This is a genomic window from Cohnella fermenti (assembly GCF_004801405.1).
Taxonomy (GTDB): domain Bacteria; phylum Bacillota; class Bacilli; order Paenibacillales; family Paenibacillaceae; genus Cohnella; species Cohnella fermenti.
Map to the genome: position 1 here is coordinate 1 of NZ_SSOB01000036.1, position 57,671 is coordinate 57,671.

Here is a 57,671-nt window from a genome sequence, read left to right on the forward strand (position 1 = left end):
TTTGCCAAAGTCCTTCACGGAATTCCCAGTAAAAATCTGGTATTAGCCTTGATTTTCGACTGGGTTTAGTTTGGTGTACCTTTTTTCTACTGCTCCTTGCTTGATGCGCTAATGAAATTTCCAATTCACACGTTTCAAGGACTTGACATCATACCGCTGGACTTTGTGCTTAAATGTCGATATCTGCATTATGATTATGCGGCGGTTCCATCGCCTCCGAAGGCGGCGGCTGACCGTCCGCAGACTTCCTTTTTGTTAAAATATGTGTAATTGCTTACATTTTAAGATACACTTCGTATCATGTCAATGAATTTCAACGGGATCGGTTATTTTTCAACTCGCCCGATAGGTCATTATATCCAATCACTCGAATCTATGGCGCATACCATGTAGGAAGAAGGTCTGAGTTGGCATGCGCCATCTGCACGCAGACATGCCTGTGACCTATTGCAACAGTTGATCCCGACCAACCCTATCTTCATTTTATAAAGCAAATCTATTAAGGATAAAGGAGATGATGGCAACATGCCCAACGGCGACATGCAGAAGAGCGTTTACGACAAGAACGATAATGGCGTCGTGGACCAAGCAGCCAAGCTGCAAACCCCCAGGAACATCAATATTACCGGAGGAGTAAGCGGATCGGCTCCCTTCGACGGATCGGCGGACATCACGATTCCGGTGAGCGTGAATTCCGACGTCATGAAGAAGAGCTTCTACGACACCAACTACGACGGCGTTGTCGACGTGGCTGCCAAGCTGCAGACGGCCCGCACGATTACGCTGACCGGAGACGTAACGGGTTCGGTATCGTTCGACGGCTCGGGCAACGTAACGATGGCGACCTCCCTGACCGGAGCCTCCACCACCACATCCACATCCACATCCACTTCGACTTCAACTTCCGCCTCTGCTTCCACTTCCGCCGTCGTATCTGCTGCCCTCTCGGACACCCGCGTTGTCGGCAAGCGGAATGAAGCCAGCTTCTCGGGCGCCGAGACTTATGCGGGCAAGAGCAGCGTATCCGGCACCAAGAGCGGGGTGACATTCCGGCAGAAGCACATCTTTAACGTCGACAGCACGGAAGTGCAATGGGTCTTCCAGAATCCAAGCTCGGTGAACAGCGCCGCCGTCGAACTGAAGGTATCGCTTGAAGTTCCGGCCGGTACGGGGAGCGTAACGTTCTATCCTCTAACGGTTAACTCCTCAAGGACCTTCACCGTCGGATTGAATCAGACCGTATTGACGGATAAGTTCAGCGGAGCGTTCACCAAAGACCAAACCGTGTACCTCCGTATCTACGCCAAGAGCAAGTGGCCGCTTAACTGGTTAATGTCCATCAGCGCCGGCGACGGCTGGATCGATGGAGATCTGACGAACCAGACAACCGCCGCCTCCAACAGCGCCCAGTATTACAACGGAACGGCCACCGTCAGCGGAGCGGCGACCGAGAGCAACAGTTGGAACAGCCTCTCTCCCCGGGAGGGCAACGGCTACGGCGCCAGCCTGTGCATAGGCAAGCCTAGTGCCAGCGCCGCAGCCTATCCGATAGTCGCCTTATTCGGAGACTCCATCTCCAAAGGCGTAAGCATGGGAAGCAGCACCTACGGGCTCTCTTACGGATTCATGCAGATGGCCGTTCAAGCTGCGGGAGGGTCTTGGATCGATCTTGGGGCGAATGGCGAATCGTTGGAATCCGTCGTCGTGAACAACGGAAGCTCCTTCACGTACGCAAGCGATCGGTTTAGCCTTCTGTCGTATTGCACGCATGCCATGATCGAATACGGAGTCAACGACATTAACTCGCCCAACAATCAGAGCAGCACGGCAATCTCCTATATTACCGGTCTTTATCAAGCGCTGATCACAGGGATCAAGAAGGCCGGCCTGAAGGCATACTCCTGTGTTCCCGGCGTCAGCGCATCCTCGACGGACAGCTTCGCTACGGTAGCCAACCAGACGCCTACGGCGGTCAACTTCCGCTTAAGAGCGAACGGCGGCAATGAAGTATGGAGCGACCTTAATGCGTGGCTGCACGGCTCTTCCCTCAAGACCGTATCCGGAACGGCCATTGCGGCCCCCGTCGGCTTGGACGCCGTGTTCGACACCGGGGTAACGGTTACAACGAGCAAGGCGAATGGAGATCCCGTATGGAAGCCCGGCTATACGAACGACGGCATACACCCGAATACAGCGGGACATACCGTCATGGCGTCGCTTATTCCAGCATCGTCCTTCGCCATGAGCACAACTAACGGCGACGGCGGTTCGGACAGTTCGGGTAATTCGGGCAGCTCGGGTAGCTCCGGAAGTTCGGGCGGTTCGGTGGGAACAGGCGACATGCTCAAGAGCACGTACGACTCCAACGGCGACGGTATCGTCGACCAGGCCGCCAAGCTGCAGAACGCTCGCAACATCACCCTCGCCGGCGATGTGACCGGTTCCGTCTCCTTCGACGGCTCCAGGGACGTCACCATCACCACTTCCTCTCCGAGCTCCGGCGACATGAAGAAGAACGTCTACGACTCCAATGGCGACGGCATCGTCGACCAGGCCGCCAAGCTGCAGAACGCTCGCAACATCACCCTTGCCGGCGATGTGACCGGTTCCGTCTCCTTCGACGGCTCCAAGGACGTCACCATCACCACTTCCTCTCCGAGCTCCGGCGACATGAAGAAGAACGTCTACGACTCCAATGGCGACGGCATCGTCGACCAGGCCGCCAAGCTGCAGAATGCTCGCAACATCACCCTCGCCGGCGACGTGACCGGTTCCGTCTCCTTCGACGGCTCCAAGGATGTCACCATCACCACCTCCGCCCCGAGCTCCGGCGACATGAAGAAGAACGTCTACGACTCCAACGGCGACGGCATCGTCGACCAGGCCGCCAAGCTGCAGAATGCTCGCAACATCACCCTCGCCGGCGACGTGACCGGTTCCGTCTCCTTCGACGGCTCCAAAGACGTCACCATCACCACCTCCGCTCCGAGCTCCGGCGACATGAAGAAGAACGTCTACGACTCCAACGGCGACGGCATCGTCGACCAGGCCGCCAAGCTGCAGAATGCTCGCAACATCACCCTCGCCGGCGACGTGACCGGTTCCGTCTCCTTCGACGGCTCCAAGGATGTCACCATCACCACCTCCGCCCCGAGCTCCGGCGACATGAAGAAGAACGTCTACGACTCCAACGGCGACGGCATCGTCGATCAGGCCGCCAAGCTGCAGACGGCGCGCACGATCTCCCTGACGGGAGGGGTGTCGGGCTCGGCTACATTCGACGGCTCGTCGAACGTGACCATCTCGACAACGGTTGTCGGAACCGGAACCGGCATTCGCGGCCAGGTAATTCTGAACGCCACAAGCGGCTCCAACGCGACGGCCGCATTCCAAAGTGCAATTACGGCGCTTAATGCGCTGGGCGGCGGAACGTTGATCATCCCGGCCGGCGAATACTTCCTGAGGGCGCAGTTGACACTCGATAAAATCATCCTAAAAGGCATGGGCGCAGGTGTCAGCGTGATTACCGTCGATACCAACATTGGTGACGGAGTCGCCGCCATCCTGATGAACCCTCCCGGCTCCGGATTTACCACCGGCATGGAGGACGTCACACTTCGAGGCGGCACCGGGGCTTGGTCGCTCGGGAAGAAGACCCGCTCTTACAATGGGGTGGAGATGACCGTGCGTTCCTTCCTGAACAGGGTCAACATCTCTGACTTCGGGCATGGTCTCGTCATCAACGGCGCGAGTCACTCGTCGATAACCCATTGTTATCTCAGCGGCTCGTATTACAACGTCTACTTCAAAAATGACCAAGGCGACCATAACTTCATCGACTGCACGCTCGATCATGCATCGTTCGCCGCAATCGCCGTCGCAGCCGATCACTCCGGCCATCCCGAGACCTACTTCCTTCGTTGCCATCTCTCCGTCTGCCCCTTCGGCATCTACCAAGAAGCGCCCGCCAAGGGAGTCAACCCGATCGCCTTCCTGATCGAATGGGTACTGGACAGCGTCCGCTTCGAAGGCATCGGCAATGCGGCCATCTATTCGGAATCATGGAACGCCGACCCCGGACTCGGAGCAGGCGGTTTAATCGGCGTCACGATCCGCAACCCCGGCTTCGGCTGGTATGTCGACGCCTCCAACACCTTGTCCGCTTATACGCCCGCCGAAGCTGTCATCGTGGGCCAATGTCGCGGAACGATCGTCTTCGAACCCGGCCTCAGCACCTTCACCTACTATGGCTCCACCACGCTTCCGGGAATTCGCATTCGGGACAACGCGGCCATATGGGTCGGCTCCTTCGACAACAAGAACTTCAAGATCGTATCCGGCTTCTACACCTTCAACGGCCAAGCTCGAAGCGACACTGTCTATAAAGGAACTTCCGGCGGCAGCGTCTTTATCGACCAAGCTCCGATGCGGCTCGTGAACGGCACCAACCAGATGTGGCAGATTACCCTCGTGCTCAAAAATTATGTCAATAGCACTTCGACCGCGCAGAGCATTCCGTTCCAGTTTCCTTTGTCCGACATGACTCAAGCGACTCTGCTCCAGAACACGACGGGAATGCCGGCCTCCGCCATCACCCAGACGAACTCCGGCAATGCGATTCGGTTGAATCCGAACAGCACAACCGCCTATACCGGAGCGATTATCTTTATCGGCTACTAACTCACGCATGGGCTTCCTCCCGGACCGCCGTATGGCGACCTTGCACGAAGAACCGTCAGGAATGATCGCTAATCGTCCTGACGGTTCTTTTTTGGGTTCGGAGGATGTCCAATCGTCTCTTCGGAGCGTCGTTGTGCGGGTTCCCGGCACATTGTTCCTAGACACGGGTCAACTGGAGCGGCGATTGGCGCGCGGAGGAACCGAGATGAGTCGCCATTACTCAAGTGCAGGCATTCGAGCAGGCATGGTGGGTGCAGATGAGTAACCACGGGCCAACTGGAGCGGCGATTCGCGCGCGGAGGAACCGAGATGAGTCGCCATTACTCAAGTGCGGGCATTCGAGCAGGCATGGTGGGTGCGGATGAGTAACCACGGGTCAACTGGAACGGCGATTCGCGCGCGGAGGGATCTTCTTCACTCTCCCCATCCCCCTTACTTCCTCACACTTCCTCACTTCCTCGCTCTTCCTCACTAATTCACACTCTTCCCCTCTTCCTCGCTCTTCCCCACTCTCCCGAGATCGCCCTCCGCCGCGCTATCCGCCTCCCAGCCCGAGGACTTTTGCGATTTTATGTGGTTTTTCACATTCGTCGGCTTGGATTGGGGGGCAATCGCGGCGTTTTATGTGGTTTTTAGCATACATCCAGCACCTCGGGCTGGATTTTCCTCTATGAATGTGATTTTTCGCATAAAATCGGGCAAAGTGTCCGTTAGCGGGCTGCTCGAATGTGAAATTTCATATGAAATCCAGCGGCCATCGGCAGCGGCGGGTTCGGCGGGGCCGACGAGGTTGACGGGTTTGACGAGAGTGACGGGTTTGACGGGTTTGACGGGTTTGACGGGTTTGACGGGTTTGACGGGTTCGACGGGTTCGACGGGTTCGCCAGCATCGACGAGACGGGTTCGTTGAGTTCGTTGGGTTGGTTTGGTTAGTTTGGTTCGACGGGTCCACCAGCTTTATCGCCACTCTCCATCCCGCTTGCCGGTCCGTCACTCTGCAACCAATCCGACGGAGGTCCGCGCCTCCTGCTCCTTTAACCCCATCGCGGAGTGCACGAGTTGCATCATCTTATGGCGGAATTGCTGCTCGCCGAATTGCTCCGCGTGGCGCCGAATCGCAGCGGGGTTCCAGGTTCTTGTCCGTGCTTCCTCGAGAGCCATGATGAGGTCGGGCACGTTCTGCCGGTCGAAGAAGAGGCCGTTGACGGCGGGATTGATCGTATCGAGGGCGCCTCCTCCCCGGAACGCGATGACGGGGCGGCCGCAGGCGTTAACCTCAAGCGGCGTGATGCCGAAGTCCTCGATGCCGGGGAACAGGAACGCGAGGCAATGCTGCATATACCGCTCGATCTCCTGGTCCGGCAAGCGCCCCACAAAGTGAACCGTTGGCCCCGCCAGCGATTCCAAGCGTGACCGGTCGGGCCCGTCTCCGATCACGATAAGTTTTTTCCTCGCTCGTGTGCAGGCTTCGACGGCAAGATCGATTCGCTTGTAGGAGACAAGCCGGGAGACGACAAGGAAGTAATCCTCCGGCGGCTTGTCCGAGAGCTTGAACCGGTTCACGTTGACCGGCGGGAAGATCAGCTCGGAGCTCAGGCCGTAATACTCCGCGATCCGGCGCTGGACGATGGAGGAGATGGCGACGAGCCGATGAACCTTGCGCGAGTTGCTCCTGTCCCAGAGCCGCAGCGGACGCATGAGCAACCGGGCGATCGCTCTCTGCGCGAACGTCACCTCGTTCGACTCCATGTACGTGGCGAAGTCCCAGGCGAATCTCATCGGCGTGTAGCAGTAGCAGATATGGCGGGTAGCTCCGCTTACGCGAACTCCCTTCGCGAAGGCGCTGCTCGAGCTGATGACCAGATCGTAGCCTTGAAGCTTCATGCTCGCAACCGCGAACGGGTAGAGCCAGAAAAATTGCTTGGAGCGCTTCAGAATGCCGGGAATTCTCTGCATCCAGGACGCCCGGATGTCCGCCTTCTCCAGCTCCGGCCATAACCGGTCCCGGTCAAGGATCGTCGTGTAAATCGGAGCGTCGGGGAACATCTGATGGAGCAGGCCGACGACGCGCTCCGCGCCTCCCATCTGGTTCAGGTAATCGTGCACGATAGCTATTCTATAAGGGCTTCTCATAGGTATTCCCTTCCTTTAGTCTGGTCCCCGCGGCCGGGGTCGGATAAGAGAGAACCTTGCGATAGATGTCTTCGATCTTCTGCGCGGCGCCGGCAATCGTGAACTGCCTGGCGACCCGAGCCGTAGCCGCGTCGCCGATGCTTAGCCGGAGCTGTTCATCGGTCAGCAGCCGTTCGGTCTGCGCGGCAAGCGCTTCGATGTCTCCCGTCTCGTAGAGCAGACCGCTTCGACCCGGCTCGATGATCTCGGGAACGCCGCCTCCGTTCGTCGCGACGACGGGAATCGCCTGGGACATCGCTTCGATGATGACGCGGCCGAAGGGCTCATTCTTCGAGCACAGCCAGAGCGCTTCCGCCGCACAGCAGAGCTCCATCACATCGTCGCGGAATCCGGTGAAGCGGACCCGTTCCGACAAGCCGGCGTTCTTGACCAGATCGCGCAAGGAATTCAGATATGCACGGTTCTCCTCCCGGAACTTCGCTTCTCCGATGATCCATAGATAGACGTCCTGCCCCTTCTCCAGCAGCTTCTTGAGCGCGAGGATGGCATCGGCCTGCCGCTTCCATGGGGCGATCTGGCCGATCATGACGATCAGCTTGGCGCTTGCCGGAGTGTCCCATTCTTCCCGCAGCCTCACGCGGATGGCTGCCTTCTCGTCCGGCCGGAATGTTCGGAGCTCGACTCCGTTGTGCACCAGCTCCAGCTTCCTGCTCAAGGCCGGCGTGTCGAATCCGTCCATCACCGCGCGCGAGATGCAGAGAATCGAGCGCGCCGCGAAGCGCGCGAGCAGCTTCATTCCCCGACCGATCCATCCTCCCGGGGGAATGTCCTGCGAGTGCCAGACGACGGGAGTGCGATGCCGCCACGCGAACATGGCCGCCATCATGCCCGCGCGAAGGGAATTCGCATGAATCAGGTCGATTCCTCTGTGGCGAACGGACTGCGAGAATCGAAAGCCGGCCGCCAGCATGCCGAAGCTGTCCTTGACCAGTCGTAGCGGATTCCGGGACAGCCGCGCTTCATAGCCCGGGAGAGTAACGGTTGGAAGTCCCGACTTGCGCGCGCGCTCGGCCAGATCGCCTTCCGGTGCGAAGACGACCGGGCAAGCGTTCGGCAGGTTGCTCGCGATCGAGAGCAGGTTGATCTCCGCTCCGCTGACCGTGCTCGTATGATTATAGAAGGCTACTCTTAAATCCGCTCTCATATGTGCGGCACTCCTTCCTCGACTCGATGGCCTCTCCGAACGCCCCGGCAATCCGCACAGCGATCTTGTCCCACGTATAATGCCGCAGAACATGCTCTCGGCAAGCGTCTCGCTGCGGCGCTCTCTCCGTTCCGTTCAAGACCGCGGCCACCTTCCTCGCGATGGCCTCCGGGCTGCCGTCCGCGAACAGCAGCTCCGCGGACAACTTCTGCAGAATCTCCTTCGTCCCGCCGTACGGCGTTCCGAGCACCGGCGTTCCGCATGCCAGCGCCTCCGCCGTCACGAGGCCGAACCCTTCGAGCGTAACCGTCGGCACGATCGCGAGATCGGCCGCCTGGTACCAAGACACAAGCTCCTCCGTGCCGACCCGGCCAAGCAGCCTTACGTTTCCTTGCAGCCCCAAGCTCTCAATCAGCTCTTGCAGCTCCCCCCGCAAGGGACCGTCCCCGATAATGCCAAGCCGGATGGACGGAGTTTCCTGCGACAGCCGAACCATCGCCCGAATCAGATGATCGATCCCCATCCGTCGGACCAGCCTTCTCGCGCAGACCAGCAGCCTCTCGCCGGGTCGGATGCCAAGCTGCGCCCGCAAGCTCCCGCGATTTGCCGCAGGCTTGAACCGTTCGGTATCGACGGCGCCCGGAATAACGTGAATCCGGCTCCCGGATACCCCGAATTCCTTGGAGAGCACATCTCGGAAGTAATCGCTCAGCACGATAAACGAGTCCGACCTGCGATAAATGGACTGCTCGAGCCTTCTCTTCATTCGGAGCTTAAGCAGCTTGGACAAGGAGCGCCCCTGCTCCTCGACCAGCGATTCCAGCGACCACGGCCCGTGAAAATGCGTCACGATAGGGACATGCCCGGGCAACGAATTCCTGCCAACCATGGCCGCATAGAGCGCGAAGTGAGGGTTGAATACGTCCGGCTCGCTCACGCGGCTTCGATTCATGACTCCTCGGTAGAAAGACCTCACTCGCTTCATCGTCGTCAGCGCGGGGACCGCTTCCGCGATGTCCCGAACGTAGGGGGGCGCTCCGAGCGGCCTCCCTTCCCCGCTGATCAGCCCTTCGACGGAGTGGCCTTGTTCGACCATCGCTCTCAGGTAGTCGGCGAAGTATTGATTGAGTCCTCCCGGAATATGCTCGTGCCATTCCATGCCCGTCGCCAGAATCTTCATACGATCCCTCACAATCTCAGAATGCCTCCGTGAAGCTCGATGTCCTTGATAATTCGGTGCCACTTGGACAGCTCTTGGTACCACATCAGCGTGCTCGTCTGCACACTTCGGGCAATTCTGCCCGTGAAGAGCGCATCGTAGATCTCGCGAACGCCGTCCGTCACCGTCCGGCTCGGCGCCCAGTTCAGCACCCGCGCGAGCTTGTCGCAATTCACCCGGTAGGAGCGGAAGTCCGCATCCCCGACCCACTCGATCTTCACTTCGCCCGGACAAGCGGCCGCAACCTCGGCCGCGAGCCTCCCGAGCTGATAGTTGTTCGCCTGCGAGCCGACATTGAAGATCTCGCCGTTCACGTTGTCCGAATCCGCCTTGAGCATAAGACACATCGCGGTCGCGGTGTCCTGGACGTGGACGAACGGCCTCCACTGGCGGCCGTCGCGGTTCAACGGCACGACTCCGTTCTCCCAGGCCCCGATCGTCATGGAATTCACCGCCAGATCGAAGCGCATCCGGGGCGAATATCCGTAGACCGTCGCTTGCCGGAGAATCACGACCGTGTAATCCCAATCGGCCAGCTCCAGCACTCCCTTCTCCGCCAGCTCGTTCGCTCTGGCATAGGTCGTCAAGGGATTGGTCGGGGACCGCTCATCCACGATCACTCCCTGCTCCTGGAAGCCGTACAAGCTGCAGGATGAAGGAAGAATATAGCGCGCCGCCCCCGCGAGCTTCGCCAGCTTCGCCGTGTTTACCCGCGATAGGTAGTTGATCTCGTACGTCTCCTCCGCGAAGTATTCCCCGCTCGGATCGTTGGAGATCGCCACCAGATCGATGACAGCGTCGACGTTCTCGAAGTGCGCGAGCGTCAGCCTCCTTGCATCTTCCCTTATCCTCTCCAGCTTCGGATGCTCCGCCAGCGTATCCGCACCGAAGAAGAAGCGGTCGATCGCCTTCACCCGGTAGCCTTGCCGAAGAAGCATGGGAACCAGCACACTTCCGATATAACCGCCGGCTCCCGTCACCAAGACCGTCTCCATGTCCCATTCTCCGTTCCTTGTGCATATTGAATTTTCTCCGAACAACGCTCCTCAGCGGCTTACCCCGCCGCGACTCGTCCCCCGTCCTGCTTCTCGAGAATGAGCTTGACGATATATTCCGCGAACGGAAGCGAGCAGGTGAAGGCGGGCGATACCGAGTTAAGCACGTGGAGAGAACGGTCGTCCCCTTCCACGATAAAATCCTGCACGAGGGACATCGTCTTCTTGTTCAGCAATTGCGCTCGGATGCCCGGCCTCATGAACTCCCCGAACCCGTTCTTGTCCAGGTTGCGCACCAGCTTAAGCGATTCGTTGATGAAGCGATTCCTCATGTACTTCTTCACCTCTCCCAGCGCCAAGGACCGGAAGCGGAACGAGTTGGTCAGGAACAGCTTCGATTCGTAATAGAGAATGCCCGACAGTTCCGGCAGGCTCAGTCTCCGCAGCCCGTTGTAATTCTCTCGCCACAGGGCGGGAATCGCCGTCGGCCCGATCTTGATCGAGCCGTCGAACGTCTTCGTGAAGTGAACGCCCAGGAACGGGTTGTTCAAGTTGGGAACCGGATAAATATTGGTCCTGATATCCGTCTTGTTCTTCTTGTACTTCATATAGATTCCCTTGAAGGGAATGATCGTGTAATCGCCTCCGAAGCCGTATTGCTTGGCGATTGCGTCCGCGTACAATCCGGCCGAATTCACGAGGTACCGGGCCTCTATCGTGTCGTTGCCCGCATACACCGTACGATCCCGATGGCCCTTGAAGGGACAAGAGAACAGAATGTCGACCCCTTGCCGCACAATCTCGCGCTTAAGCGCGCGGCAGACTTCGATCGGATCGACGGTCGAGGTCGTCGGACAGAACAGCGCCTTCTCTACGGTGCGGGCATTCGGTTCTATCATGAACAGATGCTTCTCGTCGATCGGGATCAGCTCGACACCGTTGCGGTCCCCCCTCCGCTTCAATTCGTCCAGCCCGGCAAGCTCTTCCCCGCTCGTCGCGACGACGACCTTGCCGCACCGGTTGAGCTTAAGCCCGTTCTCCTCGCAATAGGCCGTCATCGCCAGATTGCCCTCGCGGGTGAACCTGGCCTTCAGGCTGTCGGCCGAATAATAGAACCCCGAATGCAGAACGCCGCTGTTCCTTCCGCTCGCATGAAGCGCGACCTCATCCTCCTTCTCGATAATCCCGACCGAGCAATCCGGCAGCCTCCGCTTCAGCTCTCGCGCGATCGTAAGGCCGATGATTCCCGCCCCGACGATCAGATAATCGTAATTTCTCGCCATGCTGGCTCCCTCACCCTTCCGCCGCCGGATTCACGGAACCTAGCTTGAGCTTTTTTTGCGCCGCGATCCGATGCTTTAACCGCTTCATAATCGGCGCTTCGATCAGGGAATAGAACAGGCAGCCTCCGATCAATGCCCCCGCCGCGCAGGCCGTAACCATCGTTAAATTGCCAAGTTGGGCAAAGAGGTTCAGTCTGTTGAATACTTGATAGAGGAGATGGATGGCCAGCAGGTGTACGAGATAGATCGAATAGGAGGCATCCCCCAGATAAGCGAACAGCCTGTTAGGGGAAGATCTCGCGGAATCCGGCCACGCGCTGGCGGCAGCGACGAGCAAGAACGACGGAATCCCCCAGGCAAGAGCTCGCGGAATCGATTCGTGCAGCCAGTATTCATTCGCCCAGGAAGCGAAGAACAGGACGATTCCCAAGCCCAGCGCCCAATAAGCCGCCCTGGCACTCAGCTTGTCCCGGCGCAGCAGAACCGCGATGCCGCAGCCGGCCAGGAATTCCAGGTTGTGCGGGCTGAACAGATATTCGCTCCAGAGCCAGAAGCCGCGATCCTGGATGAACATCGAACCCGCCGAGAGCGCTCCCCAGCCGAGCGCAGCGCCGACCAGCAGCTTGGGATTGCGGTTCCGGATGAACAGCATACCGAACAGGACGTAGAAGAGCAGTTCGTGCCACAGCGTCCAGGCGACCCTCAGAATCGGTTGATGGCTCTCCGGGATGAGGAACCACGATTGCACAATCTCCGACAGCTCGCGTTCGAAGCCGTCGCCGTAGCTCGGAACCGCGAAGTTGAATGCAATGACCGGAATCAACACAAGCCAGTAAACCGGATAGATTCGCGTGAACCTTCGCACGTAGTAGGAACCAAGCCGCTCGCGCACGCCGAAGTCCGAGTAATGGGTATAGCAAATGATAAAACCGCTGATGACGAAGAACAGATCGACTCCCATGTACCCGGAGAGAAAGACATTGTCGGCGAATCGGTATTGAAGCCGTTCGTTTAACGTAATGGTCACGTGCGTCAAGAGCACGAGAACGGCTGCCAATCCTCTCAGATATTGAATTCTGTGCAGCTTGCGCTTCATCATACTCCTCCTTTGGGAGCGGCATCGTGTCTCCCCTGCTCCGGCTTGGTGCCCTGCGGCTTGCCCCCGGGACGGGGCCTGAGCTTGAACAGCTTGGCTTTGATGCTTGGAAGGTACGCTTCGGTTACGCTCGCGACCAGCCAGGCGTAGAGGATAAGCCCCCCGGCGAGAGCGGCCCCGTAACCAAGATGCAGGAGATCCGGCTGCCATGTCTGATAGCCGAACCCGTACGTGCAGAACAACAAGACGGGCCAGTGCGTTAAATAGAGGGAATAGGAGATTCGGGCCAGCCACCTGGAGAAGCCTTTGTCCCTTCGGAGCGGGGTGACGCGTTCATGGACGTTGTAGAAGATCAGGATGAAGTAGAGAAGGACGGCGAAGGCGAGACCGACTCCGAAGTAAAGCGGGAACGACTCCAGCCTTCCCAACTGGTGATAGGGATCGCTCAGCTTGCCGATCAGCAGCGCTGCCGCAAGGATAAGGACGGAGCCCGCAAGCAGGAGAAGACGAATGCGCCTGCTCCTTACTTTAACCAGGGGGACGACCGCGAGCAGGCTTCCCAACAGCCATATCGCGAAGTAGGCGAGAATGGTCATTCCGACGAAGTAGCCGATCGCTGCCGTCAGAACAAGATAAATGGCTTTCTTCCAGCGCGTGTTCGCGAAGACGATCTGAATCAGGCACGGGAACAGCATGTAATACCAGAATTCGTAGCTGAGACTCCAGAGCGGGATGTTGCGTCCGAAGTTGTCCGCTTGAATCTGCTGCAGGAAGAAGAGGTTCCCCCAGAAGGTTCCCCAATCGAGGCTCCCGGCAAAAAATCCATCCGTACGGAAGAAGGCCATGCTCAGCGAGTCCCAGACATAGGTCAGCAGCAGCGCAGGCAGCAATACGATCCATAGACGGATCAGGCGGCTGCTTAGGTAATGGAACCAGGACCAGCCGTTCGTCTGGATCGACCTGAGGATGCTTGAGGTGATCAAGTAGCCGCTGATGACGAAGAAGGCCGCCACGAGAAGGTACCCGAGGCTCGTGAACAAGTACAGCGCCTTGATCGCCGCGGCATCGCCCGCCGATTCGGAAGTGACGAACAGTTGGGGCCGCAGATGGAAGATCATCACATAGACGGCCGCAAGTCCTCTCAGCAGATCAAAGTGTCGGGAAGCCGGACTGCCCGGCCGAAGCGTATTCAACGGAGTCGGCATACGCGTTCACTCCTTCCCGGTTACGGGGTCGATCTGCGAGCAAGCGGCGGAATGGCGCTGCTTCTGTCCAAATACCCGATTGCCAGCCACAGAACGGCGACGACCGCATAATGCCCGCCGGTCAACCACTGCCCCGCTTCCGAGACGAGCATTCCCATAATAATCAAGGGAATCATGCTGCCTCCGTTCGCTCTCGCTATGCCGAGGAACAGCGTTCGGAAGAAGACGAGCAGGTAGATCGCTCCGCCGAACAGTCCCGTGGCGATAAACTGATTGCTCCAGTCGATCTCCGACGAGAGCGCCATCCCTCCGAACTTGCCGGAAGCGATCGTCGTGACGCCGAGGCCATAGCCCAGAGGGTTGCTGAAGCCTTCTTTGAAGCCTTTGAACATGTATTCGATGTGCCCCGGCAGGGTCGAATCCTCCCCCATCGGATCGGTTAATCCCGAGACGGAGTGGGTAATCAGGCCGTTGTCGTGGCCGAGCTTCTGCATGCTGAAGAAGAGAGCGACGAGAACGCCGACGGCGAACAGGGTCAAGAGCGCCTTGGAGCTGGTCTTCTTGGCGCACACAACCGTCATCAGGAAGAGCGCCGCCGTGCAGGTGACGATGGCGGAACGGGAAGACTCGATGAAGAGCGCCGTATACATGAGAATGACGCCGGACATGGCAACCAGCCGGATGCCGGCCGCCCCTCTCAGGAAGTAACCCCAGCCGATGACGATGGCGATGCTGAGGTAATGGGCATATTCGGCCGCGTTCGTGAAGAAGCCGATCGGACGAACCATCGTGTACACCTGAAGAGCTACGTAGCCGGACAGCCGAATCCACTCTTCCTCGAAGGAGTAGAAGCCGAACCAATATTGCTTGTAGCCGTAGAGCGCCGCCAGCAGTCCGATAACGAAGACGATGCCGAACAGCATCCGAATCGCTTTATCGTTCAGATATTCCCGTCCGAGCAGCATCATCAGAATCGGCACAATGTAATAGATGATGCCCGACAAGCCGACGAACAGGCTTCCTTGCAACGGGTTGAACACCTGAATCAGATCGATGACGAGCATAACCCGCACCAGCTTGAACAGCTTCGTATCGTCTTCGATCGCTTCTCTCTGAATGTATTTTCTCGTCAGCCAGTTCAAGGAGAGCAGGAGCACGACGATAGGGCTGATCACCAGGAGCGTATCCAGCGAGTTCCACCCGGCAACCGGAATCAAGGCGCGCCGGATAAAGCCGACGAAGGGAAGGAACACCATCAGAGACAGAAGCGCCGCCCTTGGACTCTTGATCTGGATCGCCGCGAAGACAACGACTACAGTCGCCGTTATCAGCAAGCGGACGCTTCCGGGGTGAAGGGCGACTCGTCCCAACAGCGCGCTGACGGCAAGAAGAGCGCCGATGATGATCCCCTGCTGGAGGAAGCGCTTGTTCAAGCGTCGGACGGCAATATTCATGGCTATTCCTCCTTCGTTTGTTCGGACACAATGTCCCGAACGAACTCGCCGACGATGCGCACTTGCTTCTCCCGGTTGAACACATTCGACTCCCGCGGCACTTCGGCCCTCAGCCGCCGAAGCTCTTCCGGCTCCAACCGCCTCAGCCGCTCCCGCAACGATTCGATGTAGCGAGGCTCCCACGGCTTCAGTCCATTCAGCCGGAGCATCCCGCTCCCGCCAAGATCGTAAGCCATCGGCAGCTTGCCGGTGAGAATCGGCAAGCCCGCCGCCATATACTCGCTGATCTTCGTCGTATACCGGAAGCTTCCTACCTGGTCGACGCTCTGCGGCAAGCTCGCCAGATCCATGGCGGACAAGTACGCCGGCACTTCCTCCCGCGGCACTCGTCCGATCAATCGGATGTTGTCATGACCCTCGGCCAGCTTCGCAAGTCTCATCATGCCGCTGCCATCTCCTACGATGAGAGCCGTGATGTCCTTGCGCTCAAGCTCGCGGAGCGCCATCACCAATTCATAGCCGTAGCAGTACCCCGCCCTGCCGTTCCAGTTCAGGGACCCGACGATGCCCACGACCAATTGCTCCTGCGGAATGCCGAGCCGTTCCCTGATGCGCTGCCTCGATTGCCTCCGCTCCGCTTCGCCGGGCACGAATGGCGCCCAGCCCGCCGCCGTCATGGCGAATCGGGTTCCATAGGACAGGGCGCGCCCGGTCAAATAAGGGGACCAGCCGATAAACCCGGTCGCTCTTCGATAGAGCAGCTTCTCATAGAGATGGAAGAGCGCACCAAGCAGCCGGTAATGGCTGGAGATGAACGGACCGACGGCATCCCCGCTGCTCACGATATAAGGAACTCTGGACAGCAAGCTTCCGAGCAGAAGCCCGAGCCCTCCCGCGATTCCGGTTCCTTCCATAACGACCGCGCTCGGGCGCTCGCGCCGCATCAATCGGGCGATTCGCCACACGTTGCCGAGCTTGCTCCCGCGATCGAAGGGAACCATTCGCGCGGGAAGGCCGGAGAGCAGCTCCCTCAACCGGTTCTCGTCGTCGCTGCCGCTCCCTTGGGTTGCGAAGCCGATCACTTCGCCTATCGCCTCGCCTATCACTTCGCCGAACGCTTCCTGCTTGGCTTCCGCACCGCGGTTGCCGTTATCAACGAGTGCCAACGGACTCATCTCCATGACCGGATTAAATTGCGCAACAATGGCCGCAGCACGGCCGGACGGCTCGCGATGGCCGCAAGCGACGGGCCGAGCTTGCGCTGCCGCAGCATCCGCTTGACATCCAGCTCCGTCAGAATAAGTCGCTTCTGCTTCGCATAGCGGCTCAGCGCTCTGACGGTCGTCCTATCGGCGGAGTAGCGATGCATCAGCTCCTCCGTCGAGCGGATCTGCGCTTGGACCGGCACGGCGACATCGGATGAGAGAGAATTGTCGCGAATGCGATAATAATAGAGCGCCTGCTCGGTAATCCTCATGCTCGCGCCCTGGAGCAGACATTCCAGCACGAACCGGAAGTCTTCCCCGTAGCGAAGATCCTCCTTGTACGCGATTCCCCGCTTGCGAAGGAATTCCGCGGAGACCATCGGCTTCAGGTACCCGAAGTCGTCTTGTATCATCCGCTGCGCGTCGACCCGCGCCCCGTCCGGCACCTCGCCGATCATCGGGACCCGCGTCTTCAGATACGTGCTCCAGGGCGAGGCTTCCCCATCCCTGATCAGGAAGAGGTCGTCGCAGACGATATCCGCCCGGAAGCGCTCCGCGAATTCGATCAGCCTCCTTAACCGATCGTGATGCCACCAATCGTCCGCGTCCAACACGGCGATCCATCGACCTGCCGCCTTCCCGATTCCGTAATTCCGGCAGTAGGATGGCCCGCGATTGCCTTGGAGCGTGTAGAGACGCACCTGCGGATGATTCCATGCGGCGACGATGCGGGACGTTCGGTCGGAGGAGCCGTCATCGATGACGAGAAGCTCCAGATCGGAATAGGACTGCGCAAGAACAGACTGAACGGCTTGCTCAATGTAGGCTTCCGCCTGATAAGCGGCCATGATGACCGATACGGTCGGCATCCCGGCTCTCCCCCTTCTCCTCGTGGATTCCTCTCTTCCTGATTCTTCTCTTCCTGACTCTTCTCTCCCTAACTCTTCTCTCCCTAATACCGCAGTCTCGCAATCATCGAGTAGGAATGATGGATCGTTCGCCATGCCCGCCCCGGCTTCCGCTCCTTGACGCCGTGCAGAAGGGCATGGAGCGAAGCGGCGGCAAGGAAGGAAGCCGCCTTCACTCGCTTCCGTTCCGTGAAGCGATAGCGCTTGAAGGTTGCGTAGAGTCGGGAGGCTTCGACGTGCGGCTCGTAATAATCCCGGTTGGCGGCCGACGGGTAATGATCGTTAATCGCTCCCGGCGCCAGCACAATCGGATAACCCCGGCCCGCCGCCCTTGTCGCGATATCGACCTCTTCATAGCCGTAGATCAGGTTCTCGTCGAACTTCAGCTCGTCGAACAGTTGAACCGGGAATACGGTGCTGTTGATTACGATGGTTCGCAGCGGCTCCCCCTGCCGGTATACCCGGCTCTGGAAGCCAAGGAACGATTGCTCGTTCGGGTGGACAAGCTTACCTCTGTTGTTCTCCAGTCCGGTCACGATTGGCGGCTTCTCCGTGCGCTCCGCCTGCTGGCCGGTCTTCAGAATGTTCCACAGGAACGTCTTCGCGAGCACAACATCGTCGTCCATGAAGAGAACGTGGGAGCCGGTTACCGAAGCGAGGCAGTGGTTCCGATTCGCGGCAAGCCCCTGCCTCGGACCGCGCATATACTTCAGCTCCGGGAACGATCGGCGAATCCGCCTGCTCGTCGCGTTGTCCGTGCTGTCGTCCGATACGATCACCTCGTGGATCGGGTAGCTGGATTCCTCTAACGAACGAAGCGCCCGTTCGAGCTCGTCCGGCCGATTCCTCGTACAGATGCAGACCGACACTCTCATGGCAAGCTCCCTCCCTTGGCGGGCATATCGCTTTTGCTTATCGGCTTCAGCTTGCGCAGGATGCCAAGCGCCGATTGGGCGAGCGCGGCAAGATCGGCGAGGCTCGGCAAGAACTCGGAGGGCTTAATCTGCCGGATGCATCTGCCGTACCAGACCAGCCGCACATTGAAGCTCATGATCGCACCCATCAGAACGGAGAAGGCCGCTCCGCTGATCCCCCATGGCTTCAGGACAAGCATCATGCCAAGCAACGTAGCGCCTACGTTCGCCGCGTCCGCTATCGAGTTGTGAAGCGTTCTTCCCGTGCTGTTCAGCGCCCCGGCCAGAATGCTCGACAGCCCGCTGAACAGGACGCTCGGGAGCAGAATGATTCCCGGCAGAACGGAAGCGATATAGGCTTGCCCGAACAAGAACGGAATAAGCACGGGTTCGGCGAGGCCGAGCAGGATGCCGCCCAGGAGCGTGCATAATGCCGTCAGACGAATGAACCGGCTCGTTCTGTCATGCAGCAGCTTCGGGTTCTCCTTCACCAGGTCGGGGAAGCTCGTAACCCCGATAGCCGCAGGCAGCGCCCACAGAATGCCGAGAGCGCTGCTCGCCGTCTGGTAGTAAGCGAGCGCGGCCGGCGTAAGCGCGAAGATAAGCAGTTGGGAGCTGCTGTTGCCGACGACGTTCACGACGCTGCTGCCGTGCCCCTTAAGGCCGTACCAGAATCCTTCCTTGAAGATGCTCCAGCGGAATCTTCCCCCGGCCTTCAGGTTGGTTCGCATCTGCCAGAAGTAAGGGACAATGCCCAGGAAGGAGATGGCGCTCGTCGTCGCCAGGCACATCCCGATGGAGAGCCGGTCCGCCGTGAAGTAAACAAGCCAGCAGGTCGTCAGCACGGCGGGGATGCCGACCCTCAGCAGGTTGACGGTAGAGAATCGTTGCTCCGCCGCCAGTATTCCCGAGAACAGGCTGGACAGCGGCCCCGTGATCGAGGAGGCGAAGAAGAGGTACGCCATCAGCTTCTCGTCCGCTTGAAGATGATGCCGCAGCATCCAATCGGCGAAGAGCGCCACCACCCCCACGCATACCGCGCCGGTGCCGACGGCCCAGACGAGCAGCGTCATGAACACGTCCTTGCGGTCCTTCTCGCGGCAGCGGCTCCATAGATAAACGCTCGTTATATAGATGCCGATATCGCAGAAGCCCAGAATCAAGCCGTTCCACATCGTGATGCCAAGGTAGACTCCGCGGTCGTCCGGCGACAAGCCTCTGGACAGGAGGATGGCGGAGAATACGTTGATGAACATGAACCCGGACATGCTCATGAAGGTCTGCAGCGTCTGCCGAAGGAGGCTCGATACTCCTCCCCCCGCTCTAGTTCGTGACTCCATAGACCGTACCCCGGCTGGCCGTTATGCTTGGCTTCTTCTGCACCAGCCGCTCGAAGATGTCGATGATGTCGGCCCCCACCTTCTCGCGCGAGAACAATCGAATCGCTTCCTGGCGGGCGATCCCCGACAGCTCGTCGCCTCGGCCGGCCCGAATCTCCGCATACAGCTTGCGTACGGTTGCCTCCATCGCGTCCATGTCGCCTGCGGCGAACACGCGGCAGACCCGCTCGTCGACCCCCTCCGCCGCGCCGATCTTGTCGCTCGCGACGACCGGCAGGCCGCTGGCCAGCGCCTCCCCGACAACCAGACCGAAGGGCTCGTAATGGCTCGGAGCGATTAACGAATCCACGTCGTGGTACAAGCGCTGCAGCTCACTGCCGGAGATCTCGCTGACATAGGTCGCCACCTCCGTATTCAGTCCCTTCAGCAGCCCGCGGTAATCGGACCACAGGGAATGGTTGCCGACCAGCAGTATTCTCGCTTGCCCGGCCAGATCGGACAGCCGGCGGGACAATTCCACCATCATCTCGGTTCCCTTGCGCACCGAGATCCGGGACACGAAGAGGAACGTCACCCGCTTGTCCTGTCGGGACAGCCGCAGCTCGGGTTGAGGCGCGAACTTGTCCACGTCGATCGGGTTGGGCACGAAGAAGTTGACCTTGTCGGGACTCATGTTGTAGTCCTCGCACAGCTCCTTCGCGAAGTTGCGGCTCAGGCTGACGATATAGTCCACCGACTTCACGTGCCGCCTCTGCGTGCTGGCTCGCAGGTTCAGCATAAGCCGGACGAGCATCCGGGTCGCCCAGGATTCGGAGCCCTTCGCCAGATGCTTCTCCCGGCGATGCCACCGCAGCTCCGCCGCGTGGTGCACAGTCGGGTAGAGCACGATCGGAGGCAGCTCCTTCTTGTACTTCCGGAGCGCGTGCAGCTCGATGTGCGAGAACTGGAACACGAGATCGTACGGCTTGATCCGGTGCTGCTCCGCCATGATCTTGGCAAGTCTCATCTCGCAGCGAAGGTTCGCATATTGCCCCGTCACGAACGCCATATAATTGTTGCGGCTGTACCAGCGATTCCAGCTCCACGAGGTTTTCTCGCAGAAGTAACGCAGCTTCTTCTCCTTCAGCAGCACATCCGGAATATTCGCCTTGTCGCCCGAGAAGTAGCAGTCCACTTCAATTCCGTTCTTCGAGAGCTCCTGCAGAATGGAGCGCCCCACTCCAGTAGCCCCGCCGCCGTTGTTCGGCATTGGTCCGATCCAAGCAATTCTCACGAGATTACCCCTCTCTCTTCCTGGCCTGTCGATTGTCCCCGCACGCTCTCCAGGCGCGATACCCGTCCAACGTTCCGCGGAGAGCGGCCATCCACTTCCCATTCGCCAATCCCGGTTCCCGGACAAGCAGCCGAACCCATTGCAGCAATCCCGGCGAAGCCCTCGTTCCGATCGTCAGCAGCCATGCCATGAAGATCATGCGCCTCAGAGCGCCGAAGTTCAGCAGCAGAACATACGTCTCGTTGTGAACGCGGTTATGCATCGCGATCTCGTTGAAGGCATGCCTCTGGTCCTCATCGAACCTCGAAGCCGGATAATGGTCGATTGCCACCAGCGGATCATAGAGCAGCTTCCAGCCGGCCCGCTTCACCGCCATGCTGAATTCCATGTCGTTGTTGACCTGCGCGCCGACGCCCTTCAAGCCGGTATGGAACCGGATGCCTTCGATCGCGGTTCTTCGATAGCTCATGTTGGCCCCCTTGAGAAAATCGACATAACGAGGTTTGCCGTCCCCCAGATGATGATTGCCGATCACTCTCCCGAACCATTGAACCTTGCCTACTCTCGCCCTCCGGAAGCCGCTTCTTCGGAGCTCCGTCGGAATCCAGTCCCGGCCGCCGATTCCTCCAAGCGCTGCATCCTGAACGAAGTGATTCTCGATCCGGAGCAGCCAATCGCTTCTCGGCGCCGCATCGTCGTCCGTGATCGCGACGATCTCCCCGCTCGAGCAGCGGAGCCCGGCATTCAGCGCCGCCACCTGCCCCGGCTCCGTCACCGCAACGATGCGGAGCGAGCTCAGCTCGATCGGCTCCGCCTCCAGGAACGATCGGGTCTCCTCGTCGGTATCGCGAACGACGAGCAGCACCTCGTCCGGAGCGCGAATCTGGGTCCGAAGAGCCCGCAAGCATCTGCGAAGATCGTGCGTTCTTCGATAAGTTGGAATTACTACGGAGATAGCGGGCATGGAATCACCTATCATCTTCATTAATCAGGAACGGCTATGTGGGGAACGCTTGACGATACAGCTCGGAGAAGCGCCGGTACGTATGATCCCACGTCAAAGCCTGCACCTTCCTGCTTGCCTTAAGACCCAGCTCTCCGCGGCGCTCCTGGGCGAGCAGCTCTCGCAGCGACTCCGCGATTCCATTCGCGTCTCTCTCGATGTAGTAGCCGTTCACCTTGTGTTCGATCAGGTCCTCGACACCGCCGACTCTCGTCGCCATAACGGCCAGCCCGGCCGCCGCCGCCTCGTGCACGGCGAGGGAGAACGTCTCGTACAGCGTCGGGCATATAAATACATCGCTCGCTCCGAGCCACTCCTCCGGATTCGGCTGCTTGCCGGCGAAGCGCACGCGATCCCGATAGGCGGCTGCCACCCGCTTCCGGTAAGCCTCGCTGTCTCCCCCGCCCACGACGAGCAGTTGCAGCGCCGGGAACTGCTCCGCCACTCGGTTGAATGCCTCGATCACGTAGCCGAGCCCTTTCCTGTGCCAATCTCCGCCCATGAAGAGCAGAAGCTGCCCCGTCCCGGGCAAGCCGAGCTTCGCTCTCGCCTCTTGCTTGCTCCTCTCGTCATACGGTCGGAACGTCTGAACATCCACGCCGTTCGGGACCACCTCCACCATGGATGGAGCATAGGGGAAGAAGCTCAGAACCTCCGATTTGACCCGGTTGGACACCGCAATGAGCCGCTTCGTGCGCTCGGGGCGATAGATCAGCCTCTCCATCGCCAGCGCGATGCCTGTCGTTAACCGCTGATTAAGCCGGTAAGGCCAGGACCTGCTCTGCCCGGATTCCTTGTCGCCTACCGCCTGCCGATAACCCGCGATGCAGAAGTGGACCGTCGAGAAGTCCGCCCGGTTGAAGACGATCGCTCCCGTCGTGTGGAGCAGGTCCCGCTTGATGAACAACAGTCGGATCGATGCGACAATCGCGAACAGAATCATCATGATCGGAACGGGCCTTGCGATGACGGGCACCCGGACGAACCGGACGCCTTCGGCATCCCGCAGCTTCATCGTGGCGGCGACCACGACGACGTTATGGTCCCGCTTAAGCCTTGTGATGACTTCCTCAAGGTGCGTCTCCATTCCGCCCTTGCCTCCGACGTCGTTAGCAACGAGAACGATCGTGCGCCTGCTCCGCGGACTCATAGCTGGACGAGCAGGCGGGCAGCTTCTCCGTACGCCGTATCGATAGCTTCAAGAATGCGCACATGCTGGATAGAGGCGGTGCTCTTCAATCCGGAGACCGTAAGGGACAAGGTTCCCGTCTTCAGCGGAATGGCCCCCGAATACGGAACATATTCGACCGCGACCACGTTATCGTTGGCGTCCAGCAGCTCGAACTTGAGCCGGCTGAATTCCGCATCGACAATGACGTTATCCAGGTGCGAGACCTCCGTCTCAATCTCAAGCACGGGAGCCGTCAACGAGGGAAGCTTCCACTTCGAGAAGCCCAACGTATACGGGTAGACCGGTTCTCCGGCTTCGACAGCATCGCCGGCTTCGGCAGCGGCTCCAGCTTCGGCAGCGTCGGCCGAAGCGCCTTCGCCCGCCTTCACCCGAAGCGCCGCAATCGGAATCTGCAGCGGAGCCGCCGTCTGGTTGTCGAAGAGGTTAAGCGTCCATCCTTCGTCGCTTCCTCCTTGAGGAACGGTGAAGGCGTAGCTGACGACATAACCCAAATTCGGCGGGAGCAGCCTCTCGGAAGAAGCTTTGGATGCGCCCTCATACTCGCTGCCGTCCGAGCTCTTCAACTGGGTGCCGAACAGCGGGAGAAGCACCGGAGTCAAGCTCTTGTTCATTAGCTTGAACTTCGCGACGATCGTATCGAATCCGCCGGAGACGCTCTTGAACCGGTTCAGCTCGACGAGCGACACCGACAGCTCCGTGGGAATCATCCGGTTCAACTGGTTAAACGAGATCGGGTTGCCCAACGCATACGCGCCGGCTGTCAAATTCGCGTTTAGGCTGGCGGGAAGCTTCACGCTCGCAAGCCCCACATTGTAGGCGACAACGGCATTCGCAGGCGTCTGCGCCGTGGAGAAGGACTCCGTCGTGAGCAGAGTCACGCTGTTCAGACTCGAGAGGCTGTCCGTCATGATGGTGAAGTACAACCGCTGCTTCTCTCCCGGTTCGATCGCTTTGTCGCCCGCCCCCACCCATTGGCCGGCGAACGACTTGTTCGCCGATTTGCCTTCGATCAGCAGATTCGGGAGGAAGGTCTTGCGGAACGCCGTGTTCTCCACTTGGAAGACGACCAATACCGCGGGACCCTTCAGCGTATTCTGCTTCACTGCGCTTATGGGGGTGAACTTGAGAATCGAGGACAGGCTCGGCAGCGTAAAGGACTGGCCCCATTCCTTCACCAGGCTCTTGTCGCTGAACGAAGAGTTGCTTCCTCTCCACTCCGCCCCGGCTATTGGCACCGTCAGCTTCGCCTGTTCCACCTTCGGATAGACGTTGTTATTGACCTCTACCCAGATCAGCTTGGCCAGCGAGAAGGCTTCCTCGCGAGAGACGACAATCATGTAGCTGAGCTCGACCTTCTCCTTCGGCTGGATGGACGCCGCGTTCGTCGCGCTGGGCTTAAGCGTGTAATCGATTCCTTCCGAAGTCCGGGCCCGGAACTCGTAGCTCGGCACCCGGGTAACCTTCGTGCTCTGGTTCGTCAATCGAACGACGACTCCGATTCTCGTTCCCGTGGCGACCCTCTCGTTCAACACGCTCTTGACCTCGACAGCGATCAGGTCCGTCAGCTTGTACGAGGGCAGCGCGGCGGTTGAATCCGCCGCACGGACGACGGAGACCGGAGGAGCTGCGGCCACCGCGAGCAAAGCGAACAAGGCGGTTACAACAATAAATTTGGTCCAGAACGCTCTCATGTCGATAACTCCTTCGTCGATTCTATTAAGACTTGGCAGCCGGCAGTTGAACCTTCTCGTTGTCATGCAATTGATTGACCCCCGAGACGACGATCCGTTCGTTCTCCTCCAACCCGGAGAGCACCTCTTGAAGCGGCTCGTTCACCCTTCCCGGCTCGATCCGGCGCTTCTTCGCAACATCCCCCGAGAGCACGAACACATAAGCTTCGTCTCCGTCCTTGACGATGCTCTTCGTGGGAATCGCGAGAACGATCTGCTCTTCCTCCTTCGTCAGCCTGATCTTCAGCTTGTTGCCCGGCTTAAGGCTGTTGTCCGGATTGGCGACCGTCATCTCCAGCACGTAATTGCCCGTCTTCGCGTCCGGATTCGGCGAGAGATAGGTGATCGGCGCGGGCTTCTCCTGAGCTCCGTCCTGCGGCAAGTACCCCAGCTCTTTTTTCCCGTTCACATAGCCAAGGTAAGAAGGGGGGAGCGATACGGTCAGCGTCACCGAATCGAGCTTCTGAACGAGTCCGATCGTCGCTCCGGCCTGGACGACAGCGCCGGGTTCGAGGCTCACATCGGTTAAGATGCCTGAGATCGGAGCTTTTACGTCCATCTCGCCAAGCGCCTTCTCCGCCGCCGCCGCCAGCATCCCTGCCGACTGGATGCCGCTCTGAACCGCATTCGTCTCGGATTGCTGCTGCTGCTTCAGCGATTCCAGCGATATCTTGGCGGAGCTGAGCAGCTTGCTGGCCGAGTCCAGCTCCGCATCGCTCGCCGTGCCGGCATCGTAAGCATTGCGTACCTGGTTATAGCTGTTCGTCGCAAGCTGCACCGACTGCTTTAATTGAGCGAGGGCGGCTTCATGGCTGCGATTGACCCTCGCAAGCTCGGCTTTGGCCTTGCTCAATTCGTTGTTTGCCTGGTCCAATTGCAATTGAAGCTCCTTCGAATCGATATGGGCGATAATGTCGCCTTCGTTCACGGCGTCTCCCCGGCTCTTGAACAGCTTGCCTGCTATTCCGCTCATGGAGGCTTGCACCTCCATCTCTACCGAAGGGAACACTTCCGCCTGAATCTCGATCGGGTCCCCGATTCTCTGCTTCTTGACCTCCGCCGCGTTCACCGTCTGAATGACGGGAGCGGCATCCTTGTCCGCTTGCTTCGCTGCCGGAGCCTTCAGCGAGCATCCCGCCAGAAGGGCCGCGCCAAGCGCAAGGATTCCCGCCGACTTCAACCGACTCCAAATCTTGCGATTATTCCTTCTCATCAGATATCTCCCTTGTCTCTATCCGGCATCTCCGGCGTCTATCCGGCATCTATCCGATTACCCTCAAGTCTCTCTGCAGCTCGATCAGCTTCTCCATCTCGTACGTGAGCGGAATCCGCAGCTCTTCATTGCGCAGCGCGAATTCGAGAGTCGTAAGAATAAAGCCCAGCTTCTCTCCGACATCGTACCGAATGCCGTTGAATTGATAGCCGTATACGCTCTGAATCTCGTTCAGCTTCTCGATCGCGTCCGTCAATTGAATCTCGCCTCCGGCGCCGATCTCTCCCTGCTCCAGGAAGGAGAAAATCTCCGGCGTCAGAATGTATCTGCCGATGATTGCCAGGTTGGAGGGAGCTTTGCCTTCCGGCGGCTTCTCGACGAATTTGCGCACGTGGTAGAGGCGGCCTTCCTTGCTCATCGGATCAATGACCCCGTAGCGATGGGTCTCTTCGTCCGGCACCGGCTTCACCCCGATGATGGAGGAGCCCGTCGCCTCGAATTGATGGATCATCTGCTTCAGGCAGGGCACCTCCGCCTGGACAATATCGTCCCCGAGCAGAACGGCGAACGGCTCGTCTCCGATGAACTTGCGGGCGCACCAGACGGCATGGCCCAGCCCCTTCGGTTCCTTCTGCCGGATGTAGTGGATCTCTACTTGAGAGGATCGCCGCACCTCCTCCAGCAGCTTGAGCTTCCCTTTCTCCACCAGATTATTTTCCAGCTCGAAGGCATGGTCGAAGTGATCTTCAATCGCGCGTTTGCCCTTGCCGGTCACAATCAGAATGTCTTCGATACCCGACTCGATAGCTTCCTCCACGATGTATTGAATGGTAGGCTTGTCGATGATGGGCAGCATCTCTTTGGGCATGACCTTCGTCGCCGGCAGGAACCTCGTGCCTAACCCCGCTGCAGGAATAATCGCTTTTCTGACCTTCTTCATCCCTATCCCACTCCTTCTCTTTACGGGTACACCGCTACATCCCTGTTGTTTATCTTGTTTAAGGCGACGCCGAGCACATTCGCGTTCACGCTCGCCATCTCCTCCACAAGCCTTCTCGCTTCATCGCTCTTCACCTTGTGGTATTCGACGACGATAACCGCTCCGTCCGCCTTGGAGGCGACGATCGAGGCATCCATCACTTTGAGCGCGGGAGGGGTGTCGATCAGCACAATGTCATAGATTTCCTTCAACCGCAGCAGCAGTTGGTCGAACTTCCGGGACGCCAGCAGCTCGGAAGCATTGACCGGAACCGGCCCCGACGGAAGAATCGACAGCCCCGGAATGCCGGATTCCTGAATCGTCTCCTCCGGCTCCCGATCCATGGCCAAAATGTGCGTTAAGCCCAGATTATTGGGGATGCCGAATGCCGTATGAAGCGAAGGCTTGCGCATGTCGGCATCGATCAACAACGTTCGCGATCCGATCTGGGCATACGCGGTGGCCAGGTTCAGCGCCGTTGTCGACTTGCCCTCGCCAGGATTCGCCGAGAGCAGGGCGATCGTCTTCATCTCCTTGCCCCCGGCATTGAATTCAATATTGATTCTTAAGTTCCGGTAGGCTTCGGCCAAGGGAGACGTCGGATTGGAATGGAGCGCGATGTAGACTCTATTGTTGGACCGGGGCATACTTCGTCTCTCCCACCTGTTTTTGAGATGTCTTCTTCTTCGCTCTCATGGCCTTGCGCCTGATCGTCGGGATCGTCGTCAGCGTAGGCAAGTTCATGACGTTCCGGATATCCTTCTTGGTCTTGAGGGTATCATCCAGGAATTCGAGCAAGAAGGTGATTCCGACAGCGAACAGAAGCGATACGGCGAAGCTGATGGCGATCTTCTGATTGATGTCCTGATTGATCGGAGGGGGAGTCTCATTCGGATCGGCCGTGTTCAGAAGCTCGACGTTGTTCACCTTCATAATGCGGGGAATCTCGGTCTTTACCACCTGAGCGACGGCGTTAACGATATCCGCCGCCCTCTCGTAGGTGTTGTCCGTCGTCTGGATCGTCATGACTTGGGTCCCATTGTAGTTGGAGATCGCGATGCGGGAGCCGAGCTCGTCTTCCGTCAGGTTTAATTCCGGGTAGCGATCGACGACGACACCCAGAATGGCCGGTGTCATGATGATCTCCTTATACGTCTCGACCAGTCCGATATTCACATTGATAGCCGCGAGGTCCATCGTCTCCGAGCCTTGCTGATCCTGCTCGGTCTTGTTGACGATCAGCTTGGTCGATGCCTGGTAGAGCGGCTGATAGTTCTCGTAGCTCAAATAAGTCGTCGTCGCCATCGAGATCGCCACACATAGAAGAATGAGCCACAGCCGTTTTTTAAGCAGCTTCATGTACTGTTTAATTTCCATTGGTAACCTCCTGAGATCGCTCAATGTCAAGATCGCCTTGGGATCGATCGCCTTCGACCAGAGACGATTCCCCCGGCTTGTCCTCACGAATAACCGGTTCGTTCCCTCCACCAATCCAGCGTCTCGAGCAGGCTCTGCTCGAAGTTCAATTGCGGGGACCAGCCGACGGCCTGCCTTAGCTTGTCCGAAGAGCCTACATAGACGGGAACGTCGATCGGCCTGAACTTGCCGTTATCGACTTCAATCGAGATCGGAGCTTGGGAGAAGCCGATCAACGTATGCAAGATTCCGCCGACCTCCCTTGGGCTCATCGAGCTCGCGTTAAATATTCCCGGCTCCGCCTCGCATTCGATCAAGCTCGCATAGGCGCGAACGACATCCCGCACATCGGTGAAGTCTCTCTTGGCCGCCAGATTGCCGACACGGATAATCGGAGCCGTCTCCTCCTGCTCAATCCGGGCGATCTGGGAAGCGAAGTCCGCGATAACGAAGCCTAATGACTGACCGGGGCCAAAATGGTTAAAGGGACGAACGTGAACGACGTTCAGGCCGTCCCTCCGCGCCATCTGCAGCAGCAATTGTCCTGCCGAGAACTTGCTGACGGCGTAGGGGTTCTGGGGGAGGCAGGGCGCGGTCTCCGTAATCGGCTCGCCGCATTGGGGGGTGGCTCCGTATTCTTCGCTTGAGCCGATCGAGATCAGCTTCGTGCCGGGGCATAACTCCCGAATCGTGTCCAGAAGCTGAATCGACGCTATCGTATTCAGCCGCATTGTATGCAAGGGATCTCGCCAAGAGTCGGCGACATTGCTCTGCGCCGCCAGATGAATGATCGCTTCCGGCTTCGAGAGGCTTACCGCCTTGCGGATATCCTCGGCGCTCAGCATATCCAGACTTACGCTCCGAATGCCGGGCCGAACCCGAGCTTCGGAGCCTCTCGTTCCCGCGACGACATCATGTCCCCGCATCGCGAGATGATCGACAAGATGACGCCCGACGAAGCCTCCCGCACCCGTAACTAGAACACGCATCGCTGCATCTCCCTCAGATGTTGACCAGAGACTCGCGACTCTCGGCCTTTAATCTGTCCAGATCGGAATCGACCATGAGCTCGATCAGCTCCTTTAAGCTCGTCCGGGGCTCCCACCCCAGCTTCCTCATCGCTTTCTCGGGATTGCCGAGCAGCACGTCGACCTCGGCGGGACGGTACAGCTTGGCATCGATGACGACATGGTCCTCGTAGTTCAAGCCGACATGCTCGAAGGCGATTCGGCACATCTCCCGCACGGTTGTCGTACGGCCCGTGGCCACCACATAATCGTCGGGAGTGTCCTGCTGAAGCATAAGCCACATCGCCTCTACGTAGTCGCCGGCGAAGCCCCAATCCCTCTGAGCGTCGATGTTGCCCAGATGGAGCTTGCTCTGCAGACCGGATTTGATTCGGGCAACCGCGTCGGTCACCTTGCGCGTGACGAATTCGATGCCGCGCAGAGGAGATTCATGATTAAACAGAATTCCGCTGCAAGCGAACAAGTCGAAGCTCTCCCTGTAATTCACGGTAATCCAGTGACCGTAGAGCTTGGCCACGCCATAAGGGCTCCGGGGGTAGAACGGAGTCGATTCCGATTGCATCGGCTGCTGAACGAGCCCGTACATCTCGCTGGTCGACGCTTGATAGAATCGTATCGCTCTATTCGTAAGGCGTATCGCTTCCAGCAAATTCACGACACCTATCGCCGTTACATTCGCAGTTAGAATGGGCTGATCCCAGGAAGTCCCGACGAAGCTCTGGGCCGCCAGGTTGTACACTTCGTCCGGCTCTGCGATGCGCAAGGCGCGGATCAGCGAGGACAAATCCGTCAGGTCGCCCTCGATGAACTCAACCTGCTGTTCGATTCCTAAATGAACCAGCCTCCAGTTCATTCTGGAGCTTCGTCTTGCAATCAATCCGAATACCCGATAACCCTTATCCAGCAGAAACTTTGCCAGGTAGGAGCCGTCCTGCCCCGTAACGCCCGTAATTAGCGCTGATCTCATCCCGTACCGCCCCCGCGTCCCGAAGTCTCGTCTGTTTTTGCCGCTCGATTCGATTCCCGATTCTCGATTCCTGATTCACGATTCTCGACAATAGCCGCAAAGAATTGTCATTCGCTACTAATAGATACAATTCAACAGATACATTTTGTATCATTTTCACCTTCATATTAAGATACAATATGTAACTTGTCAATGCTTAATTTTGAACCTTTCGGCCTAGAATCGCGAGCGATTGCGTTTATTCGGAATAAAGCGCTTACTTCCGCCGTGTCGATCGTTATCCTCGGCATTCGGGAATCAATAAGGCTTGGAGATGGATTTGAGCGCGTATTTCCACGAATCGAAGATAAGATGCTTGAAGTGCAGCTTATAGCGGTAATAAGGCACTCCCTTTCTTCCAAGAATCGCGGCACGAATCGTATCGTAATTCCAACCGGAGTCGATATATGTCATGTCGAGCGGCTTCCTCATCTGCAACTGCGGGAATTGACGATACACAATCGTCAGAACTGTCCGGATTCTTCGCGACGTCAAGTCCCGTCTCGCTTGCTTAAACAGAAGATCGAAGTCGATCTCTTCTCCGCTCCGATACAGCATCTGCACAATATCCAGGACGAACCTCATGTTATCCATGTGGTGCCGGGCCCCGTGCAAGCAGATAAAGTAGAACGCCTGTTGAGTGGACAGTTGCCTTATATAGCGGTATTCCTTGAAGCGTTCCGATTCGTTCCAGAACGGAGCGGGGTCCAGCCTCGACCAGTACTGCTTGTCGAACGTCAGATGCAATTCGACGGTGAGATCGCCCCTGTGCAGGCGAGCGTGGTGGTCCTTGATGATCTCGAACGCGAATCCCTGCTCCTCCAGGCAACGAATCGCCCTCCTCAGCTCGGCTTCCGGAACGTAAATATCGATGTCCGACGTCAATCTCGCTCCGTAATGGCCGAAGTAACGGCTGGCGAACTGAATGCCTTTGAGCGGCATGCCATGGATTCGGTTCCGTTCAAGCGCGCCAAGAATGGCCTCCTCCTGAACCTTCATATAGAGATTGAATTGCACGCTATTCGTAAAGCCGCCAGCAAGGCTCTGCCAGAACAGCTCGGGGAGGCGCTTGGCTGCGTCCCCCTTCTCCTTCAGAAGCATGTACACCTGGGCAGCGATGCCGAACAGTTCAATCTCGGCCAGCAGGCGCCGGCAGTCCTCTTCGTTCAGCCGGAACTCCGGATGCGGCTTATAAAGCTCTTGCAGGAACGGAATCATCATTGGGTATCCTCGCTTATCATTTGATCTGGTTATAGAAGGAACGCTTGCGGGAAGAGGGAGGGCGGAGCACCATACGTTCGAGGAACCGTCTTGCCTTCGCCGTCTGCTTCTCCGTCAGTTGGGCGAGCATCCACGCATAGACGCTGACTCCGACGAACAGGACCGCTCCATAAGCAAGGTGGATGGCATCCGGCTGCCACTTCTGAGCATTCCGGTCGTACGCCATGGCGTGCAAGAACACGAGGATTGGAAAATGGGTCAGATACAGCGAATAGGAGTAGCCGGCGAGAGACGAGGCGGTTTGGCGGATTGTCGGCGAAGGGGCAGGCTTCCGGTAGTAAACCAACTTGACGCAATAGAGCACCCCGGAGAAGGCGAGAGCAAGGAGAAGATCCTGGCTGAATTCGCTCATCGGAACCGCATAGAATCGGCTCCCGCCCAAGGCGGCCAGAGCGAGGAGCGGACAGAGGATTGCACCGGCAATCCCGGCTCTCGAGAGCTTCGCGGGAAGCAGGTGAAGAGCGAAGCCCAGCAGCCAGATAATGTAGTACAGCAGCATTCGCTCTCCCATCAAGAACGCAATGCCGACCGCCGCGAGCGCGTACAGCAGCTTGCGGCTATTGGCTCTGGAGCCGATCGCGAGAACCATGCAGGGGAACAGAATGTAATACCAGAATTCGAAGGACAAGCTCCAGAGAGGGCCGTTCGACCCGAAGTGAGCTACGGCAATCCCTTGCAGAAACAGGAGATTCCCGAGGAACTCCGTCGAAGTCAACAAGTCGGCGCTGGAGTAGTCCAGAATAAACCGGTCCTCGGGCAAGCCTTCATAGACCCCCGTTCCTCCGTAAGCGGACGCGCCGGCATGGTCCCACAGCAGGCCGAGGAGCAGCGCGGGGAGAAGCACGACGTACAATCGCGTCAATCGATGAAGCAAGTAACCGCTCCAGCTCCATCGCCCCTTCTCCACGAGCTTCATCACATTGGCGGAGATCAGCATGCCGCTTAGGACGAAGAAGACCATGACCGCCTGATGTCCCAAGCTCGAGATCGCATACAGCGGTTTGAGATACCAAGCCGGATTGGCAAGCTCGGAGTAATTGAGGAAGAACAAGCCTTTGACATGGGACAACACGACAACCAAGGCAGCCGCCCAGCGGATAAGATCGAGGATGACGGATAGCTTCCCCTCGATGACCCACCTTTCCGGAATGCGATTTTTCATTCCTGCCTCCCATTTAAATGATACAAATTGTATCTTTTTTGCCATTGTAGCTCCGTTAGCTTAAATTGTCAATTCATATAGAAAGCCATCGATTCTAAATTTTTTCCAAAATTTTCAGATCGAAAATTGCCAATAAAATAAGAAAAACCGCCTGGGAGGATCGATGGACGATCACCCTGGCGGTTGTTTAAAACAGTTATTTTAAATTGAAGAACGTTTGCGATTTAATATGATTTCTCACATTGATCGGCTGGCATGGCGGCAATAGCGGCCGATAACCATCGTCATCGACGGCTTGTGCCTTAATTCCCGCCGGCTCTGGCCAGCTCTCTCATGTTCGCTTCGAACGCCGCGAGCAGCGCCTTGTCGCCGCTGAGGCCCTGTGCTTCGACCTTGGCAATCTGCTCAAGCATACGCTTGTAGTCCTTCGGAATGACCTTGATGAAGCGCGGCAGGAATTCCTCCCACTCGTCAAGCACCCGGCGCCCGAGCTTGCTGCCCGTATAGCCGACGTGCTTCTCGATCATGCCGCGCACCATCGCGATCTCCTTCTCGTCCTCCAGCGCCTCGAGACCGATCATCTCGAAGTTGCAGCGCTTGTGGAAGTCGCGGTCCCAGTCGATCACATAGGCGACGCCGCCCGACATGCCCGCCGCGAAGTTGCGTCCGGTCTTGCCGAGGATGACGACGTGTCCGCCCGTCATGTATTCGCAGCCGTGGTCGCCCACGCCTTCGACGACAATGTTCGCGCCGCTGTTGCGGACGGCGAACCGTTCGCCGGCGACGCCGTTCACGTAGGCTTCCCCGCTCGTCGCGCCGTAGAAGGCGGTGTTGCCCGCAACGATGTTCTCCTCCGCCTTGAAGATCGCCTTCTTGGACGGATGGACAACGATCTTGCCGCCGGACAATCCCTTCCCGACGTAGTCGTTCGCATCGCCTTCGAGCGTCAGCGTCATCCCGTTCGGAATGAAGGCGCCGAAGCTGAGACCGGACGTTCCGACGAAGCGGAAGTTGATCGTGTCCGCCGGCAAGCCCGCCTTGCCGTAACGCTTCGTAACCTCATGGCCGACAATCGTGCCGACGACGCGGTTGATGTTCTTGATCGGGAACGTGCCTTCCACGCGAGCCCCGCTCTCCAGCGCCGGCTGGGCGGCGGCGAGCAAGTGCAGCAGGTCGAGCGATTCCTCGAGCATATGGTTCTGCTTCTTGACGTTCGTGCGGAACGAGCCTTCCGGCAGCTCCGGCATGTAGAGCAGATCGGTCAGATCGACGCCCGCCGCCTTCTTGAAGTGGCTGATCGCCTTCTTCGTGTCCAGGCGGTCCGTGCGGCCGACCATCTCCTCGATGGTGCGGAAGCCGAGCTCGGCCATGATCTCGCGAAGCTCCTGCGCCAGGAAGTGCATGTAGTTGACGACATATTGCGGGTCGCCCATGAACTTCTTGCGAAGCTCCGGATTCTGCGTCGCGACGCCGACCGGGCACGTGTCCAACTGACAGACGCGCATCATGATGCAGCCGAGCACAACGAGCGGAGCCGTTGAGAAGCCGTATTCCTCCGCGCCGAGCAGAGCGGCGATGGCGATATCGCGGCCGGTCATCATCTTGCCGTCCGTCTCGACGACGACGCGGTCGCGCAGGTTGTTCAGGATCAGCGTCTGATGCGTCTCCGCAAGACCGAGCTCCCACGGCAGGCCCGCGTGGCGGATCGAGCCGATCGGAGAAGCGCCGGTTCCTCCGTCATAGCCGCTGACGAGGATAACGTCCGCACGGGCCTTGGCGACACCGGCCGCGATCGTGCCGACGCCGACCTCGGAGACGAGCTTGACGTTGATGCGCGCATGGCGGTTCGCATTCTTCAGGTCGTGGATCAGCTCGGCCAAGTCCTCGATCGAATAAATGTCGTGGTGAGGAGGCGGCGAGATAAGGCCGACGCCAGGCGTCGTGCCGCGCACTTCCGCAACCCAAGGATACACCTTGCGTCCCATCAACTGGCCGCCTTCGCCCGGTTTCGCGCCTTGCGCCATCTTGATCTGAATCTCTTCCGCGTTCGCCAGGTAGTGGCTCGTGACGCCGAAGCGTCCGGAAGCGACCTGCTTGATCGCGCTGCGGCGGGAATCGCCGTTCTCGTCCGGAATGAAGCGCGCCGGATCTTCCCCGCCTTCCCCGGAGTTCGACTTGGCGCCGATCCGGTTCATCGCAATGGCGAGCCCTTCGTGCGCTTCCTTGCTGATCGAGCCGAACGACATCGCGCCGCTCTTGAACCGCTTGAAGATCGATTCGACCGGCTCGACCTCTTCGATCGGCACCGGAGGCTGATCGAGCTTGAAGTCGAGCAGGGAGCGCAGCGTGCGAATCTCCTCGTACTCGCCTTGCACGAGCGCCGAATACTTCTTGTACAGGTTGTAATCGTTCGAGCGGGTCGCCATCTGCAGCGTATGAATCGTCTTCGGGTTGAACAGATGGTCTTCCCCGTCCTTGCGCCATTGGTAATCGCCGCCCGAGTCGAGCTCGCGCTCTGCGCCCTCTTGCGTCGAGAACGCGCGATAATGGCCCTTCAGCGTCTCGGCCGCGATAACGTCGAGGCCGACGCCGCCGATTCTCGATGGCGTCCACGTGAAGTATTGGTCGATGACATCGGACTTCAGGCCGATCGCCTCGAAGATCTGCGCACCGCGGTACGACTGGATCGTCGAGATGCCCATCTTCGACAGTACCTTGACGACGCCCTTGTTGGCGGCCTTCAGGTAGTTCTTCACGGCCTTCTCGTGCGAGATGTTGCGCAGCAGCCCTTGGCGGATCAGATCGTCGAGCGTCTCGAACGCCAGGTACGGGTTGACCGCACTTACGCCGTAGCCGAGCAGCAATGCGAAGTGATGCACCTCGCGCGGCTCGCCGGATTCGAGCAGAATGCTGACCTTCGTGCGCGTGCCCTGGCGAATCAGATGGTGGTGCAGCGCCGAGACGGCCAGCAGCGAAGGAATCGCCGCGTTCTCCTCGTCCACGCCGCGGTCCGACAGAATCAGGATGTTATGCCCCTTGGCGATAACGCGGTCCGCCGCTTCGCACAGCATCCGGATCGCTTCGCGAAGCCCCTCTTCCCCGTCCTTCGCGATGAAGAAGATCGGCAGCGTAATCGACTTGAAGCCCGGACGATGCACGTGGCGCAGCTTCGCAAAGTCCTCGTTCGAGACGATCGGGGACTCGAGGCGAATATGACGGCAGCTCTCCGGCTCCGGGTTCAGCAGGTTGCGCTCCGGTCCGATCGTCGTGAACGTGGAGGTGACGATCTCCTCGCGAATCGCGTCGATCGGCGGGTTCGTCACTTGCGCGAACAACTGCTTGAAGTAGTTGAACAGACGCTGCGGGCGCTCCGAGAGCACCGCAAGCGGGGCATCGTAGCCCATCGAAGCGAGCGGCTCGGAGCCGCCTGCGGCCATCGGCTCAATGATCCGGCGAACGTCTTCGAACGAATAGCCGAATGCTTGCTGGCGCTTCTGAATCGTCTCGTGATCCAGAACCGGCAGCTCGGTCGCTTCCGGCAACTCGTCAAGATCGACCAGATGCTCGCTCAACCATTCGCGGTACGGATGCTCGGAGACGATCGCCTTCTTCAGCTCCTCGTCGGCGATGATCCGGCCCTGCTTCGTATCGACGAGCAGCATGCGTCCCGGACGGAGGCGGTCCTTCAGCACGATGTCCTCCGGCGGAAGCTCGATGACGCCGGCTTCGGAAGCCATGATGATCAGATCGTCCTTCGTCACGTAGTAGCGCGCCGGACGCAAGCCGTTGCGGTCCAGGATGGCGCCGATCTGGACGCCGTCGGTGAAGCCCATCGCCGCCGGGCCGTCCCAAGGTTCCATCATCGTGCTGTGATATTCGTAGAACGCCTTCTTGTCGTCGTCCATGTCGTTGTCGTTCTGCCAAGGCTCAGGCACCATCATCATCGCAACTTGCGCGAGCGGGCGTCCGGCCAGGTACAGGAACTCGAAGGTGTTGTCGAACTTGCCCGTGTCGGAGAGGTCGTGGTTGATGACCGGCTTGACCTTCTCGAGGTCCTCGCCGAACAACTCGGATTCAAACAGCGTCTGGCGGGCGTGCATCCAGTTCTCGTTGCCGCGCAGCGTATTGATCTCGCCGTTATGAATCATGTAGTTGAACGGATGCGCGCGCTCCCAGCTCGGGAACGTGTTCGTGGAGAAGCGGGAGTGAACGAGAGCCATCGCCGTGACGACTCGCGGGTCGTGAAGCTCCACGTAGAACTGGCCGACCTGCTCGGTCGTGAGCATCCCCTTGTAGATGATCTTCTTGCTCGACAAGCTCGTGAAGTAGAACGTCTCGCCGCCTTCGATGCCGGAATACCGGATCGCGCGCTCCGCTCTCTTGCGGATGACATACAGCTTGCGCTCGTACGCCATATCGTCCGCGAATCCCTCCGTGCGGGAGATGAACGCTTGGCGAACGAACGGCTTCACGCGCTTGGCGGAGATGCCGAGCATATCGTCGCGCGTGGCAACGGTGCGCCAGCCGATCACCGCCAGCCCCTCCTCCTCGACGATGGAAGCGAACAACTGCTCATGCTTCGTCCGCTCGGATTCGTTCTGCGTCAGGAAGATCATGCCGACCGCATAGCGGCCGGGCTCCGGCAAGGCGAAGCCGAGCTTCGCCGTCTCTTCGGCCAGGAAGTCGTGTGGAATCTGCAGCAGGATGCCGGCTCCGTCTCCGGAGTTCGGCTCGCTGCCTTGGCCGCCGCGATGCTCCATATTAATAAGTAGCGACAGGGCTTGCTCGATGATCTCGTGGGACTTGTTCCCCTTGATATGAGCGACGAAGCCCATTCCGCATGCGTCTTTCTCGTACTGCGGGTCGTAGAGTCCTTGCTTAGGGGGCAATCCGTTCACGTAAGAAGTCATATGAACGCAACCTTTCTGTAAGGAATGTGAGGGAGGGGGACTGCCGGCCTTCTCGTCGTCGTGGCGAGAGAGAGGCGGTCAGCGCTTCAAGCCTTGGCTGTGCAAAAAAACGTATGGGATAAACGGAGTCCTACACTCCGAGGGCTTGCCGAATTTCTTCAAATACGAACAATGAGGTTGGCGCGACAAGGCGTTGCAACTATAATAAACATAACGGCTTGGCAGGTTTCCGGCGCGAAACTTCGACGATTGCCGCGTTTGACGGCCTTTCATTCCGTTATATTTATATTTATTCATTTTATCGTGTTATTTATTGTAACACCACCTCATCAAGAATGGCAATTTAATATTTTTATGAACGTGATAAGCCACATTGTTCATGAATGTTCGACAAAGACCGAATGGAGGAATGTATCCCTTGAGAATGCCAACCGCCTTGTCGCTCGCCGTTATCGCCGGAGCGCTCGCCGTTATCGCCGGAGCGCTCGCCGCTTCTCCCGTCTCCGCAGGCGTGCCGGCGCCGACTGCCGGCACCAATTCCGAATCCGTACGATTGGCCGCCGCTCAAGCCGCAACGTCCGTCTCCGACACCTACCGCCTCGTCGTTCTCGGCGACTCCGTCAGCGTCGGCTACGAGCCCAACGTCACGAATTGGAACGACATCTACGGGTATGGAGATCGCCTCTACGAGCAGGCGCTTCTGCACGGACGGTCCGAGATGAGCAATTATGCCATCGCCGGCCTCACTACCGAAGGCTTGATCAACCTGCTGCAAGGAGCCAAGGACAAGAAGAAGCTGACGATCTCGCAAATTCAAGATTTCAGCCAATATCCGGATGAACGGGTCGCTCAGCTCGCAAGCGATGTCGGCTCCCGAACGCCCGAGCTTAACGAATCGCTGAAGCAAGCCGATGCGGTGGCGCTGACGATCGGCGGCAACGACTTCCTCGACTACGTGAAGAACCTGCTGGAGGAGGACCCGAAGGACGCCATCGCGCAGCTTGACGCGGAGATCGACGGATTGTTGAATAATTATACAATTCAGGCGAAGCAAGCGGTCGAACTGCTCCACGAGCTGGCTCCGAATGCCGTCATCAAGCTGACCGACCAATACTTGCCGATGCCCGTCCAATACGACGCCGACCTGTATGCGGATCTGATCGGGGTAACGGATAAACTCGCCGGCTTGCTCGACCAATTGGAGCAGGGGCTCGACGCGCAAGACGTCCCCCTCGACATCGTCCACATCCGTTCCCTGTTCGCAGGCAAGGAGATGTCGCTTACCCATATTTACTACGACAAGGACGTCCATCCGAACCAGACCGGCTACGCCGCCATCGCCCGGCAATTCTCCGACTCGCTCTGGCACTCGTACACTTCGATTCCGGCGGCGGACAAGACGAAGAACGGCACGGCGCTCGCTCCGGCGATCTATATTAACGGCAAGTCGCTCTCCACGCCCAATCAGCCGATGCTGAAGAACAGCACAACCTTCCTGGCGCTGAGGGATGTCGCCGACGCGACCGGCGCGCTGGTCCAGTGGGACAGCAAGACGCAGACGGCTACGTTCACCAAGGGAGCGAACAAGGTTGTCATCGCGATCGGCTCCAAGACGATGACGGTCAACGGCATCCAGAAGGAGCTGACGACGGCCGCTTATCTGCAGAAGGTAGGAAGCGAGCAGAAGACCTACGTTCCGCTCGCAGCCATCGCGACAGGGCTCCAATATCAAGTCGTCTACCGCTCCAAATTGAATACCGCATTCATTAATTCGTAATATCGGCTTTCGCCGGCCCGTTTATCCGATGCGACCCGATGCAATGCGCTTTATATCATTTTTCACATTGGTCGGCTCGTCCGTCGCCTCGTTCCCGTTCGTTCGTCGGCTCGAATTCGTCTCGTCGGCACGGACTCCGGATAATTGGCGTGTTTTATGTGATTTAATACGAAAATTAACCTCCGCTAATGGCACATCTCCCTCTCCAACTGCCCCTTCGGAGCGGCGATGGGCGTGGGAGGGACCGAGATGAGTTGCCATTACTCAAGTGCGGGCGTATGAGCTGGCATGGTGGGGGCAGATGAGTAACCACGACTCAAATGGAGTGGCGATGGGCGTGGGAGGGACCGAGATGAGTTGCCATTACTCAAGTGCGGGCGTATGAGCTGGCATGGTGGGGGCAGATGAGTAACCACGACTCAAATGGAGTGGCGATGGGCGTGCGGAGGGACCGAGATGAGTCGCCATTACTCAAGTGCGGGCGTATGAGCTGGCATGGTGGGGGCAGATGAGTAACTCCACTAACTCTGCCCACCCAGCCTCTTCACAGCAGGTTTTTACAGCCACGAAGACTGTGTACGGAAAATTTTCATTACAGGGATGACAACGATCCCTGTTGTCACAGAGGTTAATACGAAAATACAGGTTTCCCGCACCTCTCTCTCCCACCGCCTCTTCGGAGCCCCGTTACACGGGTTTCTCCACTAACTCCGCTCCTGCTGCCCCTCCGCAATTGGCTTTTCATCACTGCCGATGGCCGCATACAGAAAATTTTCATGGCAGGGGGTGACAACTGTCCTTGTTGTCATAGAGGTTTTTCGCATAGAATCGCCCATTCTGCCCATTATCGTGCTGCGCCAATGCGGTTTTTCGCATAAAATCCGGCAACCAGCTTGACTCGCCCCCTGCTCTGCACGCCGCTGCCCTGCTTCAGTTCAGTTCGTAAACGAAGCCCCGAACCGTCGACTGACGATTCGGGGCTTCGCGTGCGGCTGTTATGTTAGACAACCGTGACGTATACTTTGAACTTCTTGCCGGCATAGGAGACCGTCAACGTCGTCTTGCCCTTCGCATAGGTCTTGATCAAGCCGTCCTTGGCCGTCGCAACCGACGTCTTGGACGAGGTCCAGGTGGCCAGCTTCGAGACATCCGATTCGGACTGGTCCATGAACGTCGCGGTCGCCGTCACCTGAAGCGTGGCGCCCTTGGCGATCGTGATGTTGACATAGTTCGTCTCCAAGTATTTGAGCGTATCGACATCAACCGTCAGCTTGGCCGTCTTGCCCGCGTACTTGACGCTGATCGTCGCCTTGCCGTAGGCGACAGCCGTTACCTTGCCGTTCTTCACCGTCGCGACCTTCACGTTGCTCGACTTCCACTCCGCCGTCGAAGCGTCGGTGATCGTCTTCGTGTCGCCGTTGCTGAACACGATAACCGCATCCAATGATGAGGAATTCCCGCTCTTCAGCGACAGCGCGGCTTGCGACAGTTCGATGCGGGAGATCTGGTCGACCTCGACGGAGATCGTCACCGTCTGCCCGCCGTAGGTGGCCGTAATCGTCGTCTTGCCCTTGGCGTAGCCGGTGATGAGCCCCTTCTTGACGTCGGCTACCGATGCTTTGCTCGACTTCCAGGTCGCCTTCGAGGTGACGTCCTGAGGAGCGCTGTTCTCGTCAACCGCAGCGGTCAGCGTAATCTGCTCCGAATCGGATACGGACAGCGTGATCAGGCGGGTGCTCGGCGTCAGCTCGTCCATCAGCCCGACCTTGACCGTGTAGGTGACGGACAGATCGCCGTATTCCGCCACGACCGTCGTCGAACCTTCCTTCACGCCCGTAATGACCCCGTCCTTGACCGTAGCGATGTCTCCGTTCTTGGACGTCCATTCGGCATCCTTGCGAACATCCACTTCGCCGGTCGAGAACACCGCCGTCAGATCTGCGGTTACGTCCTTGTCGACATCGACGCGAATCGTCTTGTTCGTCGTCGTCAGCTTGGAAGGCATATCGACGTACACCGTGACGGTAGCCGTCTTGCCGCCGTAGCTGGCGCTGACGGTCGTCTTGCCCATCTTGTAAGGAGTGACCAAGCCGCCTTCCGCCGAAGCCGCATCCTCGTTGCTCGAGCTCCAGGTTGCCTTGCTCGTCACGTCGACAACGCTGCCGTTCGAGAAGGTCGCCTTCAGCGTCAGTTGCTTCGGCGAGTCGCCGGCGCTCATCGCGAGCTCGTCGGAGCCGATGTCGAGATACTTGGCGACTTCGACGTCGACCGCGATCTTCACCGACTTGCCGTTGTACGTCGCCGTAACGGTCGCGGAGCCGGAAGAAGCGCCGGTAATGACGCCATTCGAGACATACGCGACATCCGAGTTGCTCGAGGACCACGTCGCGAGGCTCGTCACGTCCGAGCTGCCTCCCGCCGCCAGCGTCGCCGTCAGCGTGATGCTCTTCGTTCCCGCGATATTCAAGTACACGTTCGTGCTGCTGGCCGTCAGAATCGAGGTCGCGTCGACCTCCACGGCGATGGTTGCCGTCTTCGAGCCGTAGGTGGCCGTCAGCGTCGCCGTTCCGGCCTTGTAGCCGGTGACCACCCCGTTCAGGATGTCCGCCACGCTCTCATTGCTGGACTTCCATTCCGCAATATCCGTAATGTCCTTCGTGCTGCCGTCCGCATAAGTAGCGGTGAGCGCGATCGTCTCCGTCTTGTTCAGGAGAAGCGATACCTGGGACTTGCTGAGCTCGATCCGGTTCGCGGTCGAGACGTAGACCGTCATCGTGACGCTCTTGCCGTTGTAGGTCGCGGTGATCGTGGCGGTCCCTGCAGCCACCGCCGTAATGAGACCGGCCTCCACCGTTGCGATGGAAGAATCGCTTGTCGTCCAGGTTGCGGACCCGCTGACGATCTTCTCCGCCGAATTGTCGGCATAGATTGCATTCGCGTCCGCCTGCTCCTGCTCGTTCGGCTCCAGGAAAATCTGGCTGGAGGACGTCGTCAGCTTGCTCGGCACGTCGACATACACCGTAACGTCGGCCGTCTTGCCGCCGTACGACACCGTGATCACGGCCGTGCCGGACTTCGTCGCCGTTACCTTCCCCTTAAGGGCGAAGGCGGCGCCTTCATTGTCGGAGGAATACGTCGCCGAGCTTGCCGCGTCGGCGGTCGTGCCGTCCGCATAAGTCGCCTTGACCGTCAAGGTCGAGCTGCCTCCGGACGACAGCGTCAGCTTCGTCGGCGAGACGTCCAGATACTTCGCCACGTCGACATCGACCGCAATCGTGACCGACTTGCCGTTGTACGTCGCCGTGATGACGGCGGAGCCGGACTTGTTCGCCGTGATCTTGCCTTCGTCGACGGAAGCGATCGACGTATCGCTCGACTTCCAGGTCGCGCTGCTCGTCACGTCGGAGCTGCCGCCCGCCGCCAGCGTCGCCGTCAGCGTAAGCTGCTGCGTGCCCTTGACGGACAGGTACAGGCTGTCGTCGCTGACGCTCAGGATCGACGTCTTGTCGACGTCCACGACGATCGCCGCGCTCTTCGTGCCGTACGTCGCCGTCAGCGTCGCCGTTCCGGCTCCGTACGCGCGAATCGTGCCGGCGACGACGTCTGCGACATCCGCGTCGCTGGACGACCATACGGCGCTCGTCGTCACGTCGGCCGTCGTGCCGTCGGAGTAGGTCGCCGTCAGCGTGATCGCCGGCGCGGTTCCTCCGAGCAGCATGGACACCTTGCTCTGGCTTGCTTCAAGCCGGCTGATGACCTCGACCTTCGTGTCGACGGTCACCGTCTTGCTGCCGTACGTCGCGGTAATCGTCGCCGTGCCCGCGCCGATCGCCGTCACGACGCCGTTCACCACCGTCGCAACGTTGTCGTTGGTCGACGACCAATCGGCATCCGCCGTCACGTTCGCCGTCGTGTTGTCGCTGTACGTCGCCGTCAGCTTGACCGTTGCCGTCTCTCCCTTGCGGAGATCCAGGCTCTGCGTATCCTTCGTAAGCGCCTTGACCTTCTTTGTGACGGTCACTTGCGCCGTCTGCGTGACGCCGTCGAAGGTGGCCGATACCGTAGCGGTACCGACCGACTTGGCCGTAATCGTTCCGTTGTAAATAGAAGCAATCGTGGAATCCGAGCTGCTCCAGGTCGAATAAACCGTCAGATTCTCCGTCGAATTGTCGCTGTACAGCCCGGTCGCCGTCAGCGAATACGAATCGCCGATCGACAGTGTGACCTCGTTCGTCGAGAGAATGATCTTCGACAGCGTGACAGTCGTCGCCCCGTAAGCCGAGGACGAGAATACGACACTCAAGGCGATAGCCAGCATGAGCGCGATCCATTTGTTCGCTCTGTTCATCAACTTCATTGAAGCCTCCTGGTCTCTTCCGGTGAATTTACCTCTAGCAGTTTATAACGGCTCATCCCCTCGGAAAATGAAGAAAAATACCGAATTATGAACAGATTCGGGACCATAGACCCAGTGTTGAGGCGGTTATATCCGCTGAGCGCAAACAAGCGCGCCGAGCGACTTCCGTCGCCTGGCGCGCCCTGTGCATTCATGGCCGCTTCGTTGCCGTCCGTTACGCCTGCGCCGCAGCCTCCACCGGCCGGATCGTGTACTTGTCCGCGCGGCCGCTTCTGGCCTTGAACAGGAGCCAGGTTGCGGCGGCGAATACCGCCGCGTAGACGGCGAGCAGCAGAAGCTGCTGCGCGATCTGCAACGCGGAGGACCCGGCCAGCGCCAGGCGAAGCGCCTTGATCGCATGCGTCATCGGCATCCAGTCGCCGATCGCCTGCAGCCAATCCGGCAGCATGACGGCCGGATAAGTGCCTTCGCTTGAGGCAAGCTGCAGCGTCAGCAGGACGACCGCGAGGAAGCGGCCGACCGTATCCGCCAGCGTGACGAAGAACTGCACGATCGTCATGAACGTGAGGCCGATCGCGGCGCTGATCGCGTAGAAGAGCGGCACGCTGGGCACCTCAAGGCCGATGCCCCAGATCAGCACCGCATCGACGAGCGCCGCCTGCAGCAGGACGACCGGCACGAACAGGACAAGCTTGGAGAGATACCATCTCCAGCCGCTGCGCACCTTGCCCGCCGCATCCCTCAGCGGCAGGATGACCGTCGACATCAGCACGCCGACGTACAGGCCGAGCGACAGGAAGTACGGCGCCATGCCCGTGCCGTAGTTCGGAATGTCGGCCAGCTTGCTCTCCGCGAGCGAGACGGGCTCCGCGAACATCGCGGCCTGCCGGTCGTTCCCGCCGAGCGACGAAGCCTCCTGCGACGCCTCGCCCAGCTTGCCGGCCAGCTCCGTCGAGCCGCCTGCGAGCTGCGAGATGCCCTCCGTCAGCTTCTCGGAGCCTGCGGACAGCGAGGACGAGCCTTCGCTTACCGTAAGCAAGCCGCTTCCGGCCTGCTTCAACCCGCTGCGAAGCGATTCGGCGCCGGACAGCACCTGCTGCATTCCCGCAGACAGCGAATCCGCCCCCGCCTTGGCTTCCGCGAGCTTCCCGCCGAGCGTTCCCGCCCCCGACGCCAGCGAATCGGCGCCGCCAGCAAGCTGCTCCGCTCCCGCCGCCAAGCTCGCCTGACCGGCGCTCAGCTCCTGCGCGCCCGACGCAACCGCCGCGACGCCGTCGCGCGCTTGCCCCGCCCCGCTCGCCACCGCCTCCGCCGCGGCGAGCAGCCGCTGCAGCGCCGGATCGTCCGCCAGCTCGGCGTGCGCCGCCGCGTACTGCTTCAGGCCGGCGGCCAGGTCGCCGGCCCCGCTGGCGACCTGCTCGCTGCCCTGCACCGCGCTCGCGGCTCCGCTCGCCAGCTCCTTGCCGCTTGCGGCGAGCTTCTCCGCGCCGCCCGCGACGCTTGCCGCCGCAGTCGCCGCCTGCTCCGCTCCGGCTTGCAGCTCGCCGGCTCCGGAGACGAGCGCGCCGAGCCCGCCGGCGAGCGACTCGCTGCCCTTCGCGGCGGCGCCAGCGCCGGACGCAAGCTGTTCCGAGCCGGACGCAAGCTTCGCCACGCCCTGCTCCAGGCTCTCGGCTCCGCCGGTCAGCTTCGCCAGATTGTCGCGAAGCTGCTGCGCGCCGTCTTCGGCCGCCTTCGCCCCGTCGGCGAGCTTCTCCGCGCCGTCCGCCGCGTCGCCGAAGCCGGAAGCCGCATTGCCGATCGCGGCGAACACCGTCTCGGCGTAGGCCTTCGTCACCTCGGCGGACACCTTCTCCTTCAGGCTCTCCGCCGCCTTCGCCCCGATCGTCGACGTCAAGTAGTTGTAGCCGTCGTCGACATAGTAGCTAAGCTGCGCAGCTTCCGGGCTCTCGTCCGCGAGCGTCGTCGTCTTCTCCGAGAAGTTGTCCGGAATGACGAACACAAGCGAATACTTGTGATCCTCCAGCCCTTGCATCGCCTGATCCCGGTCCGCAACCTGCCAGTCGAAGTCGTCGTTCTCCTGCAGCTCGCGGACCAGGTCGTCGCCGACGTGCAGCGCCTTGCCGTCCATCTCCGCGCCCTGGTCCTCGTTCACCACCGCGACCGGCATATCGCCGAGGCGGCCGTACGGGTCCCAGAACGCCCCGATCAGCATCCCGCTGTACAGCAGCGGAATGACGATCAGCCCGACGATGGACAGCATCGCCATCCGGCTTCCGCGCAGCCTCCTCAGCTCGCCGCGTACGACCCCGGATTCCCTCGCGGCGCTTTTTCTTTTGTTCCCCAGCACATTGTTCATTCCGAACATCCCTTTCTCGCGGCTCTCTCAGCACCTGCTTAGTACGAAGTGACCATTTTCCCCATTCGGTCAATTCACTTCAAAAAAAAAGGCTCAGCGATTAGCCAACCCTTCAAAACAATAGAAGCGGAAGCTCTCCAGAATCTGTTCCTTGCTCAGCGCCTCGTGCAGATGATTCCCATCCGCCGTCAACGCCAGATACATCTTCAGCATCATGTAGGCGGTCAGCTCCGGCGAGCAGGAGCGAATCTCCCCCTTGTCCGACGCCGCCTTCACGTGAAGGGCGACATACCCGATGATCGCCTTCTCCACCTTCTCGAGGCCGTCCTTGGCCATCGGCGTTCCGATATCGCGCACCTCCTGCGACAGCTTCACCGCCAGCGCATGGCGAGCCCGGTAATCGGACACCCTATGGAGCACATTCATCAGATTGTCGGCGAACGGCAGCTTCGCATCCAGCGTCTCGTCAGCGACCTGCTTAAGCTCCCGGATCAGGCCGGTCATAATCTCCTCGAACAGCTCTTCCTTGTTGGCGTAGAATGTGTAGATCGTTCCCTTGCCCACCTGCGCGAGCTTGGCCACCTGATCCATCGTCGTTCCCTTATAGCCGAACGTCTCGAACGAACGCGCCGCGGCATCCACTACCTGCCGGCGACGATCCGGCTGCTTCTTCTCCGCGATGATCTCCACCCCGCTAACCGGCTAAATTCCAAACTGACCAAAATAACAAAATGGTCAATTCGTTCTCGAACCCTAGATTAGCACATCGCCGTCCCGAGCGCAACCCTTTCCTTCCGTTCGCGTCCCTCTATTGTCCGGGCAAATTTTATTGTTATTTTTATGTTAATTTCAGAGATTGTTCAGAATAAACCATTATACTAGGCTAAGAAAAACCGTCCGGGAAAATCGCCCAAGCGATGCTTCCCTCCCTGGTCCGATGACTTTGGCGGTTTTATATGAATTTTCACATTCGTTGGCGCGGATTTGGGCGAATCGCGGCGTTTTATGCGATTTTTAGCATACATCCAGCACCGCGCACCGGATTTTCCGCCATGAATGTGATTTTTCGCATACAATCGTCCAACTCGTCGTTATCGGGCCCCGCCAATGTGATTTTTCGCATATAATTGCGCCCCGCCGCGGCACCGGAGGCTGCACCGGCTTCATCGCCAGCTCCATTGTCAGTCCATCGCCAGCTCCATCGCCGGCTTCATCCTTCAGCGAGGCGAGGGATGTCGGCCCCTTGGCAGACCGGCGGGAACGGGAAACTTTATATTGGAGATTTATTTATAGATAGAGTTTGGAGGTATCCGTCCATGAGCATCTCGAGAAGACACGAACCGTTCCGCTATGAGTTCCAGCCCCCCCTGCCCTGCCTGATCCAACTGTACGAGGTGAACAACGCCAGGCTGGACAGCAAGCAGGGGCAAGCTCGGCTTCTCGACCTCAGCCCCAACGGCTGCAAGCTGGACACTCCGCTTAACTTCCGGGTCAACCAGAACGAGTGCAAGGTCGTTCTCAGCTTCGATCTGATCGGTCCGCTGGCCATCCGAGGCTCGATCCTCTGGCAGGACCAGAAGGCTCACACCTCCCATTACGGCATCCAGTTCGAAGAGGACCACCAGAAGGAGATCACCGATGAGCTCAAGCACTATGCGAAAAAACACCGAGAGGAGCTCGCCGGCCAAGAGAGTTAAACGATAGTATCGCGAAGAGAAGGGGCAGCCTCCAGGTCGTCGACTTGGAGACTGCCCCTCTTCCTTATGCGCTCCGGCGGTCCCGCCGGCCCGCCCGCTAGCCTCGCAGCTTGCCGAGCGCCTCCGCGAAGTCGTCCGGGAGCGGCGCCCGGGCCGACAGGCTCTCGCCCGTCCACGGGTGGCGCCAGATCAGCCGCTCCCCGTGCAGCGCCTGCCGCGCGATAAGCCCCCGCTTGCCGCCGTACATGCCGTCGCCGGCGAGCGGATGGCCGATCGCGGACAGATGAACGCGGATCTGATGCGTTCGTCCCGTCTCCAGGCGGAGCCGCACGAGCGTATGATCCACGAACCGTTCCACGACCTCGTAGTGGGTCACGGCCGGATCGCCCGTCTCGCTCACCCTTCGCTTCGTGGAATGATGGCGGTCCTGGCCGATCGGCTTGTTGATCGTGCCGCGATCCTTCTCCAGCACTCCCTCCGCCAGCGCCAGGTACACCCTCTCGATGCTCTTCTCCCTCATCGCCTTGTCGTATTCGTAATGGGCGAACTCGTTCTTCGCGTACAGAACCGGCCCCGTCGTCTCCTTGTCGATGCGGTGAATGTGGCGAATGCGAACCTGCTGGTTCGTCATCTCGTAGTAGGACGCCACCGCATGAGCCAGCGTGCGGCGCTGCCCGTGCTCGCTCGGGTGCACCTCGATGCCGGACGGCTTGTTCACGACGAGCGTGAAGTCGTCCTCGTACAGCACATTAAGCTCCATCCAATCCGGCGGAAAATCAATCGCCTCCGCAGGGAACAGCTTCAGCCGCAGCGTCGTTCCTTGCGCGAGCACTCCCTTGGCCTGGATCAGCTTGTTCGCCAGCTTCGGCGCGATCGGCGTCATCTGCAGCAGCTTCTGCGGCGCAGCCCCGGCGAGCGCTTCCGGCAAGCGGATATCGATCCATTCGCCCTTCCGGCGGCCGAGCTTCGGCGGCTCCGCGTATGAGCGGACAAGCTCGCGGTCGCTCATCGTCCGGGGCGCCGTCTTGCGAGCATCCGTTTTGCGAGTGTCCGTTTTGCGAGCATCGCCGGGCCGCTGGCCGTCTCTTCTCGAAGGGACGTCTCTCCGATCGCCGCCGTCCTTCCGACTACCCCGTTGTCCGCCGCTCCCTCCGCTTCTGCCGCTTCTTGCTCCTCCGGACATTTTCCCCCGATTGCTTCCTTCGCGTCCGCTTCCTCTCATTGCCGATCCTCTCCGTTCTCCAGCTTCGCCCCACAATATAAGGGATCGCGTCGACGTTGTCAAATGGCGTGTCTTGTCGTTCGCCGGGCCTTCGCGCTGTCGGATGTCGCCTTCCATATTACGATTTGTTTACAAATGAGTTTTTCGATGAAATCTTGCATTTATCCGCAAATTAACACCGTATCCACTTCTCGGAGAACATGGTAATTTGATGACAGAGGGAGATTCCTTCTATATAAAATGACAGGAGGATGGACGATGGACACGAACGAAGAAGTAGTTGCTCAAGAAGTTCTGGAAGCGGATGCACAATCCGAGTCCGAAGCGGTAGAGGAAGCCGTAGACCAAGCGGAAGCGGTCGAAGCGGCAGAAGAGGCAGCCGACGAGCCGGTTGCGGAAGCGCAAGCCGAAGAAGCGGAAGCCGTTGCCGAAGAGAGCGCGGAAGCGAGCTCCGAAGAGGCGGCGGAAGCGGCTCTGGAGGACCAAGCGGAAGAACCGGCAGCCAGCGCGGCGGACGAGCAATCGGATGAAGCCGATGCGCAAGCCGAAGCGGCTCTGGACTGATTCTTCTTACCATACAGAAGGGAGCCCGCGGCAGGCTCCCTTTTCTATTGCGGTCATCTTACCCCTTCAGCCGACTGCGCAGCATCCAGCTTCGCTCCTTGCGCCTCATATACTTGGGCAGCGTGCGGTAAATCGTCCGGCACTCGCGGAACGCTTCCTTCGCCTCTTCCTTCCTGCCCATTCTCTCGCAGACGAGCCCGAGCCGGTAGTAGGCTTCGCAGGACGACGAATGAATCGACCTGAACTCCCCGAGATAGTCGGCCGCCTTCTGCGGATTCGATTCGGCATACGCCTCTCCCAGCCTCAGGTACGGAATGCCGTACTTCACGCGCGGACTGATGTCCAGCGCCTTGAGCAGCGCCCGCTCCCCCTCCTGCAGACGGCCGGCCCCCAGCTCGCTGAGCCCGAGATCGCTCCAATACTCGGCCGAATGCTCCATCTGCGACTCGATTCCGAGCAGGATGTCCCTTGCGTCCCGGTACCTTTTGCCCTCGAGGTACAGCCTCGCAAGCTCCGACTTCGCCGACACGTCGTGCGGATTCAGTTGGATCTGCCGCCGCTGCTTCGCGATCGCGCTCCTTCTCCGGAAGGGCCTCAGCAGGCTCGGCGACAGGCCGATAAATCTGCGCTCCAGGAAGTAGAGAATAACCAGAATAACGATAATGGCCAGAATCGGGTTGCCCAGCAGCCACCAGAGCAGCCCGAATAGGACGAACAGCTTCACTTCTCCTCCTCCTTCCCACCCTTGGAAGAAATCCCCTGAGACGTTGCTGATCCCATGATACCACATTGGCGGCGGCGCAGCGCCCCCCTTATCCCCTTCCGTCAGGAACCCGGCGGCCTGACCCGGCGGGTTGCGGTCGCCTCCAGCGGATCGTCGGGCCAGTAATGCTTCGGATAACGGCCTTTGAGATCCTTGCGGACCTCGAAGTAGGCGTTCGACCAGAAGCTCGCCAGGTCCCTCGTCACCTGAACGGGCCGCTGCGCCGGGGACAGCAGGTGCACCGTCAGCGGAACCCGGCCACCCGCGATGCGCGGCGTGTCCGGCAGGCCGAACATCTCCTGCAGGCGAACCGCGATGAACGGCGCCTTCGGGTCCGAATAATCGACCGCGATGCGGGAGCCGCTCGGCACCGCGATATGCGTCGGCGCTTCCCGGTCGAGCCGCGAACGCTGCTCCCAGCTCAGCGACGACTCCAGCGCCTGCGCCACGTTGACCCGCTGCAGGTCGGCCCTGCTCTTCATGCCTCCCAGGTACGGAGCGAGCCAATCCTCAAGCGTATCCAGCAGCGCGGCGTCGGACCAGTCCGGCCAAGCGGAATCCGCCCCCGCGAGGAAGATGCCGCGCTCCTGAAGCTGACGGGCGGAGCGGCTCCACGGGAGCATGGCGAGCCCCTCCTGGCGAAGCCCCTGAAGGAGCGCCTCCGCGACCTTCTCGGCGGACGGCTTCGCCAGAGGGCGCTCGGAGAGCACGATCGCGCCGAGCAGGCGGCTCTCCCGCGCCCGGACGGCCTGGGCCTCGGCGTCCCAGCGCACGGTCTCTTCCCGGCGGATCAAGGAGGCGAAGTGCCGCTCCAGATCCGCCGCTTCCAGGGACGCGGCAAGCTGCGCGCGCCCCTCCTGCCCTTGGTCGTCGAGCTCCGCGACGACCACGTATTCCGCTTGGGCGAGGAGTTGCCCCGCGGGCAGCTCGGCTCCGCGGCCGATGCTGAGCGTGTAGCGGCCGGGCCCCCGGCGGCGGCCGATGCGGTCCGGGTACGCGAAGCCGAGCAGAATGCCCGCGGCACCGCCCTCCTCCGACGCAGCCCCCGCAGTCCCCTCAGTCCCCGCAGTTCCCGCAGCCCTCACAGCCCTCGCCGTTCCCGCAGTCCCCGCAGCCTCCTTGCCGCCGCCCGCCCCCGCTTCGCCGCAAGCGACCGCCGAGCGAGCAAGCTCCGCCGCTTCGGCAAGCAGCCGCTCGCGCACGCGCTCGTCGACGTGCGCGCCTCCATGGCGAAGCGCCTTGAGCCGCAGCGCAATATCGACGTCGCGCCGCTGCTCGCCGCGAAGCAGGTCGCGCTCCCCGAGCAGCGCCGCAAGCCGGCCCGCTTCTTCCGCCAAGCCAAGCGGAACCGAGCGGAGCAGCATGTGCGCCAGTCTCGGATGCACGCCAAGGCGCGCCATGCGCTCCCCGTGCGGAGACAGGCCGCCCTTCTCCGTCAGCGCGCCGAGCTCCGTCAGCAGCTCCCTCGCCTGCTGATAGGCCGCCGCCGGCGGCGGATCGAGCCAAGCCAGCTCTTGCGGGTTCTCCACTCCCCAGACGGCGAGATCAAGCGCCAGACTCGCCAGGTCCGCGGCGACAATCTCCGGCGTTCCGGCCGGCGCCAGGTACCGGTTCTCCTCCTCCGTCCACAGCCGATAACAGACTCCCGGAGCGAGCCGTCCTGCGCGCCCCCTTCTCTGATCGGCCGAAGCCAGCGACACCGGAATCGTCTCGAGCCGCGCCATGCCGGTTCTCGGCGAGAACCGGGGAACCCGCATGAGACCGGCGTCGACGACGATCGTCACCCCTTCCACCGTCAGGCTCGATTCCGCCACCGCGGTGCTGAGCACCACCTTGCGCCTCCCCGGCGCGCTCGGCGCAAGCGCCCGGTCCTGCGCCTCCTGCGGCAGGCTCCCGTGAAGCGGCGCCACGTCCACCGCTTTGCCGGCCAGCGCCGGGCGCAGCCTTGCCTCGACGCGCCGAATCTCCCCCGCCCCCGGCAGGAAAACAAGCACGTCGCCCGCCGACTGCTCCGACAGCGCCCTGAGAACGAAGGCGGTCGTCTCCGCCTCGGTGGCCCCTTGGGTTTTCTCCGGTGCGTACCTCGTCTCCACGGGATACATCCGGCCTTCGCTCCGCACGACCGGCGCCCCGCCCAGCAGACTCGCCACCGGCTCCGCCTCCAGCGTCGCCGACATGACCGCAATCCGCAGCTCCTCCCGGAACAGCGCCCGGCATTGCAGCGCCAGCGCAAGCCCGAGATCCGCCTGCAGGCTGCGTTCATGATACTCGTCGAAGATGACGAGGCCGGCCTCTTCAAGCGACGGGTCGCTCTGAAGCATTCTCGTCAGCACGCCCTCCGTCACAACCTCGATTCTTGTCCGCGGGCCGACCCTCGTATCCATCCGGACGCGGTAGCCGACCGTCTCCCCGACCTTCTCTCCCAAGGTGGAGGCCATATATCGGGCGGCGTTGCGAGCCGCGAGCTTCCTCGGTTCCAGCATGATGATCTTGCTCCCGGCGAGCCAAGGCTCCTCCAGCAGCGCAATCGGCACCCGGGTCGTCTTGCCCGCTCCGGGCTCCGCCACCAGCACCGCGCTTCCGTGCTTCTCCAGCGCTTCCTTCAGTTCCGGAATCGCCTGCTCGACCGGCATTCGTGCCGTCATTGCGTCTCCCCCTTGCTCCCCCTGCTACTGCTATTCACCTTATTACAAGTTCGGGGGATCGGGCAAGCCTCCTCTTCTCGGGGATGTCGGAGCAACCAACCAGTATATGGAAATTCGTCGTATGTACTCTCTACTATTCCAGCAAGGGTGCCTTATCCCTGCTGTTCAGGCCCTCTCATAAATTTCCAATAATTAGGATTCTGATTAGAGGGGATAAGGCACCCTTTGCGAAAAAGGATAACGGCGATAATGAGGCACCGCGGCGAAACATACGGGTGGGGGGTATCCATCTTAGCGGATGTCCAGCACGGAGCTCCAATAGAACTGCTCGTAGAACGCCGGGGCCATGTCCAGCTTCGGAATCCAGACGGAGGAACGCCGGGCGTCACCATTGCCCAGCAGCACGCGGCTGTCCGACTTGCGGTCGGAGCGAACCCAGGCGAGACGGCCGGACGGCATGGCGGGTATGGCGGGTATGGCGACAGGATCGTAATCGCCGTAGGACGAGGCCCGCGGCGTCAAGACGCTCTGACGCCGGTCGCGCAGACCGACCCGGGCGAGGAACGGGAACGGACGCTTCGCCGGGTCTGCCGTCCATTCCGACTCGACCGACCTGGAGACGACGATTCGGTCGTCGCCCTCCCAGGAGAAGTCGCGGTCCGCGTAGCCGTCCGGCGTGTAGACGGAAGACTGGAACGAAGGGACATGGACAATCGTCAGCCGCTTGTTCGATGTCGACTCCCGCCCCTCTCCCGCAATGAATGCAAGCGCAGCGTGGCCCGGCGCCCAGCCGAACCAGGCCTCGTTGCGGACCATGCGGCCGACGCGCCGGAATGTCCCGCCGTCCGCCGACAGCACGCAGAGCGAATTGGAGTCGGCCGACATGGACGCGGTCGGCACCGCCTGGAAGGCGACCCAGCGGCCGTCGGAGGACCACTTGAAGCGGCCTGTGCCGACGGCGAAGTCGCTGCCCGTGGCGGAGGGGATCGCGTACAGCGGGCGAAGCCGGTCGGGATGGGCCAGCGTTACGGTCGAGATGCGGATGGGAGCCCACTCGTCCTCCAGGTGCGCCGGGACGGAGGAGACGATGAAGCCGCTCCCGTCGGGCAGCCAGCCGTAATTGCCGACTCCGTCGATCGCGCCCGCTGTGTTCGAGCCCGCCACCTGGACCGAGTCCGCGGCGACCGTCAGCCAGCGCAGCCGGGTCTCCTCCTGGTAGGCAAGCCGGCTCCCGGCAGGGGACCACTGAAAGTTGCTTCCTCCGCTCGCGGATATTCGCTTCTCTTCTCCCCCTTCTTTGCCGATCAGCCATAGCTCTTCGCCTCCGGGTTCGCCCTTCGCGAACGCGATCCAGCGGCCGTCTGCCGACCACCTCGGATTGCGAGCGTTCGGTCCCCGTGCCAGAAGCTTCTCCTTGCTTCCGTCTGCCCGCCACAGGTTCCCGTCCCGAACGAATGCCGCCTCCGGCTCCTCCACCCGCGGGGACGACGGCGAAGAAGCGGCGGCGGCCGTCGGTTCTATTCCCCTTGCGAACAACGGAAGAAGCGGCACAACCAACACCAATACAAGCGACAATTGCAGCCATGCGGCCAACGGCAGGTGTGTTCTTCTCAACGGCGGATCTTCCCTTCGATCGATGGTTGTCCCGTTACGATTGCCTGAAGCTGGCGGCTCCATACAATCCCGAACGCACCAAGATTAAGCTCAGAGGTTGAGCAAGCTGCCCTGTACCCTATACAATAAGAAGCATATTGGCTAAGGAGGATGTTCCCATGCGACGAATCATCAGCATGTTCGGGTTTACGGAGGAGCAGGAGAGAAGCATACGGGACGCCGCGCCGGGGTGGGACGTCGTGTTCGGCAAGCCTCAGGAGATTGCCCCGGAGACGTTCCGGGATGCGGAGATTGTATGCGGCTGGCATCCGGTCGTCGCCGAGCACGGCGGACTGGAAGCGGGCGCGAAGCTGAAGTGGGTGCAGGCGGGCTCCGCCGGGGTGGACAATCTGCCACTGGACCGATTGGAGGAACGCGGGGTTGCGGTGACGACGGCAAGCGGCGTGCATCCGACCCAGATGGCGGAGACGGCGTTCGCGATGCTGCTCGCGTTCACCCGGAGCGTTCATCACGCGATCCGCAACCAGGTTGCCGGCAAGTGGGATCGCTCGGCGAATTACACGGAGCTCGGCGGCAAGACGATGGCCGTGATCGGCGCGGGGCAGATCGGGAGCGAGATTGCCAGATTGGCGCAAGCGTTCGGGATGAGCACGATCGGCGTTCGGCGCAGCGGGAAGGAAGCTCCCTCCTTCAACCGCGTCGTTACGCTGGACAAGCTGGATGAAGTGCTCGGGGAGAGCGATGTCGTCGTCAACATTCTGCCGGGCACGGACGAGACGTTCCGGCTATTCGACTCGCGCGTGTTCGAGCTCATGAAGAACGACGCTCTGTTCCTTAACCTCGGCCGAGGCCCTTCCGTCGACACCGACGCGCTGACCGCAGCTCTGCAGAAGGGCACGATCGGCGGCGCCGGCTTGGACGTCTTCGATCCCGAGCCCCTTCCGGCAGGGCATCCCCTCTGGTCGCTCGACAATGTCATCATCACCCCGCACATCGGAGGAATGACGGACAAGTACAAGGAGCGGATGAAGGACCTCTTCGTGGAAAATTTAAAAGCTTACCTGGACAGAGGACACCCTGCGAGAAATCTCGTCGATTACGGGCAGCGATACTAAGCGGACAAGAAGAAGCGACCTGCGGGCGGCAACGCCTCGGGTCGCTTCTTTAACGGTTAGATCAGAAGAGCACAGTGAGTCGCGCTCCCCCGTGTTCGGCGATGTCGATCCGGTCCTCGCCGATCGTCGCAACGAAAGCCGGGCTCCCCGGGTCCTGCCGCCCTCCCGGCTCCCCGTACACCTCCGAGACGAGCCAATGAACACCCGGCTCGAGGCTGCCGCGCAGCGTCGGGATGACCGTTCGCGGATGCAGCACGTTCGTGTTCGGCTGCGCGTGAACGGCTTCCGCCCGCTCGAACCCGGCGTGCGAGACGATGGCGCTCGTGCCGAGCGCCCCCGAGGCGACCGCCTTCGCGCCTTCCGCGAGCGCAAGCGTGTCGTCCTGCAGCCCCAGTGCGAAGCCGCCCTCCGCCACGTCGAGCGGGCGCGCGCTGTCGATCCGGTGAATGCGCAGATGGCGCGGCAAGCCCGCGACGATCCAGGTGCGCACCTCCACGTCGGCCCACGGCTTCCACCGGGAATAGAGCAGCCGCCCGTCGATCCGGGTCTCTTCGTTGCAGCGGCGGACGCGGAACAGGTTATCCCGTTCGCTCAGGGCGAGCGTCGAGTCGAACGCGCCCTGCGCCACGCCCCACTCCGCCTTCGGGACGCTGAACCCGAAGGCGGTCGAGTACGCGAACTTCTCGTACTTGGCCGAGGTGTGCGCGTGCTCGTTCGTGCCGGCGTGGCCCGCGTTGAAGGCGGCGACGTGGTCCGTCTCCTTCCGCCGGACAAGCACGAGGTCGGCCGGCTTCTGGACGGACAAGGCGTCCAGGTCCGGCAGCGGAAGCTCCTCCGCGCTCCAGAACGGATGGTCCTTCGCAAGCGCGAGCGGCAGGAAGGTTTTCAGCGCCCAGTAGGGGGAACCCGGCGAGTTGTACTGCTCGGCGATGACGAGGCTCGGGTAGCGGTAGCCGATCGTCAGCACGCCGGCGGCATCGAAGATCGGCTGCCGGAACCACCAGCGGAGATGCCGCAGCACGATCCCCTTCACGACGCCGGCCGGGATGGCGTTCGCGCCCGAATCCGCTCCGGCGTCCGCGTAGGCGTAAGCGCTCCAGAAGGCAGCCTGGGCGAATCGGTACGCCATGCTTCGCCCGTAGGGAAGCGCGGAGCCGTCGTCCGCGAACCAATGAATGAAGGAGCGGGCGAACAGCGCCGACCGTTCCCGGAACCGGGCCGCCCGCTCCGGGTCCTCCTCCCTCATCAGCTTCGCATACAGCAGCCCGTAGTAGTGGATCGCGAACGGGCCGTAATAGTCGGCATGACCGCCGATCCCGTCCGTGAACCAGCCTTCCCCCGCGTAAAATTCGTCGATGCGGTTCAGGTTGCGAACCAACTGTTCCTTGTCGTACGGACGGCCGATCCGCCGGAAGCCGATGTTCACAAGCACCCGGAAAAACAGCCAGTTGCAATCCCACACCGGATGCCCATTGATCTGGTTCAGCCAGCGATAGAGCCGTTCCCGCTCCTCGTCGGACAACGGCTCCCAGATCTTCTCGGGAATTGTCGCCAGCGCGAAGCCGAACGACGCCATCTCGACAAGCCGCTGATCGTAATCGCGAATATCGCCCCAATATTCCTCGTGCTCCGGATTCGTGCCGCTGACGATGCCGCGCAGGCAGGTCGCCCACAGCTCGGAATCCCCTCCCCCAGCCAGAAGCGGAACCATCCCCCACAGCACGCGGGA

38 protein-coding genes (1 of these 38 running past the window's edge) are annotated in these 57,671 nt (G+C 60.1%); 5 read left to right on the forward strand and 33 right to left on the reverse strand.

What is annotated here, in order from left to right:
* Window positions 1-525 precede the first annotated feature (525 nt).
* Window positions 526-4,680, forward strand: coding sequence for an SGNH/GDSL hydrolase family protein (locus E6C55_RS23385; RefSeq protein WP_136372246.1), 4,155 nt, complete (start codon window positions 526-528; stop codon window positions 4,678-4,680).
* Between the two features lie 990 nt (window positions 4,681-5,670).
* On the opposite strand, the gene E6C55_RS23395 is transcribed toward E6C55_RS23385, so the two are convergent.
* From E6C55_RS23395 to gltB, 25 genes are all read right to left on the reverse strand, one after another.
* A complete protein-coding gene (locus E6C55_RS23395; protein WP_136372248.1) occupies window positions 5,671-6,813 on the reverse strand; it encodes a glycosyltransferase in 1,143 nt (380 codons plus the stop codon).
* Entirely contained in the window at window positions 6,797-8,017 is a 1,221-nt protein-coding gene (locus E6C55_RS23400; protein WP_168735832.1) for a glycosyltransferase family 4 protein, read from the reverse strand. The genes E6C55_RS23395 and E6C55_RS23400 overlap by 17 nt, the downstream gene beginning before the upstream one ends.
* Complete coding sequence (locus E6C55_RS23405; RefSeq protein WP_136372250.1) at window positions 7,986-9,209, reverse strand: glycosyltransferase family 4 protein; 1,224 nt, start codon at window positions 9,207-9,209, stop codon at window positions 7,986-7,988. Before E6C55_RS23405 ends, E6C55_RS23400 begins: the two co-directional genes overlap by 32 nt.
* Entirely contained in the window at window positions 9,206-10,231 is a 1,026-nt protein-coding gene (locus E6C55_RS23410; RefSeq protein ID WP_136372251.1) for an NAD-dependent epimerase/dehydratase family protein, read from the reverse strand. Before E6C55_RS23410 ends, E6C55_RS23405 begins: the two co-directional genes overlap by 4 nt.
* A 59-nt stretch (window positions 10,232-10,290) precedes the next feature.
* Window positions 10,291-11,514, reverse strand: a complete 1,224-nt coding sequence (lhgO, locus tag E6C55_RS23415; protein WP_136372252.1) for an L-2-hydroxyglutarate oxidase — start codon at window positions 11,512-11,514, stop codon at window positions 10,291-10,293.
* 10 nt (window positions 11,515-11,524) lie between these two features.
* A complete protein-coding gene (locus E6C55_RS23420) occupies window positions 11,525-12,610 on the reverse strand; it encodes an acyltransferase family protein (RefSeq protein WP_168735833.1) in 1,086 nt (361 codons plus the stop codon).
* Window positions 12,610-13,815 carry an acyltransferase family protein gene (locus tag E6C55_RS23425; protein WP_136372254.1) on the reverse strand — a complete coding sequence of 402 codons (1,206 nt, stop codon included), beginning with the start codon at window positions 13,813-13,815 and terminating at the stop codon, window positions 12,610-12,612. Before E6C55_RS23425 ends, E6C55_RS23420 begins: the two co-directional genes overlap by 1 nt.
* 20 nt (window positions 13,816-13,835) lie before the next feature.
* Window positions 13,836-15,269: a hypothetical protein gene (locus tag E6C55_RS23430; protein WP_136372255.1), complete on the reverse strand. Its 1,434-nt coding sequence runs from the start codon at window positions 15,267-15,269 to the stop codon at window positions 13,836-13,838.
* Window positions 15,270-15,271: 2 nt separating this feature from the next.
* A complete protein-coding gene (locus E6C55_RS23435) occupies window positions 15,272-16,435 on the reverse strand; it encodes a glycosyltransferase (protein ID WP_168735834.1) in 1,164 nt (387 codons plus the stop codon).
* A gap of 5 nt (window positions 16,436-16,440) precedes the next feature.
* Window positions 16,441-17,343 (reverse strand): glycosyltransferase family 2 protein, encoded by a 903-nt coding sequence (locus E6C55_RS23440; RefSeq protein WP_168735835.1) that lies wholly within the window; start codon window positions 17,341-17,343, stop codon window positions 16,441-16,443.
* 83 nt (window positions 17,344-17,426) lie between these two features.
* The gene (locus E6C55_RS23445; protein WP_136372258.1) at window positions 17,427-18,257 is read right to left on the reverse strand and encodes a glycosyltransferase family 2 protein; all 831 of its coding nucleotides are present in this window, start codon (window positions 18,255-18,257) and stop codon (window positions 17,427-17,429) included.
* Window positions 18,254-19,636, reverse strand: a complete 1,383-nt coding sequence (locus tag E6C55_RS23450; protein WP_136372259.1) for a lipopolysaccharide biosynthesis protein — start codon at window positions 19,634-19,636, stop codon at window positions 18,254-18,256. Before E6C55_RS23450 ends, E6C55_RS23445 begins: the two co-directional genes overlap by 4 nt.
* On the reverse strand, window positions 19,620-20,909 hold the full coding sequence (locus tag E6C55_RS23455) for a glycosyltransferase family 4 protein (RefSeq protein WP_168735836.1): 1,290 nt from the start codon (window positions 20,907-20,909) through the stop codon (window positions 19,620-19,622). The genes E6C55_RS23450 and E6C55_RS23455 overlap by 17 nt, the downstream gene beginning before the upstream one ends.
* 4 nt (window positions 20,910-20,913) lie before the next feature.
* The gene (locus tag E6C55_RS23460) at window positions 20,914-21,894 is read right to left on the reverse strand and encodes a glycosyltransferase family 2 protein (RefSeq protein WP_330999654.1); all 981 of its coding nucleotides are present in this window, start codon (window positions 21,892-21,894) and stop codon (window positions 20,914-20,916) included.
* Window positions 21,895-21,907: 13 nt separating this feature from the next.
* Window positions 21,908-22,999 (reverse strand): glycosyltransferase family 4 protein, encoded by a 1,092-nt coding sequence (locus tag E6C55_RS23465; protein WP_168735837.1) that lies wholly within the window; start codon window positions 22,997-22,999, stop codon window positions 21,908-21,910.
* 59 nt (window positions 23,000-23,058) lie between these two features.
* Window positions 23,059-24,795 carry a hypothetical protein gene (locus E6C55_RS23470; RefSeq protein WP_136372263.1) on the reverse strand — a complete coding sequence of 579 codons (1,737 nt, stop codon included), beginning with the start codon at window positions 24,793-24,795 and terminating at the stop codon, window positions 23,059-23,061.
* Between the two features lie 25 nt (window positions 24,796-24,820).
* Window positions 24,821-26,047, reverse strand: a complete 1,227-nt coding sequence (locus tag E6C55_RS23475; RefSeq protein WP_136372264.1) for an efflux RND transporter periplasmic adaptor subunit — start codon at window positions 26,045-26,047, stop codon at window positions 24,821-24,823.
* A 49-nt stretch (window positions 26,048-26,096) separates the two neighbouring features.
* Window positions 26,097-26,987, reverse strand: a complete 891-nt coding sequence (gene galU / locus E6C55_RS23480; protein WP_136372265.1) for a UTP--glucose-1-phosphate uridylyltransferase GalU — start codon at window positions 26,985-26,987, stop codon at window positions 26,097-26,099.
* Between the two features lie 20 nt (window positions 26,988-27,007).
* The gene (locus E6C55_RS23485) at window positions 27,008-27,673 is read right to left on the reverse strand and encodes a CpsD/CapB family tyrosine-protein kinase (protein WP_136372266.1); all 666 of its coding nucleotides are present in this window, start codon (window positions 27,671-27,673) and stop codon (window positions 27,008-27,010) included.
* Entirely contained in the window at window positions 27,654-28,403 is a 750-nt protein-coding gene (locus tag E6C55_RS23490) for a YveK family protein (RefSeq protein ID WP_136372267.1), read from the reverse strand. Before E6C55_RS23490 ends, E6C55_RS23485 begins: the two co-directional genes overlap by 20 nt.
* A gap of 83 nt (window positions 28,404-28,486) precedes the next feature.
* On the reverse strand, window positions 28,487-29,431 hold the full coding sequence (locus tag E6C55_RS23495; RefSeq protein WP_136372268.1) for a GDP-mannose 4,6-dehydratase: 945 nt from the start codon (window positions 29,429-29,431) through the stop codon (window positions 28,487-28,489).
* A 13-nt stretch (window positions 29,432-29,444) separates the two neighbouring features.
* Window positions 29,445-30,437, reverse strand: a complete 993-nt coding sequence (gene gmd, locus E6C55_RS23500) for a GDP-mannose 4,6-dehydratase (protein ID WP_136372269.1) — start codon at window positions 30,435-30,437, stop codon at window positions 29,445-29,447.
* Between the two features lie 297 nt (window positions 30,438-30,734).
* Complete coding sequence (locus tag E6C55_RS23505) at window positions 30,735-31,697, reverse strand: nucleotidyltransferase family protein (protein WP_136372270.1); 963 nt, start codon at window positions 31,695-31,697, stop codon at window positions 30,735-30,737.
* A gap of 16 nt (window positions 31,698-31,713) precedes the next feature.
* Window positions 31,714-32,919: an acyltransferase family protein gene (locus tag E6C55_RS23510; protein WP_168735838.1), complete on the reverse strand. Its 1,206-nt coding sequence runs from the start codon at window positions 32,917-32,919 to the stop codon at window positions 31,714-31,716.
* Between the two features lie 302 nt (window positions 32,920-33,221).
* The gene (gene gltB, locus E6C55_RS23515) at window positions 33,222-37,829 is read right to left on the reverse strand and encodes a glutamate synthase large subunit (RefSeq protein ID WP_136372272.1); all 4,608 of its coding nucleotides are present in this window, start codon (window positions 37,827-37,829) and stop codon (window positions 33,222-33,224) included.
* Between the two features lie 424 nt (window positions 37,830-38,253).
* Between gltB and E6C55_RS23520 the strand changes: the two genes are divergently transcribed.
* A complete protein-coding gene (locus E6C55_RS23520; protein WP_230986827.1) occupies window positions 38,254-39,606 on the forward strand; it encodes a stalk domain-containing protein in 1,353 nt (450 codons plus the stop codon).
* 1,000 nt (window positions 39,607-40,606) lie between these two features.
* Here E6C55_RS23520 and E6C55_RS23525 read toward each other — a convergent pair.
* The 3 genes from E6C55_RS23525 to E6C55_RS23535 all read right to left on the reverse strand — a co-directional run bounded on the left by E6C55_RS23525 (window position 40,607) and on the right by E6C55_RS23535 (window position 47,012).
* Window positions 40,607-43,963 (reverse strand): Ig-like domain-containing protein, encoded by a 3,357-nt coding sequence (locus tag E6C55_RS23525; RefSeq protein ID WP_136372274.1) that lies wholly within the window; start codon window positions 43,961-43,963, stop codon window positions 40,607-40,609.
* A gap of 214 nt (window positions 43,964-44,177) precedes the next feature.
* Window positions 44,178-46,322, reverse strand: coding sequence for a YhgE/Pip family protein (locus E6C55_RS23530; RefSeq protein ID WP_168735840.1), 2,145 nt, complete (start codon window positions 46,320-46,322; stop codon window positions 44,178-44,180).
* A 93-nt stretch (window positions 46,323-46,415) separates the two neighbouring features.
* The gene (locus E6C55_RS23535) at window positions 46,416-47,012 is read right to left on the reverse strand and encodes a TetR/AcrR family transcriptional regulator (RefSeq protein ID WP_407923762.1); all 597 of its coding nucleotides are present in this window, start codon (window positions 47,010-47,012) and stop codon (window positions 46,416-46,418) included.
* Between the two features lie 626 nt (window positions 47,013-47,638).
* On the opposite strand from E6C55_RS23535, the gene E6C55_RS23540 reads away from it, so the two are divergent.
* Window positions 47,639-48,019 (forward strand): PilZ domain-containing protein, encoded by a 381-nt coding sequence (locus E6C55_RS23540; protein ID WP_168735841.1) that lies wholly within the window; start codon window positions 47,639-47,641, stop codon window positions 48,017-48,019.
* Between the two features lie 97 nt (window positions 48,020-48,116).
* Here the strand turns inward: E6C55_RS23540 and E6C55_RS23545 are convergent, their stop codons facing one another.
* Window positions 48,117-49,241, reverse strand: coding sequence for an RluA family pseudouridine synthase (locus E6C55_RS23545; RefSeq protein WP_230986823.1), 1,125 nt, complete (start codon window positions 49,239-49,241; stop codon window positions 48,117-48,119).
* Window positions 49,242-49,499: 258 nt separating this feature from the next.
* On the opposite strand from E6C55_RS23545, the gene E6C55_RS23550 reads away from it, so the two are divergent.
* Window positions 49,500-49,805, forward strand: coding sequence for a hypothetical protein (locus E6C55_RS23550; RefSeq protein ID WP_136372277.1), 306 nt, complete (start codon window positions 49,500-49,502; stop codon window positions 49,803-49,805).
* Window positions 49,806-49,863: 58 nt separating this feature from the next.
* On the opposite strand, the gene E6C55_RS23555 is transcribed toward E6C55_RS23550, so the two are convergent.
* The 3 genes from E6C55_RS23555 to E6C55_RS23565 form a co-directional block, all read right to left on the reverse strand.
* Complete coding sequence (locus E6C55_RS23555; RefSeq protein WP_136372278.1) at window positions 49,864-50,529, reverse strand: tetratricopeptide repeat protein; 666 nt, start codon at window positions 50,527-50,529, stop codon at window positions 49,864-49,866.
* A 101-nt stretch (window positions 50,530-50,630) separates the two neighbouring features.
* Window positions 50,631-53,213: an ATP-dependent helicase HrpB gene (hrpB, locus tag E6C55_RS23560; RefSeq protein ID WP_136372279.1), complete on the reverse strand. Its 2,583-nt coding sequence runs from the start codon at window positions 53,211-53,213 to the stop codon at window positions 50,631-50,633.
* Window positions 53,214-53,504: 291 nt separating this feature from the next.
* Complete coding sequence (locus E6C55_RS23565) at window positions 53,505-54,827, reverse strand: alpha/beta hydrolase (protein WP_168735842.1); 1,323 nt, start codon at window positions 54,825-54,827, stop codon at window positions 53,505-53,507.
* Window positions 54,828-54,985: 158 nt separating this feature from the next.
* Here E6C55_RS23565 and E6C55_RS23570 point away from each other — a divergent pair, with 158 nt between their 5' ends.
* Window positions 54,986-55,942, forward strand: a complete 957-nt coding sequence (locus E6C55_RS23570) for a D-2-hydroxyacid dehydrogenase (protein WP_136372281.1) — start codon at window positions 54,986-54,988, stop codon at window positions 55,940-55,942.
* A gap of 61 nt (window positions 55,943-56,003) precedes the next feature.
* Here the strand turns inward: E6C55_RS23570 and E6C55_RS23575 are convergent, their stop codons facing one another.
* Window positions 56,004-57,671: the 3' portion of a DUF2264 domain-containing protein gene (locus E6C55_RS23575; RefSeq protein WP_136372282.1), read on the reverse strand. It continues 195 nt past the right edge of the window; only the last 1,668 of its 1,863 coding nucleotides appear in the window; the start codon falls outside the window, past its right edge; its stop codon occupies window positions 56,004-56,006.

Bases quoted from the DNA above. Each gene is read 5' to 3' on its own strand.
- E6C55_RS23470 (WP_136372263.1), bottom strand. From the start codon at position 24,795: ATGAGAGCGTTCTGGACCAAATTTATTGTTGTAACCGCCTTGTTCGCT.
- E6C55_RS23420 (WP_168735833.1), bottom strand. From the start codon at position 12,610: ATGAAGCGCAAGCTGCACAGAATTCAATATCTGAGAGGATTGGCAGCC.
- E6C55_RS23550 (WP_136372277.1), top strand. From the start codon at position 49,500: ATGGACACGAACGAAGAAGTAGTTGCTCAAGAAGTTCTGGAAGCGGAT.
- E6C55_RS23430 (WP_136372255.1), bottom strand. From the start codon at position 15,269: ATGAATATTGCCGTCCGACGCTTGAACAAGCGCTTCCTCCAGCAGGGG.
- E6C55_RS23570 (WP_136372281.1), top strand. From the start codon at position 54,986: ATGCGACGAATCATCAGCATGTTCGGGTTTACGGAGGAGCAGGAGAGA.
- hrpB (WP_136372279.1), bottom strand. From the start codon at position 53,213: ATGACGGCACGAATGCCGGTCGAGCAGGCGATTCCGGAACTGAAGGAA.
- E6C55_RS23530 (WP_168735840.1), bottom strand. From the start codon at position 46,322: ATGAACAATGTGCTGGGGAACAAAAGAAAAAGCGCCGCGAGGGAATCC.
- E6C55_RS23465 (WP_168735837.1), bottom strand. From the start codon at position 22,999: ATGGAGACGCACCTTGAGGAAGTCATCACAAGGCTTAAGCGGGACCAT.
- gmd (WP_136372269.1), bottom strand. From the start codon at position 30,437: ATGAGATCAGCGCTAATTACGGGCGTTACGGGGCAGGACGGCTCCTAC.
- E6C55_RS23485 (WP_136372266.1), bottom strand. From the start codon at position 27,673: ATGCCCCGGTCCAACAATAGAGTCTACATCGCGCTCCATTCCAATCCG.
- E6C55_RS23425 (WP_136372254.1), bottom strand. From the start codon at position 13,815: ATGCCGACTCCGTTGAATACGCTTCGGCCGGGCAGTCCGGCTTCCCGA.
- E6C55_RS23395 (WP_136372248.1), bottom strand. From the start codon at position 6,813: ATGAGAAGCCCTTATAGAATAGCTATCGTGCACGATTACCTGAACCAG.
- E6C55_RS23475 (WP_136372264.1), bottom strand. From the start codon at position 26,047: ATGAGAAGGAATAATCGCAAGATTTGGAGTCGGTTGAAGTCGGCGGGA.
- E6C55_RS23450 (WP_136372259.1), bottom strand. From the start codon at position 19,636: ATGGAGTCACGAACTAGAGCGGGGGGAGGAGTATCGAGCCTCCTTCGG.
- E6C55_RS23410 (WP_136372251.1), bottom strand. From the start codon at position 10,231: ATGGAGACGGTCTTGGTGACGGGAGCCGGCGGTTATATCGGAAGTGTG.
- gltB (WP_136372272.1), bottom strand. From the start codon at position 37,829: ATGACTTCTTACGTGAACGGATTGCCCCCTAAGCAAGGACTCTACGAC.
- E6C55_RS23445 (WP_136372258.1), bottom strand. From the start codon at position 18,257: ATGAGAGTGTCGGTCTGCATCTGTACGAGGAATCGGCCGGACGAGCTC.
- E6C55_RS23495 (WP_136372268.1), bottom strand. From the start codon at position 29,431: ATGCGTGTTCTAGTTACGGGTGCGGGAGGCTTCGTCGGGCGTCATCTT.
- E6C55_RS23490 (WP_136372267.1), bottom strand. From the start codon at position 28,403: ATGGAAATTAAACAGTACATGAAGCTGCTTAAAAAACGGCTGTGGCTC.
- E6C55_RS23545 (WP_230986823.1), bottom strand. From the start codon at position 49,241: ATGAGAGGAAGCGGACGCGAAGGAAGCAATCGGGGGAAAATGTCCGGA.
- E6C55_RS23510 (WP_168735838.1), bottom strand. From the start codon at position 32,919: ATGAAAAATCGCATTCCGGAAAGGTGGGTCATCGAGGGGAAGCTATCC.
- E6C55_RS23505 (WP_136372270.1), bottom strand. From the start codon at position 31,697: ATGATGATTCCGTTCCTGCAAGAGCTTTATAAGCCGCATCCGGAGTTC.
- E6C55_RS23400 (WP_168735832.1), bottom strand. From the start codon at position 8,017: ATGAGAGCGGATTTAAGAGTAGCCTTCTATAATCATACGAGCACGGTC.
- E6C55_RS23540 (WP_168735841.1), top strand. From the start codon at position 47,639: ATGAGCATCTCGAGAAGACACGAACCGTTCCGCTATGAGTTCCAGCCC.
- E6C55_RS23520 (WP_230986827.1), top strand. From the start codon at position 38,254: ATGCCAACCGCCTTGTCGCTCGCCGTTATCGCCGGAGCGCTCGCCGTT.
- lhgO (WP_136372252.1), bottom strand. From the start codon at position 11,514: ATGGCGAGAAATTACGATTATCTGATCGTCGGGGCGGGAATCATCGGC.
- E6C55_RS23460 (WP_330999654.1), bottom strand. From the start codon at position 21,894: ATGAAGATGATAGGTGATTCCATGCCCGCTATCTCCGTAGTAATTCCA.
- E6C55_RS23440 (WP_168735835.1), bottom strand. From the start codon at position 17,343: ATGCCGACCGTATCGGTCATCATGGCCGCTTATCAGGCGGAAGCCTAC.
- E6C55_RS23525 (WP_136372274.1), bottom strand. From the start codon at position 43,963: ATGAAGTTGATGAACAGAGCGAACAAATGGATCGCGCTCATGCTGGCT.
- E6C55_RS23385 (WP_136372246.1), top strand. From the start codon at position 526: ATGCCCAACGGCGACATGCAGAAGAGCGTTTACGACAAGAACGATAAT.
- galU (WP_136372265.1), bottom strand. From the start codon at position 26,987: ATGAAGAAGGTCAGAAAAGCGATTATTCCTGCAGCGGGGTTAGGCACG.